This window comes from Sphingomonas suaedae (assembly GCF_007833215.1).
Taxonomy (GTDB): Bacteria; Pseudomonadota; Alphaproteobacteria; order Sphingomonadales; family Sphingomonadaceae; genus Sphingomonas; species Sphingomonas suaedae.
In genome coordinates this window covers 2192560-2250230 of sequence record NZ_CP042239.1, presented here as the reverse complement: position 1 = coordinate 2250230, position 57671 = coordinate 2192560, and the positions used below count along the sequence as shown (strand labels likewise).

Annotated in this window: 43 protein-coding genes and 1 pseudogene (2 of these 44 only partly in view); 24 read left to right on the top strand and 20 right to left on the bottom strand. The window is 65.7% G+C overall.

What is annotated here, in order from left to right:
• The 3 genes in view from FPZ54_RS10725 to FPZ54_RS10715 are tightly spaced (at most 17 nt apart) and all read right to left on the bottom strand, a layout consistent with a single transcriptional unit that may run on beyond the window.
• Window positions 1–654: the 5' portion of a family 43 glycosylhydrolase gene (locus FPZ54_RS10725; RefSeq protein WP_145847079.1), read on the bottom strand. Its footprint begins 948 nt before the window's first position; the window shows 654 of its 1602 coding nt (coding positions 1–654); its start codon is at window positions 652–654; its stop codon lies beyond the left edge, outside the window.
• Window positions 655–671: 17 nt separating this feature from the next.
• Window positions 672–1694: an alpha/beta hydrolase gene (locus FPZ54_RS10720; RefSeq protein ID WP_145847077.1), complete on the bottom strand. Its 1023-nt coding sequence runs from the start codon at window positions 1692–1694 to the stop codon at window positions 672–674.
• A 14-nt stretch (window positions 1695–1708) separates the two neighbouring features.
• Window positions 1709–4528 carry a TonB-dependent receptor gene (locus tag FPZ54_RS10715; RefSeq protein WP_145847075.1) on the bottom strand — a complete coding sequence of 940 codons (2820 nt, stop codon included), beginning with the start codon at window positions 4526–4528 and terminating at the stop codon, window positions 1709–1711.
• Window positions 4529–4779: 251 nt separating this feature from the next.
• Between FPZ54_RS10715 and FPZ54_RS10710 the strand changes: the two genes are divergently transcribed.
• From FPZ54_RS10710 to FPZ54_RS20195, 3 genes and pseudogenes are all read left to right on the top strand, one after another.
• The gene (locus tag FPZ54_RS10710) at window positions 4780–6153 is read left to right on the top strand and encodes a pectate lyase family protein (RefSeq protein WP_145847074.1); all 1374 of its coding nucleotides are present in this window, start codon (window positions 4780–4782) and stop codon (window positions 6151–6153) included.
• A gap of 11 nt (window positions 6154–6164) precedes the next feature.
• Window positions 6165–6875, top strand: a pseudogene (locus tag FPZ54_RS20200) (ThuA domain-containing protein); the annotation flags it as partial.
• Window positions 6867–7253: a cupin domain-containing protein gene (locus FPZ54_RS20195; protein WP_145849728.1), complete on the top strand. Its 387-nt coding sequence runs from the start codon at window positions 6867–6869 to the stop codon at window positions 7251–7253. The pseudogene FPZ54_RS20200 and the gene FPZ54_RS20195, both read left to right, overlap by 9 nt.
• On the opposite strand, the gene FPZ54_RS10700 is transcribed toward FPZ54_RS20195, so the two are convergent.
• A complete protein-coding gene (locus FPZ54_RS10700; RefSeq protein ID WP_145847072.1) occupies window positions 7240–8397 on the bottom strand; it encodes a cytochrome P450 in 1158 nt (385 codons plus the stop codon). The two genes, FPZ54_RS20195 and FPZ54_RS10700, sit on opposite strands and share 14 nt — an antisense overlap.
• 47 nt (window positions 8398–8444) lie before the next feature.
• Here FPZ54_RS10700 and FPZ54_RS10695 point away from each other — a divergent pair, with 47 nt between their 5' ends.
• Window positions 8445–9029 (top strand): TetR/AcrR family transcriptional regulator, encoded by a 585-nt coding sequence (locus FPZ54_RS10695; protein WP_145847070.1) that lies wholly within the window; start codon window positions 8445–8447, stop codon window positions 9027–9029.
• On the opposite strand, the gene FPZ54_RS10690 is transcribed toward FPZ54_RS10695, so the two are convergent.
• From FPZ54_RS10690 to FPZ54_RS10665, 6 genes are all read right to left on the bottom strand, one after another.
• The gene (locus FPZ54_RS10690; RefSeq protein ID WP_145849726.1) at window positions 9014–10540 is read right to left on the bottom strand and encodes a carboxylesterase/lipase family protein; all 1527 of its coding nucleotides are present in this window, start codon (window positions 10538–10540) and stop codon (window positions 9014–9016) included. The two genes, FPZ54_RS10695 and FPZ54_RS10690, sit on opposite strands and share 16 nt — an antisense overlap.
• A 17-nt stretch (window positions 10541–10557) precedes the next feature.
• Window positions 10558–11583, bottom strand: a complete 1026-nt coding sequence (locus FPZ54_RS10685) for a sugar kinase (protein WP_145847069.1) — start codon at window positions 11581–11583, stop codon at window positions 10558–10560.
• Window positions 11584–11707: 124 nt separating this feature from the next.
• Window positions 11708–12463, bottom strand: coding sequence for a 2-dehydro-3-deoxy-D-gluconate 5-dehydrogenase KduD (gene kduD / locus FPZ54_RS10680; protein WP_145847067.1), 756 nt, complete (start codon window positions 12461–12463; stop codon window positions 11708–11710).
• 62 nt (window positions 12464–12525) lie between these two features.
• Window positions 12526–13179 (bottom strand): RpiB/LacA/LacB family sugar-phosphate isomerase, encoded by a 654-nt coding sequence (locus FPZ54_RS10675; RefSeq protein WP_145847064.1) that lies wholly within the window; start codon window positions 13177–13179, stop codon window positions 12526–12528.
• 143 nt (window positions 13180–13322) lie between these two features.
• Complete coding sequence (gene uxaC, locus FPZ54_RS10670; RefSeq protein ID WP_145847062.1) at window positions 13323–14762, bottom strand: glucuronate isomerase; 1440 nt, start codon at window positions 14760–14762, stop codon at window positions 13323–13325.
• A 140-nt stretch (window positions 14763–14902) separates the two neighbouring features.
• Complete coding sequence (locus FPZ54_RS10665) at window positions 14903–15922, bottom strand: LacI family DNA-binding transcriptional regulator (protein ID WP_145847061.1); 1020 nt, start codon at window positions 15920–15922, stop codon at window positions 14903–14905.
• Window positions 15923–15996: 74 nt separating this feature from the next.
• Between FPZ54_RS10665 and FPZ54_RS10660 the strand changes: the two genes are divergently transcribed.
• From FPZ54_RS10660 to FPZ54_RS10615, 10 genes are all read left to right on the top strand, one after another.
• Entirely contained in the window at window positions 15997–17469 is a 1473-nt protein-coding gene (locus FPZ54_RS10660; RefSeq protein WP_145849724.1) for a UxaA family hydrolase, read from the top strand.
• Window positions 17466–18905 carry a mannitol dehydrogenase family protein gene (locus FPZ54_RS10655; RefSeq protein ID WP_145847059.1) on the top strand — a complete coding sequence of 480 codons (1440 nt, stop codon included), beginning with the start codon at window positions 17466–17468 and terminating at the stop codon, window positions 18903–18905. The genes FPZ54_RS10660 and FPZ54_RS10655 overlap by 4 nt, the downstream gene beginning before the upstream one ends.
• 65 nt (window positions 18906–18970) lie before the next feature.
• On the top strand, window positions 18971–19765 hold the full coding sequence (locus tag FPZ54_RS10650; RefSeq protein ID WP_145849722.1) for a 2-keto-4-pentenoate hydratase: 795 nt from the start codon (window positions 18971–18973) through the stop codon (window positions 19763–19765).
• A gap of 11 nt (window positions 19766–19776) precedes the next feature.
• Window positions 19777–21084: an MFS transporter gene (locus FPZ54_RS10645; RefSeq protein WP_145847057.1), complete on the top strand. Its 1308-nt coding sequence runs from the start codon at window positions 19777–19779 to the stop codon at window positions 21082–21084.
• Window positions 21085–21297: 213 nt separating this feature from the next.
• Window positions 21298–21750: a MarR family winged helix-turn-helix transcriptional regulator gene (locus FPZ54_RS10640; RefSeq protein ID WP_145847054.1), complete on the top strand. Its 453-nt coding sequence runs from the start codon at window positions 21298–21300 to the stop codon at window positions 21748–21750.
• 86 nt (window positions 21751–21836) lie between these two features.
• Window positions 21837–23933: a malate synthase G gene (locus FPZ54_RS10635; RefSeq protein WP_145847052.1), complete on the top strand. Its 2097-nt coding sequence runs from the start codon at window positions 21837–21839 to the stop codon at window positions 23931–23933.
• A gap of 74 nt (window positions 23934–24007) precedes the next feature.
• A complete protein-coding gene (locus FPZ54_RS10630; RefSeq protein WP_145847050.1) occupies window positions 24008–26182 on the top strand; it encodes an autotransporter assembly complex protein TamA in 2175 nt (724 codons plus the stop codon).
• Window positions 26182–30390, top strand: coding sequence for a translocation/assembly module TamB domain-containing protein (locus tag FPZ54_RS10625; protein ID WP_145847048.1), 4209 nt, complete (start codon window positions 26182–26184; stop codon window positions 30388–30390). Before FPZ54_RS10630 ends, FPZ54_RS10625 begins: the two co-directional genes overlap by 1 nt.
• 173 nt (window positions 30391–30563) lie before the next feature.
• Entirely contained in the window at window positions 30564–32381 is a 1818-nt protein-coding gene (locus FPZ54_RS10620; RefSeq protein ID WP_145847046.1) for a hypothetical protein, read from the top strand.
• 97 nt (window positions 32382–32478) lie between these two features.
• Window positions 32479–33954, top strand: a complete 1476-nt coding sequence (locus tag FPZ54_RS10615; protein WP_145847044.1) for a flavin-containing monooxygenase — start codon at window positions 32479–32481, stop codon at window positions 33952–33954.
• Between the two features lie 25 nt (window positions 33955–33979).
• Here the strand turns inward: FPZ54_RS10615 and FPZ54_RS10610 are convergent, their stop codons facing one another.
• Window positions 33980–35785: an AcrB/AcrD/AcrF family protein gene (locus FPZ54_RS10610; RefSeq protein ID WP_186456733.1), complete on the bottom strand. Its 1806-nt coding sequence runs from the start codon at window positions 35783–35785 to the stop codon at window positions 33980–33982.
• A 201-nt stretch (window positions 35786–35986) separates the two neighbouring features.
• Between FPZ54_RS10610 and FPZ54_RS10605 the strand changes: the two genes are divergently transcribed.
• Window positions 35987–36367, top strand: a complete 381-nt coding sequence (locus FPZ54_RS10605; protein WP_145847043.1) for a GtrA family protein — start codon at window positions 35987–35989, stop codon at window positions 36365–36367.
• A gap of 3 nt (window positions 36368–36370) precedes the next feature.
• Window positions 36371–37102: a class I SAM-dependent methyltransferase gene (locus FPZ54_RS10600; RefSeq protein ID WP_145847041.1), complete on the top strand. Its 732-nt coding sequence runs from the start codon at window positions 36371–36373 to the stop codon at window positions 37100–37102.
• Here FPZ54_RS10600 and FPZ54_RS10595 read toward each other — a convergent pair.
• From FPZ54_RS10595 to FPZ54_RS10585, 3 genes are read right to left on the bottom strand one after another with little or no spacing between them, the layout of a single operon-like run.
• Window positions 37074–38174 (bottom strand): tetratricopeptide repeat protein, encoded by a 1101-nt coding sequence (locus FPZ54_RS10595; RefSeq protein ID WP_186456732.1) that lies wholly within the window; start codon window positions 38172–38174, stop codon window positions 37074–37076. The two genes, FPZ54_RS10600 and FPZ54_RS10595, sit on opposite strands and share 29 nt — an antisense overlap.
• Window positions 38175–38196: 22 nt before the next feature.
• A complete protein-coding gene (dacB, locus tag FPZ54_RS10590) occupies window positions 38197–39630 on the bottom strand; it encodes a D-alanyl-D-alanine carboxypeptidase/D-alanyl-D-alanine endopeptidase (RefSeq protein ID WP_145847037.1) in 1434 nt (477 codons plus the stop codon).
• Complete coding sequence (locus FPZ54_RS10585; protein ID WP_145847035.1) at window positions 39627–40712, bottom strand: glycosyltransferase family 2 protein; 1086 nt, start codon at window positions 40710–40712, stop codon at window positions 39627–39629. Before FPZ54_RS10585 ends, dacB begins: the two co-directional genes overlap by 4 nt.
• Before the next feature lie 142 nt (window positions 40713–40854).
• Between FPZ54_RS10585 and FPZ54_RS10580 the strand changes: the two genes are divergently transcribed.
• The gene (locus FPZ54_RS10580) at window positions 40855–43017 is read left to right on the top strand and encodes a TonB-dependent hemoglobin/transferrin/lactoferrin family receptor (protein WP_145847033.1); all 2163 of its coding nucleotides are present in this window, start codon (window positions 40855–40857) and stop codon (window positions 43015–43017) included.
• A 25-nt stretch (window positions 43018–43042) separates the two neighbouring features.
• A complete protein-coding gene (locus FPZ54_RS10575) occupies window positions 43043–44026 on the top strand; it encodes a DUF6607 family protein (protein ID WP_145847031.1) in 984 nt (327 codons plus the stop codon).
• A gap of 702 nt (window positions 44027–44728) precedes the next feature.
• On the opposite strand, the gene FPZ54_RS10570 is transcribed toward FPZ54_RS10575, so the two are convergent.
• Both FPZ54_RS10570 and FPZ54_RS10565 read right to left on the bottom strand, forming a co-directional pair.
• A complete protein-coding gene (locus tag FPZ54_RS10570; protein ID WP_145847029.1) occupies window positions 44729–46816 on the bottom strand; it encodes a RelA/SpoT family protein in 2088 nt (695 codons plus the stop codon).
• 119 nt (window positions 46817–46935) lie between these two features.
• Window positions 46936–47241, bottom strand: coding sequence for a CC_3452 family protein (locus FPZ54_RS10565; protein ID WP_145847027.1), 306 nt, complete (start codon window positions 47239–47241; stop codon window positions 46936–46938).
• Window positions 47242–47386: 145 nt separating this feature from the next.
• Between FPZ54_RS10565 and FPZ54_RS10560 the strand changes: the two genes are divergently transcribed.
• Window positions 47387–47881, top strand: a complete 495-nt coding sequence (locus FPZ54_RS10560; protein ID WP_145847025.1) for a winged helix-turn-helix transcriptional regulator — start codon at window positions 47387–47389, stop codon at window positions 47879–47881.
• Here the strand turns inward: FPZ54_RS10560 and FPZ54_RS10555 are convergent, their stop codons facing one another.
• The 3 genes from FPZ54_RS10555 to FPZ54_RS10545 all read right to left on the bottom strand — a co-directional run bounded on the left by FPZ54_RS10555 (window position 47882) and on the right by FPZ54_RS10545 (window position 51370).
• Window positions 47882–49672, bottom strand: a complete 1791-nt coding sequence (locus tag FPZ54_RS10555; protein ID WP_186456731.1) for a sensor domain-containing diguanylate cyclase — start codon at window positions 49670–49672, stop codon at window positions 47882–47884.
• A gap of 70 nt (window positions 49673–49742) precedes the next feature.
• On the bottom strand, window positions 49743–50168 hold the full coding sequence (locus FPZ54_RS10550) for an acyl-CoA thioesterase (RefSeq protein WP_145847021.1): 426 nt from the start codon (window positions 50166–50168) through the stop codon (window positions 49743–49745).
• Window positions 50165–51370, bottom strand: a complete 1206-nt coding sequence (locus tag FPZ54_RS10545; RefSeq protein ID WP_145849718.1) for an LL-diaminopimelate aminotransferase — start codon at window positions 51368–51370, stop codon at window positions 50165–50167. The genes FPZ54_RS10550 and FPZ54_RS10545 overlap by 4 nt, the downstream gene beginning before the upstream one ends.
• 233 nt (window positions 51371–51603) lie before the next feature.
• Between FPZ54_RS10545 and FPZ54_RS10540 the strand changes: the two genes are divergently transcribed.
• The 3 genes from FPZ54_RS10540 (at window position 51604) to clpS (ending at window position 54633) form a co-directional block, all read left to right on the top strand.
• A complete protein-coding gene (locus FPZ54_RS10540; RefSeq protein WP_239019813.1) occupies window positions 51604–53298 on the top strand; it encodes a PHA/PHB synthase family protein in 1695 nt (564 codons plus the stop codon).
• A 90-nt stretch (window positions 53299–53388) separates the two neighbouring features.
• Window positions 53389–54135: a phasin family protein gene (locus tag FPZ54_RS10535; RefSeq protein ID WP_145847020.1), complete on the top strand. Its 747-nt coding sequence runs from the start codon at window positions 53389–53391 to the stop codon at window positions 54133–54135.
• Between the two features lie 168 nt (window positions 54136–54303).
• Entirely contained in the window at window positions 54304–54633 is a 330-nt protein-coding gene (gene clpS, locus FPZ54_RS10530; protein ID WP_145849715.1) for an ATP-dependent Clp protease adapter ClpS, read from the top strand.
• Between the two features lie 6 nt (window positions 54634–54639).
• Here the strand turns inward: clpS and FPZ54_RS10525 are convergent, their stop codons facing one another.
• A complete protein-coding gene (locus FPZ54_RS10525; RefSeq protein ID WP_145847018.1) occupies window positions 54640–55374 on the bottom strand; it encodes a Crp/Fnr family transcriptional regulator in 735 nt (244 codons plus the stop codon).
• Window positions 55375–55498: 124 nt separating this feature from the next.
• Between FPZ54_RS10525 and murA the strand changes: the two genes are divergently transcribed.
• Window positions 55499–56782, top strand: coding sequence for a UDP-N-acetylglucosamine 1-carboxyvinyltransferase (murA, locus tag FPZ54_RS10520; RefSeq protein ID WP_145847016.1), 1284 nt, complete (start codon window positions 55499–55501; stop codon window positions 56780–56782).
• Between the two features lie 99 nt (window positions 56783–56881).
• Window positions 56882–57671, top strand: the beginning of a protein-coding gene (locus FPZ54_RS10515) for a bifunctional metallophosphatase/5'-nucleotidase (RefSeq protein ID WP_145847013.1). It continues 944 nt past the right edge of the window; the window shows 790 of its 1734 coding nt (coding positions 1–790); its start codon is at window positions 56882–56884; its stop codon lies beyond the right edge, outside the window.

Below are 57671 nucleotides of genomic sequence, written 5' to 3'. Positions count from 1 at the left end.
AGGCGCGAACCCCTCGACGATCCAGTCCCGGGGATAGCGCCACGGGTCATAGACATGTTCGGGCTCGCCGATGCGGCGGAGTCCATCATCGGACAGGCGCACCCGGTCGCCGCCCGACAGGAACAGCCAGCGCGACCCATCCTCCCCCACCGCATGGCCGGGATCGATATGGTTTGGGAGGCCCAAATCGATCGGATCGCTCCACGGCCCCTCGATCCGGTCGGCCCAGATCACCCAGCTGGTGTTCGGCCCCTTGGTCGGAATGTAGAGGAAATAGCGCCCCTCATGCTTGCACAGCTCCGGCGCCCAGACCGATCCGATAGTCTTCGTCAGCGCCGCGCCGACCGGCTGCCAGTTGATGAGGTCGCGCGCGTGCCAGATGACGAGGCCGGGGTATGAGTCGAAGGTCGAGAAGGTCATGTAATAATCCTCCCCGTCCTTGAGGATCGTCGGATCGGGATGGTCGCCCGCCATCAGCGGGTTGAGGAAGCGCCCGTCGCCAAGGTCGGGGACACGCTGATTGTCGAAGCCGCGCTTCCAGTCGGGCGCGGGGCCGGTTGCGGACGTCTGCGTCGCGGCGAATGCGCCGGGTGCCACGCTAATCGCGCTGCCGAGTGAGGCTGCGCCGATAAGGTCGCGGCGGTTCATACGCATGACGATTTCCTTTTTGTTCAAACGAGGAGTCCGCCCGCCCAGGCGAGGAACAGGTCGGGCCAGGCGGCGACGGGCTTGCCCAGCGTCTTGCGCAGGCCAAAGCCATGGCCGCCATGGGCGAAGAGATGGGTTTCCACCGGTACGCCCTTTGCCCGCAACGCCGCGCGCAGCCGCAGGGCATTCTCGACCGGGACGACATCGTCATCCTCGGCGTGAAGCAGGAAGACTGGCGGGGCATTGGCCGGGACGTTGAGGTGGGGCGAATGCGCCCGTTCCAGTGCGGCATCCGCGCTCGCGCCGATCAGCAGCGTGCGCGATCCGGGATGGGCATTCGGCGCGGTCATGCTGATAACCGGATAGATGGGCGCTGCGGCGACGGGCCGCGCGGGTTGGCGGTCGGCGGCATCGACGGGAGCATACACGCCCGCGTCGAAGCGGGTGAGCAGATCGGCGCAGAGATGACCGCCCGCCGAAAATCCCATCGCGGCAACCCGCTGCGGATCGATGCCATAGTCGCGAGCCCGGTGACGGATCAGCCGCATCGCACGCTGCGCATCGGCCAGCGCCACATTGGGTCCCGCGGCCCAGCCTTCGCCTGGCAGGCGGTAGAAGAGGACGAAGACGGTGAAGCCGCGGGCGGACAGCCAGCGGCCCATCTCATACCCCTCTTTGTCGATGACGATGTGGCGATAGCCGCCGCCGGGGGTGATCATCACCGCCGCACCATTTGGGCGGTTCGGACGGAAAACGACCATGCGCGGACGGGTGATACCCAGCACCGCGCGGTCGGTCAGGTCGCGGTCGGTGCTGCGCTCAATGACGGTTTCGACCGGCGGGGACACAGGCAGACCCGGTGCGCCGTTCGGCCAAAGATCGATCGTTTCGACGGGATCCGGAAGCCCCGCCGGTCCCGGCTGTCCGGTAGAGGGCGGGGCCGTCTGCGCGGTGGCGGCGGACGCGACCAGTACCGCGCCGCCGCCAACGGTTGCAAGAAACGCACGCCGACCGGGCTGAAGGAGAGTCTCGATTCGGTCGGTCATGCGTTCCTGCGTCCTCACATCTTGATCCGCGCACCCACCAGGATCGTGCGGCCGAAATGGTTGTTTTCATAGTTGCGGCGCGTGCCGATATCGACCCAGCGTTCGCGATAGGCATCGGTCAGGTTCGTGCCCTCGACCGACAGTTCCAGATAGTCGGTCACCTTGTAACGCACCGAGGCATCGACATTGGTGATTGCCGAATAGCCCTCAAAGATGTTGCCGGTGCCCGAACCCGCATCGGTGAACGGGCCGCGATAGGAGACCGATGCGCGCGCGCTGAACTTGCTGTCCTCGTAATAGAGCGTCGCGTTATATTGGGTCTTCGAGAGGCCGTAGAGCGTGTTCTCAAGCGTGACGGCCTGCAGCCCGCCGCCCGGAGTGACCGCTGGACCTTGCTGGGTATAGGTTGCAGAGCTGTCGACGAAGGTCGCATTCACGATGCCGCCGAAGTTCGAAAGGAAGCCCGGCAGGAAGGTGAACGGTGCCTGGAGCGCAAGTTCGATGCCCTCCAGCGAAGCGCCGGTGCCGTTGCCGGTGGTCGCGATCGTCCAGATCGGCTGCGATTGCAGCGACGGGTCGAGCGCGGCGGGCGAGGAGGGGACCAGCACCGACGGCGATAGGCCGGTTTCGGTGAAGGTGCCGGTGCGGGTGATGCCGACCGGGAAGCTCGCTACGTCCTTCTTGAACAGTGCGACCGAGGCGATTGACTGCGGCGCGAAATACCATTCGAGCGCGACGTCGAAATTGGTGGCGCGGAACGGGTCGAGGAACGGATTGCCACTGGTCACGCGATAGTTGAACCCGTCTGCCGAACCGCCCGGCGTCAGATTACCGAGCGAAGGACGGGTCATCACCTTGGCGATTGCGCCACGGATGATGATGTCGTTGGTCGGATACAGCGCGAGGTTGAAGGAGGGCAGCCAGTCCTCATAATCGCGTTCCACGGTCACCACGACGCCGCTGTTGATGCCATAGGAGGACTGGTCGGTGCGGACATAACGGATACCCGCATTGAGCGCGTAATCGAGGCCAAACAGCGCGCCCTTGGCATCGAACTGGAGATAGGCGCCCTTGGTCTCTTCCTCGACACCGCGATTGTTGCCGGTGTCGACGCGCAAAGCGCGATCGTAGAGGCCGGTATAGGCGGCCGCCGCGTCGAGGTTGGGGATCACCCACGACGTGCTGGTACCTGCCGGGGCGCCCGATCCGTTGAGGTTGAATATCTCGGACAGCGCCGGGGTGACCTGGAAGCCATAGACCGCCGTCGGGCCGAATACCGTGTTTGCCGAGCAGGTGATCGTGCCCAGCACCAGATCGGTGCCGCCGTTGCCGCACACCGCCGTATCGCGGGTGAAGGCGTTGATATCGTAGTTATACCGGCGCCACACCGCGCCCGTCTTGACCGTGAAATTCTCGGTCACGTCCCACTCGGTGCGCAGCTGCGCGGTGCGGAACTGGTTCAGCACGTTCGACGGGCGGTCGCGGATCTCGGCGAGCTGGAAATTCGCCGGATTGGTCGGATCGGTCCCGAAGGTCAGCGTCGGGAACTGCATGTTGGTATAGTCGTAGCTGTAGTTCTGGGCATCGCGATCATCGAACACGATCGTCGTCTCGACCGGAACATCGGCATTCGAGCGCGAATAACCGCCCAGCAGGGTGAAGCGGAAATTGTCGCCAATATCCTGATCCCAGCTGCCGCCGATCTGGTAGAATTCGGTCTGCGTCTGCTTGAGATAATGTTCGGTGCGGACCCAGGCGTCGTTCAGCGTCGCGCTGATCATGTTGCCGTCGCCGTCATAGACAGGGTCGACGACATCGATCGAGCGTTCGTTTGAGCGCAACAGCACCTCACCCCACTTCTCCCGACGGTCCGCCGAGAATTTTGAATAAAGACCGTCGATCGACACCTTGGTCGCGTCGCTCGGTGACCATTGCACGCTGCCGGTCAGCCCCAGTCGCTCGCGATAATGGCTGATCTCGCCATAGCGGGGGATGCGGGGATGGAAGGCAGTGGCGGCCTGGTCGCACACTGCGCTCGGGATATAGGTGCCGCCGCGGTTTGCGGTGGTCCAGCACGGGGTCCCATCGACCGAATCGAAGCGCGCCTGTGCCCAGCGGACAGTGTTGTTGCCGATCTCGCGCGTGGTCGTCTTCTGATAGGCGGCCGAGACGGAGGCGCCGAAGCTGCCATCGGGTGACTTCCAGCCGATCAGCCCGGCAAAGCGCGGCCCCCAGGTTTCGGCGAGGTCGTTATAGCTGCCCTGCGCCGACGCGGCGAAGGTCAGGCCCTGCTTGCCCGCCAGCGGGTTGCCGGTGTTGAGATCGACCACCGCGCCCAGCGACCCTTCGTCCAGATCCGCCGACGCGGTCTTGTGGACGACGATCGAACTGAACAGTTCCGACGCAAAGACGTTGAAGTCGAACGCGCGGTCGCGGTTGGACGAGGCGCCGTCATGGCTGGTGGTGATCGTCTCCAGCCCGTTGACGCGGACGCGGGTGAATTGCGAACCCAGACCGCGCACGGTGATCGCGCGCCCTTCGCCGCCGTCACGCTGGATCGAGATGCCCGGAATGCGCTGGAGCGATTCTGCCAGATTCTGGTCGGGGAATTTGGCGATGTCCTCGGCGACGATCGCATCGACCGCAGCGACCGAATCGCGCTTCACGTTGAGCGCGGCGTCGAGCGAGGCGCGGAAGCCGGTGACGACGATTTCCTCGCCCTCGGCAGGCGTCGGCTCGGCGGGTGCATCCTGCGCCTGCGCGGCGGTGGCGATGACTAGGACGGAGGCGGCGGCCATGAAGCGCGCACTGCCACGGCGAAGAGTAAACCGCATCGAATATTCCCCTCTCAAGTCGGTGCCTATGACACCGGTAGCTTTCTCGCCCGAAACGCTAAGCAACGGGCCGAATCACTCTCTGGAGAGGTGCCGAAGCCGCGATTCGCGGCAAATTTCAGCGCCATCCTCCCCGTTTTCTGCCGTGTTCTCACGGTCGCGCACCAGATTTGTCTCTTAGAGAAACCGGTGTCATAAGGACATTGTTCCGGAATTGGCGCCGTGTCAAGAAGGCGCAGACAGGAGAGACTATGCGAAACTGGTTCCCGCTGGCCCTGATGCTGGCCGCCCCGGCGGCCGCATCCCCCACCCTTCAAAAGGCTCCGGAGGCGCCCGTTACCGCCACCGCTTTTCCTGGCGCACAGGGCTGGGCCGCGACCACGCAGGGCGGGCGCGGCGGGCGGATCATCCGCGTCACCAACCTCAACAGCGACGGACCGGGCAGCCTGAAGGCGGCGATCGAGGCCAAGGGGCCGCGCATCGTGGTATTCGAGGTCGGCGGCGTGATCGACATGGGGCTGAAGGGCTGGGACATCACCGAACCCTATCTCACCATCGCCGGCCAGACGGCGCCCTCGCCGGGCATCACGCTGATCCGCGGCGGGTTCGACGTGAAGACGCATGACGTGATCCTGCGTCACATCCGCATCCGGACCGGGGTCGACGGGCAGGCCAAGCGCTCGGGTTGGGAAGTCGATGCGCTGTCCACGGTCGGCGCCTACAATGTCATCGTCGATCATTGCACCATGACCTGGGCGCTCGACGAGAATCTGTCGGCCAGCGGCCCGCGCTTCACCGGTGAAACGGTTGCGGAGTGGCGCAAGGGGACCAGCCACAACATTACCTTCAGCTATAACCTGCTCGCCGAAGGTCTGGCCGATGCCAGCCATCCCAAGGGCGAGCACAGCAAGGGATCGCTGATCCACGACAATGCGACCGGCATCCTGATCTACCGCAACGTCTATGCCCATAATGTCGAGCGCAGCCCGCTGCTGAAGGGCGGGGTCCATGCCGCCGTGGTCAACAACCTGATCTACGACCCCGGCAAGCGCGCGGTGCATTACAATCTGATGGCGCTCGAATGGGCCGGCTATCCCTATCAGCAGGGCGAATTGTCGGCGGTGGGCAATGTCATGCGCGGCGGACCCTCGACCGATGAGGGGCTGCCCTTTCTGATGCTCGGCGGCGATGGCGACCTGCGCTATCACGGGCGCGACAACATCGCGGTGGACAAGATGGGCAAGCCCCTGCCGATGTTCGGTCGCTATGGCGAGACGCGCGCCAAGCTGATCGAGGCGAAGACCCCTGTAATCTGGCCTAAGGGGCTGCCGGTACTGCCGTCGCGCGATGTCGAGACGCATGTCCTGGCCAATGCCGGAGCCCGCCCCTGGGACCGCGATGCCCATGACATCCGCGTGCTGTTCTTTGTCGCAGAGGGACGCGGCGAGATCATCGATGACGAGAAGGAAGTGGGCGGCTATCCCAAGATGAAGGAAACGCGCGCGCCATTTGTCGAAGCCGAGTGGAACCTCGATACGATGGAGCCGAAATCGGGTCGCTATCCGGGGCAGAAGAGGCCGATCCAGGAAAGCCTGTCGGAACGCGACCGGGCGATGCGGAACTAGGGAGAGGGTTTATGCGGGCGATCCTGGCGCTGCTGGCGGCGATTCTGCTGGGCGCGGCGACGCCGCCGCCCTCTCCGGAAATCCTGATCTTCAGCCATACCACCGGCTGGCGGCACGATTCGATCGAAACTGCGGTCGCCGCGATTACCAAGGCAGCGGAGGCCAAGGGCTATCGCGTTGCGGCGAGCGAGGACGCCGCGCTGTTCGACGATGGCGCCCGGGTGAAGCGCTTCGCCGCGATCGTGCTGCTTTCGACTACCACCAACGCCAAAGATCCGGCGAGCGAATGGTTCACCGGCGCCCGGCGCGAGACGCTGATGGCCTATGTCCGCAACAGGGGCGGGATCGTGGGCGTGCATGGCGCGGCGGATTCGCACTATCACTGGGACTGGTACGGTCGGATGATCGGCGCGCGCTTTGCCCGCCATCCTGCGGGTACGCCGAAGGGGAAAGTGACGCGCGAACCGGGCGATCATCCGTCGATCCGCGACTTTCCGGCGACCGCCGAACTGGTCGACGAATGGTATTGGTTCGACGATCTCGACCCGCGGCTGCGCCCGCTGCTGACGCTCGACCCCGCATCGATCGGCGAAAAGGGCATCAATCCGCGCCCGATCGCCTGGGCACATGCGTTCGAGGGTGGGCGCGTCTTCTACACCGGTCTTGGCCACACCAAGGCAGCATGGAGCGATCCGCGCGTGCTCGATCACGTCATGGGCGGGATCGACTGGGCCTCAGGGCGCGGCGCACGGCCGATGGTGGTCGTCGATGAAGAGGCAAAGCGCGTCGACGAGCCACCCCCGCATGGCAAGATCGGGATGAGCACGGCATGGCGGATCACCGATGGCGTGCCGGGGCGGGCCATGGAATATCGCAAGCGCGCGCTGCACAAGGGCGCGGCGATCGGCGTGCACCCGATCGACCATGACGAGGTCTATGCCGTCGTCTCGGGCGAGGGCGAGGTCGTGTCGGACGGTGTCACCGCGCGGCTGAAGCCGGGCATGACCGCCTATCTCTATACCGGCGCGCAGGTCGGGATCCGCCAGATCGGCGAGGACCCGCTGGTGCTCGTCATCTCCTACCCGATTACGGTGAAGTGACTGGGTCGATAACGAGGCGGCACCCGCGCAGCTCATAGCCCGCGACCAGCGGGTTCCAGCCAACGTCCGGCGCGCGCTCGAGCCGCAGGCCGGGGATGCGCAGCAGCCGGTCGAGGAACACGGCGGATTCGTGCAGCGCCACGCCCGCACCGGGGCAGCGATGCTCACCGTCGCCGAACGCCAGGCCCGGCCCGGTGACCTTGGGCGCGCGGGTTCGGTCGGGGTCGAGCGCATAGGGGCACGCCCCGACCGCAGCGGAATCGCCATTGGCCGACCGGATATCGAGCGCGACGGTCCCGCCCCCGACATGGCGATAGAGCGTGCCGACCACGGGTTCTAGCCGCAGGATTTCCTCAAGGATTACCAACTGCCCCTCGCCATCGGCGGCGAGGAATTGTGCGCGCAATTCGGGCCGTTCGAGCAGATGCCATCCGGCCATGGTGATGAACTCGCGCGTCGTCACCATCCCCGCCGCGCCATAGGTGAAACATTCGGTCAGGATGTCGAGCGGGGTGTAACCCTCGCCCAGCAGATGCGAGATCACATCCTCGCGCGGGGCGGCGCGGCGTGCTTCGATCGCAGGCTTCACATCCCTGGCGTAGAAGCGGCGCATCCGCCACTGGCCGAGCAGGAAGCTCATCAGCTCGGCGAACTTGCCGCGCCCGGTCTGGAAGGTCGTGCTGAAAAAGGCGTCGAGGCGGCGGCTCATGCCCGGAATGTCGCTCTCGGTCAGGCCGACGATCTCCGCCGCGACGGTGACCGCCATTTCGAGCGACAGCCGGTCGAGATCGCCGCCGCCGTCGCGCACCAGGCGCGCGATCAGCGCGTCGCTGGTCCGCTCCATCAGGTCGCGATAACGGGTCTCGACCACGCGCGGGGTGAAGAAGCGCGCGGTGCCGCTGCGCTGGCGGCGATGCGCCTCGCCATGCAGATACAGGATCGGCGGGCGGGCGCGGCCGCGATAGCGCAGGATCACTTCGGCCTTGAACCCCGCCTGGCGCGCATCGCTATCGCGCAGCACCGCGCGGACCGCTTCAAAGCCGCTGACTTCGGGCGCGGCGAGCAGGCCGCCCCGCGCCGCGCTTGCAGACTTGCGGTCGTCGCGCGCATGGTCGATCGGGCAGCGGCCCAGCGGCGGGGCCATTGATTGCGGCTGGGCAGACACAAGCGAACTCCGAAATATGATACACTATGGATCATAAAATAGCGAAGCGAGCGACAGTTTCAAGCGATGCGCGCGTCGTCCGGTCGCGGGCGGCGCTCCGTGCGGCGCTGATCGAGCTGGTCGGCGAGCGACCCTTTGCGGAGATCAGCGTTGCGGCGCTGACCGAGCGTGCGGGGGTCGGCTATGCGACCTTCTTTCGCCATTACCCCGATCTGTCCGCAGTACTGACCGAAGTCGCCGACGGGTTGATCGCCGAATTGCTTGAGCTGCTGGTGCCGCTACTGCGCGCGCGCGACGGGCTGGCGGTGATGCGCGCGCTGACCGCCGAAGTCGCGGCGCGGCGACAGCTGGCCCATGCGCTGCTGACCGGGGCGGGGGATTCGATGCGCCAGACGATCACGCGGCGTGCGATCGATCAGGCGATGGCCGCGCCGACCGATACGCCGGGCGGGCTGCCGCGCGAGCTGGCGGTGACGCATCTGGTCGGCGCGACGCTGACGATCCTGACCTGGTGGCTCGACCGTGCGCCGGAGACGGCGGCGGACGATGTGGCGGCGATGCTCGACCGGCTGGTGCTGGCGCCTGTGCTGGAGGATCAGCTTCCCGGCTGAATATAGGGGATGCCGGCGAACAGTTCGCGCTGCCATTCGCGCGGGTCGTTCTCGACGCGGCTGGTCGTGTCGAAGATCATCGTTGCGCGTTCGGGCAGGGTGTGCCTCGGCCAGTCCGGCACGCCCGCGCCATTGGGATCGCCCTTGGCCGCGAGGTTGACGAAGGCGCGCTGCATCGCCGCCGAGACGGCTTGGGCGCCGGGGCCGGTGCCGGAGACCGTGCCCTCCGCGCCGATCGTGCCGAAAACCATCGGAATATCGTGCGTGTGCGCCGCGCCGCGTTCGGGCGCGACGGGGGACTGGAAGTCGAGCTGATAGACCCATCCGGGGACGCCGGCTTTCGCGCGCTCTTCCGCCTCGATCACCTGTCCGCGCCAGCTGCGCCCGGCGGTGGTGGCGGCGTAGAAAATGTCCTGCGCGCTCCAGTCGGGGAACTGCCTGCGATACTGAGCGACGACCCATTCGGGGTGTGCGTCGATCTTCAGCTGCGGCGTGATCCGCTCGGCAAGGTTCGACCAGTCGAGCGTGCGGACTGCCTCGCTGTTCGGGTCGACAAAGGCGCGAGTTTCGTCCTTCGTGTTGCCGAGGATCATCGGAATGCCGTTACCGAGCGGGTTGGCGTCGGGCCAGAAGGGGTGGCGGGTCAGCCACTTCATGTCGAGCACCGGCCCCATATAGACCCCGCCGCCGAGGATCGGATCTTCGGCGGAAAGTCCCTCGATCAGCCGCCGCACGGGCATGTCGGGCAGGTCGCCGGGGGTGGCGTTGAGCTTGGCGAGGACCGCGCGCGCGCGCGCGGTGGCGTTCAACGGCCCGCTCGCGGTCACCTGTTGCCCGCTCATCGTCGCGGCGCTGTGGAACAGGCCCCTGGCGGCAGGCATCCCCATCAACGTGGCGATCTTCGCGCCGCCGCCGGACTGGCCGAACACCATCACGCGATTGGGGTCGCCGCCGAACCCGATGATATTGTCGCGCACCCAGTTGAGCGCGAGGATCAGGTCGAGCTGCCCCAGATTGCCGCTGTCGGGGAAGCGCGGATCGAGCCGGGCGAGGTAGAGATAGCCGAGCGCGTTGAGCCGGTGGTTGACCGTGACGACTACGACATCGCCTTTTTCCGCCAGCGTCGCGCCGAACACTTGTGGCTCGATGACGGTGCCGTTGGAGTAAGCGCCGCCGTGGAAATAGACCATGACCGGGCGGCGCGCATTTGGGTTGGCCTGCGGCGTCCAGACGTTGAGGAACAGGCAATCCTCGGCCTGATTGGGCAGGCCGCTGCGCTGGGGGCAGTTCACCGCGAAGTCGGTGGCGCGGATCGTGTCGCGGCGGCGCGCGGGGGCGGTTGCGGTCTGAAAGCGGCTGCGGCTGGTGTCGCTGCCGTAGCGGATGCCGAGAAACGCCTGGATCGCGCCATCAGCCTTGCCCTGCCAGCGACCGGTGGTGCCGGTGGCGACCTGATCGCCCTTGGCGAACGCGGCGGAGGGGAGGGCAGCCAGCGCCGCTCCCGCCCCCATCAGCGTCCGCCGGCCAATCACCGACGCACGTCCAGACCGCCTTCAAGGAACGCGTCGATGTCGCGCTGCCCGAACAGCGAGGCGTCGCCCGGTAGCGAATGTTTGAGGCAGGTCAGCGCGAGGCCGGAGGCGACGGTGCCTTCGAGATCCTGACCCGACAGCACGCCGTGGAGGATACCCGCCGCGAACGCGTCGCCGCCGCCGATGCGGTCGACGATCCCCGCGACCACGACCTCGTCGGTCTGGTAGCCGCGCTCGCGCGTATCAACCCGGGCGGCGATGCGGTGGCGGTCGGCGTCATCGACATGGCGCGCGGTCGAGGCGATGCGCTGAAGATTGGGGAAGGCGTCGAACGCGGCTTCGGCAGCCTCACGGCGGCGATCCGCGCCGTCGCCCGAGAAGGTCTTGCCGAGCAGCAGCGACACGTCGCGATGGTTGCCGAACATCGTGTCGGCAAGCCCGACCAGTTCGGTCAGGATCGCGCGGGGATCGCTGTCCCACGCGTCCCACAGCCGCGCACGGTAATTGCCGTCGAAGCTGACCCCGACGCCCAGTTGCTTCGCGGCGCGCGCGGCGGCGAGGGCAGCCTGTGCGGTCGCGGGGCCGAGCGCGGGGGTGATGCCCGACAGGTGCAGCATTGCCGCCCCGTCCAGGATCGCGGCCCAGTCGAATGCATCGGCGGACGCGGTGGCGAAGCTCGATGCGGCGCGGTCATAGACGATGTCCGATGCGCGCAGCCCGGCGCCAACCGAGAGGAAATAGAGGCCCATGCGCCCGTCGCGCAGCTGGACGTTGCGCGTGTCCACGCCTTGACCCCGCACGAAACGGATCGCGGCCTGTCCCAGCGGATTGTCGGGCACCGCGCTGACCATCGAGACGCGGTGACCCAGATTGGCAAGGCCGATCCCGACATTGGCCTCCGCACCCCCGACATGCACGTCGAGGCTCCCGGTCTGCATCAGCAACTCGCGCCCCGGAGCGGTCAGGCGGAGCAGCAATTCCCCGAAACAAACGATATGGCCGTTGGTCAATTCGATCTCCATTCGGGCGTCAAGGTGAGGGCGCCCTAGCCTAAACCGTCATGCCAGCGAAAGCTGGCATCTCCATCGGCACTCGCGCGCTTGCCGCACGAGACCCCCAGCTTTCGCTGGGGTGACGGCGTTGGGTTTACCGCGCCAGCCAGCCGCCATCGACCGCGAGGATATGGCCCTGCACATAGTCCGATGCGGAGGAAGCGAGGAACACTGCCGCGCCGCCCAGATCCGACGGTTGGCCCCAGCGACCTGCCGGGATACGCTCCAGGATCTGGCGGTTACGCGTCTCGTCCTTTTGCAGCGCGTCGGTGTTGTTGGTGGCGATATAACCCGGCGCGATCGCGTTGACGGTGATGCCCTTGCTCGCCCATTCATTGGCGAGCAACTTGGTCAGGCCGCCGACGCCGCTCTTCGACGCGGTATAGCTCGGCACGCGGATGCCGCCCTGGAATGTCAGCATCGAGGCGATGTTGATGATCTTGCCGCCGCCATTGGGGATCATGTGCCGCGCCGCCGCCTGGCACAGGAAGAACACCGATTTGAGGTTGGTGTCCATCACCGCATCCCAGTCTTCCTCGCTGAAGTCGACCGCGTCGTTGCGGCGGATGATGCCGGCATTGTTGACGAGGATGTGCAGCCCGCCCAGCTTATCCACAGTTTCGTCCACAATCCTGCCCACAGGCTCGATCGTCGACAGGTCGGCGCTGATGATCTCGGCGCGGCGGCCAAGTGCGCGGACTTTCTCGACCGTCTCGGTCGCAGCGGAACGGCCCACCGCGGCAATGTCCGCGCCTGCCGCGGCAAGCGCGAGGGCAATGCCCTGGCCGATGCCCGTATTCGCGCCGGTGACGACCGCGACGCGGCCCGAAAGGTCGAAGGGATGAGTCATGCGTGGCTCCGATCCCCGCCCATAGCGCGGGAGGGGGAAGGGGAATGGTCAGGCGGTGGCGATCACGCGAGCGCGGGCTGGGCGGTCAGTTGCTTGAGATAGTCGGCGATCGCCGCGTCCTGGCAGTTCGGGTAGAACAATTCGGCGAACTTCTCGCCCGCCACCGCCGCGCGCAGCAGGTCCTGATCGACAGTCTTCAGCACCGTCAGCATGTCGTGGCAGGTCGCGGCCTTGAGGTCCGCCAGGATGCCGCGATTCTTGCGCATGATCTCGGCGCGTTCCTTGGGGTAGCCAAGTCCGCGCTCGCCGTCGAACAGCTTGCGGTACACGTCCTGCAGGTTGAGCTCGGCCGCCCAGCCAAAGCCCTTGGCATAGGGCATCGAGATGGCGTTGCCGTCGTTGATCTGACCGAACAGGAACGCGTCGGTCGGGTCGATGACCAGGCCGCAGAACACGCCCGGCATCGCGTTGCAGGCGAGCATCGATCCCATGCCGGTGCCGCAACCGGTGACGACGAAATCGGCCGCCTTGGAATTGAGCAGGATGCCGGTGAGCAGGCCGTTCATCACATAGGTCAGCGAGGCGCTGTCCTCGGCCGAATACATGCCATAGTTGAACACCTGGTGGCCCAGCGGCTCTGCAACGGTAGTGAGCGCATCGTGGATGATGCCGTTCTTGGCGGCCTGGCTGTTCTCGGTAATCAGCGCGATCTTCATGGCTTCAAATCCTCTCTGGGGGGACCCGCGGGCAGGCGACTCCGGCCGGGTTGCGCCTCATTCTAGGCGAAAATGATGATGATTTGCAGGTAACCGGTGTCAGGTAAAAGTTCAAGAGCGGTTGCCGCGCTGCGATGGCTGAATCAGGCCGTCCCGACTTCCAGGGCACCCGGATCGAGCTTGTACGCCTTGCGCACCAGCGTGGAGGTGAGGTCGGTGGCGAGTTCGGCGGCTTCCCAATCCTGCATCCGCCCCTCGGCGACGAGGCGGGCGAGGAAGGCGCAATCGACGCGGCGGGCGACATCGTGGCGCGCCGGGATCGACAGAAAGGCACGGGTGTCGTCGTTGAACCCGACCGTATTGTAGAAGCCGGCGGTCTCGGTCGTCATTTCGCGGAACCGGCGCATTCCCTCCGGACTGTCGTGGAACCACCAGGCGGGGCCGAGGCGCAGGCAGGGATAATGGCCGGCGAGCGGCGCCAGTTCACGCGCATAGGTCGATTCGTCGAGCGTGAAGAGGATGATCGTCAGGTCGCGCTCATTGCCGACCACATCAAGCATGGGCTTGAGCGCGCCGACATAATCGGTGCGCATCGGAATGTCCGCGCCCTTGTCGCGGCCATGACTGTGGAACAGCGCGGCATTGTGGTTGCGACACGATCCGGGATGGATCTGCATCGTCATCCCGTCCTCGACGCTCATCTTCGCCATTTCGGTGAGCATCTGCGCGCGGAACAGCTCGGCATCGGCGGGGGTCCAGTTCCCGCCGACGATCCGGCCGAACAGCGCTTCGCACTGCGCGGTTGAGAGATTGGCGGTCTGCGCGGTCGCAAAGCCATGGTCGGTCGCGGTTGCCCCCGCCGCGCGGAAATCTGCGCGCCGCTTGCGATGCGCGGCGAGATAGCCGGACCAGCTATGGACGTCCTCTCCGGTCAGGTCGGCGAATGCCTGCATCGCACCCGCGAACGCCTCATGCTCGACATCGATCACCGAATCGGGACGATAGGTGGTGACGACGCGCCCCTTCCAACCGGACTCGCGGATCGCCGCATGATGAACGAGCGGATCGTCGGCGCCTTCGGTGGTGGCGAGGAAATCGATGCGGAACCGGTCGAACAGCGCGCGCGGGCGACAGGCCGGGGTGGCAAGCGCATCGGTGATCGTGTCGTAATAATGGTCCGCACTATCGGCGCTCAACAGCCGGTCGATCCCGAACACTTCGGCAAACACATGGTCCAGCCACATGCGCGACGGCGTACCGCGGAACAGATGATAGTTGGACGCAAACACCCGCCACGCGCTGCGCGGGTCGGTCGCCGGGACGCCGTCCTTGCGCGGCACACGTAGCGCGTCGAGGTCGATGCCCTGACTGTAGAGCATCCGGAAGACATAGTGATCGGGCGCGAGCAGCAACTCGGTTGCATTCTCCCACGCCGCGTTGGACGCGAACCACGCCGGGTCGGTATGTCCATGCGGGCTGACGATCGGCAGTCCGGCGACCTGCGCATAAAGCGCACGCGCCAATCCCCGCGTACCGGGATCGGCAGGAAACAACCGGTCGGGATCGAGTGCCAGCGGGTGCACGGGGCTTCCTCTCACATATTTGCCAACCCGGTAACCGGTGTCAGATCATTTTTCAACCAACCGCTCCCTTGGATCGCGCGTTGCGACCCGCAAGGAGCGCGTCGGGATCGTTATCACAATTCCGCTCTCGGGCGGGAGCGCTACTCCGCCGGGGTGGAAACCGACGCGCGGCGGATCAGCGTCGAGACGAACAGCGATTCGGCGCTTTCTTCATCCTCTCCGTCACCGATCAACTTCAATGCCGCCGCGCGCGCCATCGTCGCGATCGGCCAGCGCACGGTGGTGAGCGGGGGCCAGAGGTAGGAGGCGATGGTGGTATCGTCGAAGCCGACGATCGAAAGGTCGCGCGGCACATCGAGTCCGCGCTGGCGGGCGGTGTGCAGCACCCCTGCGGCCATCGCGTCATTGGAGCAGAAGACCGCAGTGGGGCGCGGCGACAGGTCGAGCAGGCGTTCGGCCGCGCGCATCCCCGATTCGAACGTATAGTCGCCTTGCGCGATCAACGTCCGCTGGATCGGGATGTCCGCATCCTCCAGCGCCGCCTCATAGCCCTGGCTGCGCTCGAACGCCGAACGAAAGCCGTGCGGGCCGAGGACCAGGCCGATGCGGCGATGCCCCATCTCGACCAGATGACCGACCGCGCCGCGCACCACCTCGCGGTCGTTGGACGCGACCATATGTTCGGGCTCGTCGAACGCGGCCGATCCCATGCGGACATAGCGGGTGCCGATTTCGGTGCAGAGCGCGGCGAGCGAGTCATTCTCGCTGATCGGCGGCAGCAGCATGACGCCATAGGGCCGCTGGCGTTCGAGGAAGCGGCGGATATCGTCGAGCATCGTCGGCGATCCGCGATCGACGGGGTGGACGATCAGTTCGAACTCGGTATCGCGCAGCACCTCCAGCAATCCCTGCTGGACGTTCAATACCATATGCGGGTTCGGATTGTCGTGGATCAGCCCGATCAGGAAATTGCGGCGCAGTGCCAGCGCGCGCGCTTGGGGATTGGGGACATAGCCGATTTCCGCGATCACCTTCTCGACGCGCTCGCGGGTTTCCTCATTGAGGAGGGGGGAGCGGTTGATGACGCGGCTGACCGTCTTCTTGGATACGCCCGCCAGCCGCGCGACATCGTTGATCGTCGCCTGCGCCGATTTCTTCATATACAAGTGCATAGCGTGCAACCGACCCCTAGCCAATCGCGGTCGCATCAACTAGTGACACCGGTAGTTGTATGATGAATCCTGCCGCTCTCCAAATCCACCCCGGCGATAGCGTGGCGACTGCGTTGCGCGATCTTGCTGCTGGCGAAACCGTGCTCGGCGTCACCCTGCTGGACGCCGTGCCGCGCGCCCACAAGCTGGCGATTCGGGCCCATATGGCGGGCGATCCGGTGGTGAAATACGGCTTTCCGATCGGTCGGGCGACCGCCGAGATCGCGCCGGGCGCGCATGTCCATGTCCACAATGTCGCCACCGCACTGGCGGGCGAGGCGGCCTATGACAGCGGCGCTGCGATGGCCGCGCGCGCTGTTGCCCCCTCGCCGTTGCGCTGGCGCGGCTATCCACGTGCCGATGGCCGGGCGGGGACCCGCAACGAGATCTGGGTGCTGCCCACCGTCGGCTGTGTCGGGCGCACCGCGCAAAAGATCGCGGCGAAATCGGCGTCCTCGCTGCCTCCGGGAATCGACGGGGTCCATGCCTTCGCCCACCCGTTCGGCTGCTCGCAACTGGGTGGCGATCTCGATGGTACGCGCGCGATCCTGTCGGCGCTGGCGCAGCATCCGAATGCCGGCGGCGTATTGCTCGTCGGGCTTGGCTGCGAGTCGAACCAGCTATCGGCGCTGCTGGAGACATTGCCTGCCGACGCGCGGGCGCGGGTGCGAACGGTGGGGGCGCAGGCAGCGTCGGACGAGATTGCCGAGGGTGTCGCGGCGGTGCTGGAACTGGCGGAGATCGCGGCCGCGGTGAAGCGCGAGGAGATCGGTCTGGACCGGCTGGTGCTGGGGGTGAAGTGCGGCGGATCGGACGGACTGTCGGGACTGACCGCGAACCCGCTGGTCGGACGGATGGCCGATGCGGTGACCGGCGCGGGGGGTAGCGCGATCCTGACCGAAATTCCCGAAATCTTCGGCGCCGAACACTTGCTGATGGCGCGCGCGGCGGATGCCGACATATTCGATGCGGTCGGCGTGCTGGTCAATCGCTTCAAACGCTATTTCCTCGACCATGGCGAGCCGGTGTCGGAGAATCCGTCGCCGGGAAACATCGCGGGCGGCATCACCACGCTGGAGGAGAAGAGCCTGGGCGCGGTGCAAAAGGGCGGGCAGGCGGTGGTCACCGATGTGATCGACTATGGCGCTCGAGTGCGGCGGCGGGGACTCACTCTGCTGGAGGCGCCTGGCAACGACGCCGTCTCGTCGACCGCGCTGTCGGCGGCGGGGGCGGGGGTGATCCTGTTCACCACCGGCCGCGGTACGCCGCTCGGCTTCCCCGCGCCGACGATCAAGATCGCGTCGAACAGCGACCTTGCCGCGCGCAAGCCGGGCTGGATCGACTTTGACGCGGGGATGGTGCTGGAGGCGGGGATGGACTCCGCGGCCGACGCGCTGCTCGACCGGATCCTTGCCATCGCATCGGGTGAACCGACCGCAGCCGAGCGTAACGACGAACGCGAGATCGCGATCTGGAAACGGGGGGTGACGCTTTGAAGAGATTGTCGCGCGAGACGCTGGCGCATCTGCCAGACAATGTGGCGCTTCCCGCCTATGACCCCGGCCTGATCTCGCGCGGGGTGCTGCATTTCGGCCCGGGCGCATTCCACCGCGCGCATCAGGCCAGCTATTTCGACGCGCTGCTGGCGCGCGATCCACGCTGGGGCATCACCGCCGTGTCCCTCCGTTCGGCGGGAACGGTCGAGGCGCTGGCGGCGCAGGACGGATACTATACGCTGGCGGTGCTCGACCGCGAGCCCTCGCTGCGGGTGATTGGTGCGCAGCGTGCGGGAATCGGCCCGGGTGGCGGTGCGACGCTGGCCCAGCTGCTGGGAGACCCGCAGGTGCGCCTCGTCACTTCGACCGTGACCGAGAAGGGCTATTGCCTCGCGGGCGACGGCACGCTCGACATGAACCATCCTGATATCGTCGCCGACCGAAAGGGCGGCGAACCACGCAGTTTCGTCGGCTGGCTGGTGCAGGGGCTGGCCGCGCGGCGCTGGGGCGACGTGCCCCCGTTCATGGTGCTGTGCTGCGACAATCTTTCGGGAAATGGCGGCAAGCTGCGCGCCGCGACGATTGCGTTGGCGCGCGAGCGCGATCCCGATCTGGCGAAGTGGATCGCCGATCGGGTGCGCTTTCCCGATACGATGGTCGATTCGATCACGCCCGCGAGCGATCACGCCTTTCTCGCGCAGGTCGCCGAGCAATTGGGCGTGGAGGACAAGGCGGCGGTGCAGCGTGAGGCGTTCACCCAATGGGTGATCGGCGCGCGCGATCTGGGCAATGGCCCCGACCTCGCCTCCGTGGGCGCGATCCTGACCGACGATGTCGGGGGCTATGAACGCGCCAAGCTGCGCATTCTCAACGGGCTGCATTCCAGCCTCGCCTATCTCGGCCTGGCGCTGGGTCTCGAAACCGTCGCCGATGCGATGGCGCAGCGCGACCTGGCGGGCTTTGCCGAACGGCTGGCGCATCAGGATATCGTGCCGGTGCTCGATCCCGTCGCCGGGCTCGATCACGGCGCCTATGTCCGGGCGGTGTTGACGCGTTTCCGCAATCCGGCGATCCGGCATCTGCTGTCGCAGATCGCCTGGGACGGGTCGCAGAAGCTGCCCTATCGGCTGCTCGATACGGTCGCGGCGGCGAAGCAGGCGGGGCGGCCGGTCGAGCGGCTGGCGATCCCGGTCGCCGCCTGGATGGTCTTCATCGCCCGCCGTTCCGATTCGGGGGAGGCGATTACCGATCCGCTGGCCGGTCCGCTGGCCGATGCGGCGCGCGGGGCGACGCCCGCACAGCTGGTCGAGCGCCTGTTCGCGTTTGACGCGATTTTCCGCCCCGAACTTTCGCATGACGCCGCGTTTCGGGGCGCCGTGACCCATGCGGTGGAGCGGATTCTCGCCAACGACATCCCAAATCTGCTCAAAGCGTAACCGGTGTCTTGTCATTGACACCGGTTTCCATTAGCGGTGTCGTCGACAAGATGAGCGAGGGGTGGATGAACGACCTGGACGTCATTGCGAAGGCATTTGTCTCCGCTCGCCGCGATGCGCGCGGTCTGTCCGAATATCCCGGCGCCGCGCCGACCTCCCTTGCCGACGCCTATGGCATCCAGGACCGGGCGATCGCGCTCGCAGGGGGCGAGGTGGCGGGGTGGAAGGTCGGACGGATCAACCCGCCGCTCGACGCTCAGCTCGGCACCAACCGCCTGGCCGGACCGATTTTCGTCGATCATGTCCATGACGGGATCGATACGGTCCCGTCCATGCCGATATTCGGCGAAGGCTTTGGCGCTGCGGAGGCTGAATTCCTGCTCCGCATTGGCGCCGCGCCGGATCCCGCAAAGTTGAACTACACGCTGGACGAAGCCGCCGCGCTGATCGACGCGGTTCATGTCGGGCTGGAAATCGCCAGTTCGCCCTTTCCCGGCATCAACAGCCACGGGCCGCTCGTCACCATTTCCGATTTCGGCAACAATCACGGGCTGGTGGTCGGCGAAGCGATTGCCGACTGGCGCGACCTTGGCTTTATCGACTGGCCGGTGACGCTGACGATCGACGGAGTCCAGGCGGGAGCGGCGACCGCGCGCACCATGCTGGACGGCCCGATCGGCGCTGCCCGCTTCCTGTTCGAGGCGATGGCTGCACGCGGCATCGCGCTGCGCCCGGGCCAGTGGATTTCCTCGGGCGCCGTCACCGGCGTCCATGAAGTATCGCCAAACGCCAATGTTACTGCCAGTTTCGGCACCATGCGGGTGAGCTGCACGATCGAGGCCGCCAGACCCGCCGGATAGGGAGAGAATGGATGAACGCGACGCAGGCCGATCGCGGCGGCGACCCGCCCCGCACGGCGCCCGTGGCCAGAACGGGCCGCTTTCGCTGGATGATCGTCGCGGTTCTCTTCTTCGCGACCACGGTCAATTATATCGACCGCACGATGCTCGGCCTGCTCGCGCCCGACCTGGGCAAGGAGATGGGCTGGAGCGAGAATGACTATGGCAACATCGTCACCGCATTCCAGTTCGCCTACGCGCTGGGCTTCCTGCTCATGGGCTGGCTGGTCGACCGGTTCGGACCCAAGATCGGCTATGGCATCGCCATCACGGTCTGGACGATCGGCCATGTGATGCACGGTTTTGCCAGCTCGGTCGCGGCCTTCATGGCGGCGCGCATCGTGCTGGGCGTGGGCGAGGCGGGGCATTTCCCCTCGGTCGTCCGGGCGAGCAGCGAGTGGTTCCCGCAAAAGGAGCGGGCCTATGCGATCGGCTGGGTCAATTCGGCGACGACGATCGGCGTGATCCTGACCGCGCCGACCTTGTGGTTGTTCATGGTGTTCCTCGGCTTCGACTGGCGCGAGACGTTCATCTATTCGGGCCTGTTCGGCCTGGTGCTGCTCGTTCTGTGGCTCAAATTCTACAGCAACCCGCGCGAAAGCGGGAAGGTGAGCGAGGGTGAGCTTGCCTGGATCGAGCATGACCCGCCCGAGCAGGTGGAGAAGATCGGCTGGAGCCGCGTCATTCGCCTGCGTGAGGCATGGGCGTTCGCGGTCGCCAAGTTCCTGACCGATCCGGTCTGGTTCCTGATGCTGTTCTGGCTGCCCAAATATTTCGCCAGCACCTATGACGTCGATCTCAAACTCGTGCTGCTGCCGATGATCGCGATGTACCTGCTCTCCGACGTCGGCAGCATCGCCGGCGGCTGGCTGTCCTCGCGGCTGATCCATGGCGGCTGGACGCCCAATGCCGCGCGCAAGGTGACGATGATCATCGCGGGCTGCTGTGTCGTGCCGCTGCTGTTCGTCACCAATATCGACAATATGTGGGTCGCGGTGTGCGTGATCGGCGTCGCGCTGGCCGGGCATCAGGCCTTTTCGACGAACTTGTTGTCGCTGCCGCCGGACATGTTCCCCAAGCGCGCGGTGGGATCGGTGATCGGCCTGGGCGGCTTTGCGGGCGGCGTCGGCGGCATGATCATGGCCAAGTCCACCGGCCTGGTGCTCGACGCGACCGATGGCAATTACACGCTGATCTTCGCGGCGTGCACCGTCGTCTATTTCCTCGCGGTCGGGGCGATCCACCTGCTCTCGCCACGGCTTGCCCGCGTTTCGGTATAGGGTTTTCAGCTTGCGCCGAAACGGCACCGGGCCGCTCCCCACCCGGCCATCCAACTTCACCATCCTATGGGTGGCCGGGTGGGGGAGCGGGCCGGTGCCGCACACTATGAGATAACTCGGTCCGGCGACAGTTTCTGTCCCGGGCCGTCGCTTTTGCGCAATGAAGTTTAGGTTGCATTGCATCCCCCGTCCGAACCCGTCATTTACTGTCCTATGACGGCAACACTCAAACTCGACGCTTTCCTGCCCTATCGGCTCTCGGTCGCCTCGAACCGCGTGTCCGGCACCATCGCGGGCGCCTATCATGCGCGCTTCGGGTTGCGCATTCCCGAATGGCGGTTGGTAACGGTGCTCGCCGAATTCGGATCGATGAGCCAGCAGGCGCTGTGTGGCCGGACCCAGATGGACAAGGTGACCGTCAGTCGGGCCGCGATCTCGCTGCACGAGCGGGGCCTTGTCACGCGCACACCGAATCCCGACGACCAGCGCTCGCATTTGCTCGATCTCAGCCCCGAAGGCTGGGCGCTCTACCGCCAGATCGCCCCTCAGGCGCTGGAGTTCGAGCGGCGCATCTTCGCCAGCCTGTCCGACGCGGAACAGGAGCAGCTTCGCAAGATGCTCGAACGGGTCGAAGCGGCGGCGGCGGCGATTTCGCCCGGATTCTGATCCCGGACTTGATCAGGAGCGGCATCCTCGCCTAATCGGTCCATTCCCTCCCCAGGGCAGTTGCAGTTGCTAGCCAGGAGGATTCCATGACCGCCACCCAGACCCGCGCCGGTCTCGCCGTCGCCGCGCCGCTCGTGCGGTTCGTGGAGGAACAGGTGCTGCCCCCGCTGGGCATCGCCGCCGACGACTGGTGGTCGGGCGCGGCCGAGATTTTCGCGCGCTTTGCCCCACATAATCGTGACTTACTGGCGCGGCGCGAGGCGCTTCAGGCACAAATCGATACCTGGTGCGCGGGGGGGGCGGCGCGCGCCGCCGATCCCGCGGCGCAGGAGGCGTTCCTGCGTGAGATCGGCTATCTCGTGCCCGAACCCGGCGATTTCACCATCGGTACCGCCAATGTCGATGCCGAGATCGCGACGATGGCCGGGCCGCAGCTCGTCGTGCCCGCGCTCAATGCCCGCTTCGTGCTGAACGCTGCCAATGCGCGCTGGGGCAGCCTCTACGACGCCTTTTACGGCACCGATGCGCTGCCCGGTTCGGCCAAGCCCGGCGGCTACGATGCGCAGCGCGGCGCGCAGGTGATTGCAGCGGCCAAGGCGTTCCTCGACGACGCGGTGCCGCTGACCGGCATGTCTTGGGCCGACTTCGCGGGCGGCGACCTTCCGCTCGCCGATCCGGGCCAGTTCGTCGGATCGCGCGGCGAGACGATGCTGTTCCAGCACAACGGCCTGCATATCGAGATCGTGGTCGACCGCACCCATCCGATCGGCGCATCCGACCCCGCAGGGATCGCCGACGTGATCCTCGAAAGCGCGCTCACCACCATCGTCGATCTCGAGGATTCGATCGCGGCGGTCGATGCCGACGACAAGGTCGCGGCCTATGCCAACTGGCTCGGCCTGATGCGCGGCGACCTGACCGAGAGCTTCGACAAGGGCGGCAAGCGCCTGACCCGGGCGCTGGCGGACGACCGCGTCTATCGGCGTCCCCATGCCAGCGACCTGACGCTGCCCGGTCGCAGCCTGCTCTTCGTGCGCAATGTCGGCCATCTGATGACCACCCCCGCGATCCAGATCGAAGGGGAGGAGGCGCCCGAGGGTATCCTTGACGCGATCGTCACCAGCACCATCGCGCTGCACGACCTCAAGGGCCTCGGCAAACACCGCAACAGCCGCACGGGCAGCATCTATATCGTCAAGCCCAAGATGCACGGCCCCGAGGATTGCGGCTTCACCAACGATCTGTTCGACGCGGTCGAGGATCTGCTCGGCCTGCCCCGCCACACGATCAAAGTGGGCGTGATGGACGAGGAGCGGCGGACCAGCGCCAACCTTGCCGCCTGTATCCATGCGGTGCGTGACCGTATCGCCTTCATCAACACCGGCTTTCTCGACCGTACCGGGGACGAGATTCACACATCGATGCGCGCCGGGCCGATGATCCCCAAGGCGGAGATGAAGGCATCGCGCTGGATCGCGGCCTATGAGGACCGCAATGTCCGCATCGGTCTCAAGCATGGCCTGTCGGGCAGGGCGCAGATCGGCAAGGGCATGTGGGCCGCGCCCGACCGGATGGCCGATATGATGGACCAGAAGATCGGCCATCCGCTGAGCGGCGCCAACACCGCCTGGGTGCCGTCGCCCACAGCCGCGACGCTGCACGCGATGCACTATCACAAGGTCGATGTGTTCGCGCGCCAGCAGCAGATTGCGGCCGAAGCGGTGCCGGGCCTCGACGGCCTGCTGACGATCCCCCTTGCCCAGGGGCGCAACTGGACGCCGGAAGAGGTCGCGCGCGAGCTGGACAATAATGCGCAGGGCATTCTCGGCTATGTCGTGCGCTGGATCGACCAGGGTGTCGGCTGTTCCAAAGTGCCCGACATCCACGATATCGGCCTGATGGAGGACCGCGCGACGCTGCGCATCAGCTCGCAGCATATGGCCAACTGGCTGCTCCACGGCGTCGCGACCGCTGCGGATATCGACGCGGCCTTTGCGCGCATGGCCGCCAAGGTCGATGCGCAGAATGCGGGCGATCCGCTCTACCGCGCGATGGCGGACAATCCCGACAGCCTCGCGCTACAGGCGGCGCGCGCGCTGGTGTTTGAGGGGGTGAGCCAGCCCAGCGGTTACACCGAACCGTTGCTCCACGCGTATCGCGCACGCGCAAAGGCCCGGCACTAACGATCCGCACACCATGTTGAACCTTCCGCCCGCTGGCACGTTGCGCTAGCGGTCGGGGTACGTGCCGTGTGTAAATGGCGCGATCCCATTGGGAGTTCAGGGGTATTTCGGGCGTGAGGCTGTTCATTCTGCTGCTGGCAAGCAGCGCGCTAATCCCCGGAGCCGCTTTCGCACAGATCGATGGCAGCGCGGGCAAGCCCGGACAGGGCGCGCCCGCCGACGCACCGGAAACGCCGGAGGTTGAGGGCGCCCCCGGTGACGAGGCGCAGGATGAGAAGCCGATCGTCACCGACGCCGAGTTTTCCGAAGCGCTGCCGCAGTTGTCCGACGACATGGATGCACCGCTGGAGGAAATGGCGCCGCCTGCCGAGCCTGTTGCGCCGGTGGAGCCGATCGAGGATGCGCCGCCCTTCGATGCGACGGGGGAGGAGGCTGAGATCGCCGCACCCCTGACGCCGCTTGCCGAATTCGACACCACCCCGATCGCCGAACCCGTCGCCGCCAATGACGGGGCGGCGGTCGAAATCCGCTATGCCACCCGCGTCACCGGGCTGGACGAGATCGGGCTGGAGGATCGCTTCAACGACCTCTCTGCGCTGGAGGATGGCGACGGCGTCGCCGCCAACGCCGCGATCATCGGCGCGCGGGCGCGCGAGGATGAAGGGCTGGCGGTGCGGCTGATGAAGTCGCTCGGCTATTATGACGCGACCGCCATCTCGACGATCGACCAGACCCCGGATGGCGAGCGACCGGTGACCGCGACAGTCGCGGCGGTGCCGGGACCGCTCTACACATTGGGCGCGATCCGGATCAAGGCGGATCCCACGGTGCCGCCCAGCCTGATCGCGGACAATTTCAAGCTCAAGTCCGGCGAGCCGATCGACGCGATCCGCGTCCAGGCGGCCGAGGCGGCGATCAGCGTCGCGCTCCCGCAAAATGGCTATCCCTTCGCCGAAGTCGGCCAGCGCGACATATTGCTCGACGAGACGACGCGCACCGGCGACTACACGTTGCCCGTCGCGATCGGGCCGCGCGCGCGTTTCGGCGGTATCCGGACCGAGGGCGACGCCGTGTTCGCCCCCGATCATATCGAAGTGCTGACCCGTTTCGACCGCACCGACCTGTACGACAGCCGCAAGGTCGATGACCTGCGTGACGCGCTGATCGCGACCAGCCTGTTCTCCACCGTGTCGGTCGAGCCGGTAAAGACCGGGGAGGTGGGCGCGGATGGCACCGAAGCCGTCGATCTGCTGGTCCGCCAGACCAAGGGGCCGGCCCGGACGCTCGCCGCCGAAGCCGGATACAGCACCGGCCAGGGGCTGCGCGCCGAACTCAGCTGGACGCACCGCAACCTGTTCCCGCCCGAAGGCGCGCTGATCCTGACGGGCATCGCAGGCACGCAGGAACAGGGCGCATCGGCGACGTTCCGCCGCTCCAATGCCGGACAGCGCGACCGCACCTTCCAGATCGTCGCCTCGGCGCTGCGTTCGGACGTGGAGGCGTTCACCGGTCTCACCGGCACGCTCGCTGCGCGCGTCTCCTATGATTCCACCCCGATCTGGCAGAAGAAGCTGACCTATGCCTATGGGGTCGAGCTGGTGGGGACCAGCGAGGACCGGTTCGACCTGACCAAGGGCGTGCGCGAGCGCGGCACCTATTTCATCGCCGCGCTGCCGCTGTTCGCTGGATGGGACCAGTCGGACGATCTGCTCAACCCGACGCGCGGCTGGCGCGTAAAGCTCAACCTCAGTCCCGAAACTTCGGTGCGCGGCGCCGTCCGCCCCTATGGGCGCGCGATGGTCGAGGGGACGGCCTATTATCCCGTGACCGACAGCATCGTCATCGCCGGGCGCGCGCGGTTTGGCACGATTCAGGGGATCGATCGCAACGACCTCGCCCCCTCGCGGCGCTATTATGCGGGCGGCGGCGGGTCGGTACGCGGCTTTGGCTATCAGGAACTTGGCCCCCGCGCACCCGATGGCAAGCCGATCGGCGGGCGCAGCTTCAACGAATTCGCGATCGAGGCGCGCTACCGGTTCGGCAATTTCGGGATTGTCCCGTTCATCGATGCGGGTCAGGTCTATGAGGAATCGATGCCGCAACTGAGCAATATCCGTTTTGGTGCGGGCATCGGTGGACGCTTCTACACCAATTTCGGCCCGATGCGGCTCGACATCGCCACGCCGATCGCGCGCAAGCCGGGCGAGTCCCGGATCGCGCTTTATATCTCGATCGGGCAGGCATTTTGATGGCCGAGGATACGCCCCCGCCCGCGGCACCCGAAACCGCGCCTGACGGCGCCGATCGGCGGATGTGGCAGCGCGCCGCCAAATGGACGGGGATCGGACTGGCGAGCGTTGCCGCGCTGCTGCTCGCAATCGTCGCGCTGCTCGATACCGGGGTCGGCCACCGCTTCGTCGCCGATCGGCTGGCGGGCTTCACCACGGCTTCGGGCCTCAACGTGCGCGTCGGGCGGATCGAAGGGTCGATCTATGGCGCGATGGTGCTGCGCGACGTGCGGGTCAGCGATCCCAAGGGCGTGTTCGCGACCTCGCCGCGCATCGCGCTCGACTGGCGGCCCTTTGCCTTTCTCAACAATCATGTCGATATCCGTTCGGCCACCAGCCCATTGGTCCGCGTCGCGCGCCTGCCCGAACTCAAACCCGGTGATCCCAATGCGCCGATGCTGCCCGACATCGATATCGATGTCGGGCGCCTCGCGATCGACCGGCTGGTGCTCGACGCCCCGGTCGCGGGCCAGCGTCATATCGCAACGCTCGCGGGCGAGGTCGCGATCGCGGATCAACGCGCCCGCGTGATCGTCAACGGGCAGACGCTGGGCAGTACCGGCGGCGACCGGCTCGCGCTGGTGCTCGACGCGGTGCCCGATCAGGACAAGCTCGATCTGCGCGCGGACCTCAATGCGCCGGTCGGTGGCCTCGTTGCTGGTCTCGCCAAACTCAAGGCGCCGCTCGCGCTGCGTATCAACGGCAGTGGAAGCTGGAGCAACTGGCGCGGCCGCGCGGTCGGCACGCTGGGCCAGGGCCAGCTCGCCAATCTCCGCCTTGCCGCACGCAACGGGGCGTTTCAGGTGCGCGGCATCGCCCGACCGAACCTGTATCTGGAGGGGCCGGCCGCCCGGCTGACGGGCCCAATGATGCAGGTCGCGCTCGACGCCACGCTCGACCAGCGCCGCGCGGACACAAGGCTGCGGCTGCGCTCGCAGGCGATGGCCCTCGCCACCACCGGCACGATCGACCTGGGCCAGAGTCGCTTCGATCAATTCCGGGTGGAGGCGATGCTGCTCACCCCTGGCGCGATCGCCCCCAACCTCAACGGCCGCTCCGTGATCGGTGCGGTCGCGCTCAACGGCCCCTTCGCCACCCCGACGGTCGACTATAAGCTGCAAGCCGCCGCGCTGGGCTTTGGCGAGACGGTGGTCGAACGACTCTATGCCGAGGGGCTGGCGACGGTGAGTGCCGACCGCATCCTGATCCCGCTCAAGGCAAAGGCGGCGCGCGTTTCCGGGCTCAACGCGGCGGCGGGCGGTTTGCTCACCAACGTCACGATCAACGGCGACCTCGCCGTCACCGGCGACCAGATCCTTTCGGAGAATCTGCGCATTCGATCTGACCGCATCGACGCCACAGCGATTGTCGCGGCCGATATGAGCACCGGCCGCTACACCGCCGGTCTCAAGGGCCGGGTCAACGATTACACGGTCGACGGCATCGGCATCGTCAATGTCGAGACCGACGCCGATCTCTATGCCGCGGCGCAGGGCGGCTGGGGGATACGCGGCCGCATCGTCGGGCGCAGCACCCGGCTGTTCAGCGACGGGGTGCGCAATTTCCTGGGCGGCAACGCCATCGCCCGCGTCTCGCTCGATTTCGGACCCGACGGCATCCTCCGCTTCAGCGACCTCAAGGTCGCGGCGCCCAAGTTCCGCGTGATTCGTGGCTCGGGCCGCTACGACCCCGCCGGGCCGCTCGCGCTCACCGCCGATGCCTGGTCCAACGCCTATGGTCCGATCTTCGCGCGCGTTTCGGGCAGCATGTCCCGGCCCATCGTCAATCTGCGCGCGCCGCGCCCCGGGCTCGGCGTCGGCCTTGCCGATCTTGAGGCGCGCATTCGCGGCGACGGCGCCGCCTATGCGGTGGATGCAAAGGGCGACACCAGCTACGGACCGTTCACCGCCGACGTCCTGGTCCGCACCGGCCAGCGGCTCGCGGTCGATGTCCGCAGCGCGCGCTTCGCCGGCACCGATATCCGGGGGTCTCTCGTCCAGACCGCTGCCGGGCCGTTCGACGGCGACCTGACCTTCGCCGGATCGGGTCTGGACGGCACCGTCGACCTGTCCGCCACCGGCCAATATCAGCAGGCCGTGATCCGCGCGACCGCGCGCAACGCCGCCATTCCCGGCGACGCCGAACTGACGATCGGTCGCGCGATCATCAACGGCACCGCGATCCTGTATGACGATGCCCCCGCGATCACCGGCGAGGCGCAGATCGCAAACCTGCGCAGCGGCACCTTCACCCTGGCCCGCGCCCGCGCCAGGATCGACTATCGCGGCGGCAAGGGCAGCGCCCAGGCGCTGGCCGAAGGGTCTTCCGGCGTCCCGTTCCGAATTGCCGCCAATGCGCAGTTCCAGCCCGATCTGTGGCGCGTCGCGCTCACCGGCCGCGCCAATAATATCGGCTTCAAAACGGCCGAACCCGCGCGCATCGCCATCGCCGGGTCGACCTACACCCTCGCCCCCGCGCGGATCGATTTCGACCGTGGCAGTATGCGCCTCGCAGGAAGCTGGGGCGACGGGATGAAGGTGCAGGCGCGCCTCGACAAGCTCGACCTCTCGATCGCCAACGCGGTGTCGCGCAGCGCCGGGCTGGGCGGCACCGTCACCGGTGCGCTCGATTTCAGCCAGGCCAGCGACGCCACCTTCCCCCAGGCGATCGCGCGGCTGAACGTCGCCAACTTCACCCGCTCCAGCCTCGGCGGCGTCTCCTCACCGGTCGATATCGCCTTTGTCGGTCGCCTGCTCCCCGATGGCGGCGACGCGCGCGCGCTCATCAAGCGCGGCGACACCACCATCGGGCGCATGGTGGCGACGCTTCAGCCGCTCGGCCCGGGCGCGGGAAGCTGGACCACCCGTCTGCTCGCCGCGCCGCTGTCGGGCGGCATCCGCTATAATGGCCCCTCGGCGGTGCTGTTCTCGATGGCGGGGTTCGCCGATCAGAGCCTGTCCGGCCCCGTCGCCGTTGCCGCGAATTTCTCCGGCCAGGTGCGCGCGCCGCAACTGACCGGCCAGCTGCGCGGCGAAAAACTGGTCTATGAGAACGAAACCTGGGGCACCCGCCTGTCGCAGATGACCGTCAACGGGCGGTTCGACAATGACTCGCTCGAAATCACCGAACTCGCCGCCGTGGCCGGGAACGGGCGCCTCTCCGGCGCGGGCACGGTCGGGCTTTCGGCCGAACAGGGCTTCCCCCTCGACTTGACAGTCCGCTTCCGTAACGCCCGCCTGGCCCGCAGCAATGCGCTGGGCGCCACCGCGACAGGACAGCTGCGCATCACCAACGACCGCGATGGCGGGCTGATTGCCGGGCGAATCATCATCCCCGAAGCGCGCTACCAGATCATCCGCCAGGGCGCGGCCGAGGTGCCCGAGCTCAGCGGCGTCTATCGCAAGAGCGAGCTGACCGACGACGGCAAGCGTCCGACGCGCGTCAAGCCCGCCGGCATTTTCCGCCTCGATGTCAGCGTCGTCGCCGACAACCGTCTGTTCGTCAGCGGCATGGGCCTCGAATCCGAATGGAGCGCACGGATGCAGGTCACCGGCACCTCCGCCGCGCCGATCGTCACCGGGGAGGCGCGCGTGGTGCGCGGCACGTACAGCTTTGCCAGCCGCCGGTTCGAATTGACCCGCGGCATCGTCAGCTTCGAGGGCGGGCCGCTCGCCGACCCGACGATCAACATCGCCGCCAGCACCACGGCAGAGGGCGTGACCGCGATCATCAACATCACCGGCACCGGCCAGATGCCGCGCATCGCCTTCACCTCCACCCCCACGCTGCCGCAGGACGAGGTGCTCGCGCGCCTGTTGTTCGGCAGCACCGTGACCGACCTGTCGGCGACCGAAGCGATCCAGCTCGCCGCCGCGCTCAACTCGCTGCGCGGATCGGGCGGCGGGCTCAACCCGCTCGGCCAGCTGCGGTCTGCGGCGGGCATCGACCGCCTGCGCATCCTGGGCGAAGACGATACCACCGGTCGTGGCATGGCGCTGGCGGCGGGCCAGTATCTCACCGATGACATCTATGTGGAGATCATCACCGATGCGCGCGGCTTCACGGCCGTGCAGCTGGAGATCGCGCTGACGCGTGCGTTGAGCCTCCTGTCGGCGACGGGGTCGTTCGGGGGTTCGCGGGCGGGGTTGAAATATTCGAAGGATTATTGAGGGCTGATCGGCCGAGCCGCCTGGCTGCTTTCAGCTGGTTTCCTCAAAGACCCTCATCTCGCTAGCGACCTGAGGTCGACCATCGGCCAATGCTCGCGTGCCAATCCTGGGATGTCGCCAACTGTCAGAATTGACGCCTTTCCGCTCGCTGCCGAAGAGCCTAACCAATTGCGATGCGGGTTCTCGCTCACATCGTCATCATGCTCTTCGCCGCACTCATCGTTGCCCCGCCAACCTGGGCGCAGGAAATCAAATTCGACGAAAATGACCCTGAAATTGCGCGCTCACTCGCAGCCTACCGGAACTCGACAGAGGAATGGGATGCGGGGGAGCTGTCCCGCGCGGGGGAGCTTGCGCGCGAGGCTCTCTCGATCAGGCGGGCAAAACTCGGCGATACCCATCGGCTGACAATACATGCACTGGAACGTGTCGCGTTGCTCGCGTCCGAGCAAAAACAATTCGGGGAGGCCATCGAGTTAATCGGCCAAGCAGTTGCGGCGCGCCGTGTCGATCCCGACCCGATTTACCTGGCCACTGCATATTTTTCCCAATACCGCATTCTCAGTAGCGCAGGCCAGGATGCAGAGGCCGAGACCGCATTGCGCCAGGCCATTGCTCTGGCAGCAATTCACGAACCCGAACACAACCGCGCGCGGCTGCTCGCGAATTGGGGTTACCATTTGGGCAAGTTGCTGTTCATGGCGCGTCGCGATGCCGAAGCACTGCCCTATTATGATGCGTATCTCGCGCTTGAAGATGATGGCAGCGACGCAGCAGCGAGGCGCCTGGCCTGGTCCATATTGAACCGCTCGATCATGATCTCGAAGTTCGGTCGACAGCGCGAGGCGATTGAATCTTTAGAGCGTCTGTTGCTTGCTATCGATCCCCGACTTGAGGAGAACAGCGAACTGCTGGACCGGGCCCGAGGGGCATTTGCAGCTGCCGCGATCGCGCTAGGTGAACCGGCCCGGGTTCGCGATCTTTATGAGCGAAATCTCGCAGAGGTTCGCGCCAGATCACCGGGCGGGGAAGAGGAAGCTGGAGCCCTCGAGTCGCTCGCGGGTGCGCTCGACATGATCGGTCTCGGCGAGCAGGCGCTCGAAAACTATATCGAAGCCATTGAGCTCAACCTTGCCATTACCGGTCGACGCCGGTTCATCGTCATAAATGAAGCGTCTAAACAAGCCCTAGGGCTCGGCTTGATCAATAAAGCCGAGGAACTTAGCCGCGTGGGCTTGAAGGCTGCCGAAGCCGCTCAGAATCCGCTCTTGATTGCGCGTGCATCGATAAGTCTTTCCGTGCTGCTCCGAAAACTGGGGCGCTATGGAGAGGCGTTGGCCTATACCAAACAGGCCAGCCGATTGCTTGAACAGCATCGGCTCGACGATCCCACGAGTGTTGCGAACATCGCCTTGCAGCGCGCGGATATCGCCCTCGAAACGGGCGAAGGGAACGCCGAACAGCACGCATTGATTGCCCTTGCCATCTGGCAGAAACTGGAGGGGGACTATTATCGGCCGAACACAGCCGTGACCCATCACCTCCTCGGCGAAGCTTATGCGCGTCAAAACCGGTTCAGAGAAGGCGTCGAACAGTTCGACCTTTGCGCAGAGACCTTCAATCGCACTGCCGAGAGCTTTCAGATCAACATTCTGACCTGTTTAAGCAAGGCGGCCGAAGCGACCGGAAACGCAGGTGACATCGAGGGAGCGAGAGCACGCTTTGCTGCTGTTGGCTCACTCTTCCCAACGTCATTGGGTCCGACGGATCCGATACGCATCACCGAAACCGCGCGCGCAGGACAATTCTTCCTTCGCGCTGGCGAACCGGAAACGGCCCGTAGGCTGCTCGCGGACGCCGGTCTTCGCGCAAATGAACTTACCGCGCGCAGCGCGGTAGATGCCAACGCGCAGCGCTTGGCGAGGAGCTACCGCAACATCTTCACAAAACTCGTCTCCGCCAACTGGCAACTGTCGCGGATGCGCGACTGAGCGCTGACCTCAATCGTTCACTAACCCCCGCCGTATTCGATCGCTCCCCATTGCGCTTAACTTACACAAATGTAAGTATCGGCATCGGGAGAGACCAATGACCGAGCATTTCGACGTGGTGGTGGTGGGTGCCGGGATTTCCGGGATCGGCGCGGGCTATTTCCTCCAGCGCGACTGCCCCGATCGCAGTTATGTGATCCTGGAGGGGCGTGAACGACTCGGCGGGACCTGGGACCTGTTCCGCTATCCGGGCATTCGCTCGGACAGCGACATGTACACGCTGGGCTACAGCTTCAAACCGTGGACCGAGGCCAAGGCGATCGCTGACGGCCCGACGATCCTGAACTATCTAGACGAAACCGCGCGCGAACATGGCATCGACCGGCATATCCGTCACCAGCACCGCGTCGTCGCCGCGAGCTGGTCGACCCCCGATGCGCGTTGGACGGTGACGGTAGAGCGCGGGCCGGAGAAGGAGCGAGTGGAATTCACCTGCAACTTCCTCTTCATGTGCTCGGGCTATTATAATTACGAGGCGGGCTACCTCCCGTCGTTCGCGGGGCGCGAAGCGTTCGCCGGGACGATCGTCCACCCCCAGCACTGGCCCGAGGGACTGGATTATGCGGGCAAGCGCGTCGTCGTCATCGGATCGGGCGCGACCGCGGTCACCCTCGTCCCCGAAATGGCGAAGACCGCAGCGCATGTGACGATGCTCCAGCGCTCGCCCACCTATATCGTCTCGCGCCCCAGCGAGGATGGCATCGCCAACTGGCTGCGGCGCAAGCTGCCTGCCAAACTCGCCTATCGCCTGACCCGGCTCAAAAATGTCGGGATGCAGCAATTCTTCTACCGGATCGCGCGCAAGAAACCGGCAAAGACCAAGGAGCGAATCGTCCAGATGGTCCGCGACGAATTGGGTGCGGACTATGACGTCGCGACCCATTTCACCCCCAGCTACAATCCCTGGGACCAGCGCATCTGCCTCGTCCCCGATGCCGATCTGTTCGCCGCGATCCGCGAGGGGAGGGCATCGGTGGTGACCGACCATATCGACCGGTTCGAAGCCGACGGCATCCGTCTCAAGTCGGGCGAATTGCTCCCCGCGGACATCGTCGTCACTGCCACCGGGCTGGACATGCAGCTGATGGGCGGCATTCCCTTCACCGTCGATGGCCAGCGCGTCGATCCGGCGAAGTCGCTGGGGTACAAGGCGATGATGTATTCCGACATCCCCAACCTCGCCTCCTCCTTCGGCTATACCAATGCCAGCTGGACGCTGAAATCCGACCTGACTTGTGCCTATGTCTGCCGCCTGCTCAACGCGATGAAGAAGCGCGGGATGCGCCAAGTGACCCCGCGCATCGGCGGCGATGTGAAGCAGGAGGATTTCCTCAGCTTCACCTCGGGCTATGTCCAGCGCGCGATCGATCGCTTTCCGAAGCAGGGGGACAAGCGGCCCTGGCGCGTTCACCAGAATTACGCGCTCGACCTGATCGACCTCAAATTCGGGGGGATCGACGAAGGAATGGAATTCTCGAACCCCGAACCAGCGCGGGCGCGCGAACCGGCGTAGCGATCCAGCGCAGCTGAATCCAATTTTAAGGGAGGTCGTATCTGATCCGCCACAGCCGATAGGGCGCGTTCTTCGGGAGCTCGACCGGCTCCAGCCAGTCCGGCACCTTGTGCTTGGCGAGCTGGCCGTAAAAGCCGTCTGGCTCTCGCGCCCGATACACCGTGGTCTCCGCCATATTGGGGCAGACCAGCAGATATTGGGCGCCATAGCGCCGGGCGATGCCGCGAAACGCTTCCGGCTTGCCGGTAAAGGCGTGGTGGACATCGAGAATGGCCCGCTCGTTGCGGTGATAGGGGCCGGCGATCCCCTTGTGATGCGTCATGACGATCAGCCGGGGTCCGAGGTCGACATGGGTGAACAGGGTAGAGGGAGGCAGCGTCCGATCGAGCATCCGCATCGCCGAAGCGCTGGCACAGCGCGAATTGGCCTTGCCGACTGCGGCGCGCATCTTGCTGGGCGGGCCATCGACCTTGACCCATTTGACCACGAATCCGGCGAACAGCCCGGAAACGAGGAGGAAGGCAGCGACTGAACCCAGAATGCGAACCGGCATCCATTTGTGGCCGAGGAACCAGGGCACGACGATCCAGGCGAGATAGGTCGCCCCCGGCACCGCCAGCAGCTGCGCCGCCGGCCCGGCGCGAACCTGCCACAACAGCATCGCGCCGGCGAACAGCGTGAACAGCCCGATCGCGATCCATGCGACCAGCCGGTCCGCGCTCCGTGCCCGCCACGCCGCGACGCCGGCGCCGATGATCCCGATCACCGGCAGCACCGCGATCGGGAACGCCATGGCAAAGGTATGTTTGTAGATCGGCCGCGCTTCGCGGACATTGTTGAGCCACGTTTCCGCCAGCTCGTCGGACACCCCCTCCGGCCGCTGCAGACACTGCGGGAACAGCCCGGCAAAGCCGCCCAGGACGATGCCGCCCGCTGCGGCGGCAAGGCCCAGCCGGACGAGGCGGCTGGCGGGGTTGAGGAGGGTCAGGAGGAACAGCAGGGCTCCAGCCGCGACCATCACCGACAGCCAGACGGGCGTCAGTGCGTCGCAACGCATCGCGTAATTGGCATTGGAAGCAAACACCACGAACCCAGCGCTGCTTCCGCCCGCCAGCGTCAGGCCATAGGCGCGAAGCCGGCCCACTTCGTCACGATCCCAAACCCAGCGCAACGCGACGATCGCCCCCGCCATCGCGCAGAACGGCAGCAGCTCCAGCCCGATGGTCAGCGAGCCCGCGCTGGCCAGGCCGACGGTCAGCCCCCCGCGCGTCCGCCGCGGATCGGCGATGCCCATCACCGTCAGCGCAAGCAAGGCGAGCTGCCAGCCATGATGATCGATGCGCAGCGGCACATACATCGCCATCGTCGCGGTGCAGCCCATCAGGGTGATAATCGACAGCGGCCAGACGGTCGGCGCGATCAGGCGGCGCGTGGCTGCCCCCATCGCCAGCATCGCGACGGCGAGCGGGAAGAGCGGCGCGATCCCCACCGCCAGCCGCTCGGCCATCGCGACCCCGGTAAACGGCTTGAAGATCAGGATCAGCGCCGCGATTGGCAGGTCCACCAGCCGCGACCAGTGGATGTCGAGTCCGTCTGGCGGGCTCAGCCGATATTGCCGCAGATCGTACCAGTCCTGCCCCGCGAGCAGCCCACGCACCTGCATCAGCCGCATATTGTCGTCGGTATCGCCAAGACCGAGCGCGTTGACATATCCCCAGCGCTGCCAGAGGTACCAGCCTGCGATCGCCGCCCATGCGAGCAACGTCCAGCGGACCCAGCGCGCGGTCAGTTCATGGCCGAGGTCGAACCCGGCGAATCGTGTCGAACTCAAAACCGCTTTCCCCGTCCCATGTGGCGCACTAAGGCCCCATCCGTTCGCCCTGAGCTTGTCGAAGGGCAGTCCATCTTCCTTCGCCTTAGCAGAAGCAAGACCGGCACTTCGACAAGCTCAGTGCAAACGGGGATTTTCGCGACCAATGGACGGTTTGTGGCGGCACTGATTCAACGAATTGGCGATTTGCGGCGGAGCGGGATGCTCGGCCAGCTCATCCGCTTCGGCATCGCGGGCGGCATTTCGACTGTGATCTATTCGGCGGTCTATCTGCCGCTCGTCTGGTGGGTGTTTCCCGATCTCGCCGTGGCCGCGGTGCCGTTCGCCTTTGCGGTCGCAGTGACCTGCGGCTTCTTCCTGCACAGCTCGTGGAGCTTCAAGGGGCATGGGACGCGCGACAATAGCGGGCGCCAGCATCTCAAATTCCTGATCGTCCAGGGCTTCGGGCTGCTGCTCAACGCGCTGTTCACCTGGGTGCTCGCCGACCTTCTGCACTATCCCGAATGGGTGCCGTTGATCCCGATCGTGACCGTCACCCCGCTCGCGACGTTTGCGCTGAACCGCCAATGGGTGTTTGGATAGACCATGGACCGCATCGTTTACGACCGCATGGCCGAGCATGATTCCACCCATTGGTGGTATGTGGCGCGCCGCGACATCCTGGCAGATTACATCGCCCGCTATGTCCAGCCGTCCAAGGGCGCCCGCATCCTCGAAATCGGCTGCGGCACCGGGCACAACCTCCCGATGCTCGGCGCGTTCGGCACGGTCGATGCGATCGAGATCGACGAAGCGGCGCGCGACGTGGCGAGCAAGCGGCTGGGCAGGGACGTCGGAACCGCGCCGCTCCCCGAACTCGATGGTGTCGCCGAAGGGCAGTATGACCTGATCGCCGTGCTCGACGTGGTGGAGCATGTCGAGGACGATGTCGCTGCGCTGGCCGGGATGGCCAAGCGGCTGAAGCCCGGCGGCACGATCCTCATCACCGTCCCGGCGCATCAATGGATGTGGAGCGCGCACGACGTGGTGAACCACCACAAGCGCCGCTATTCCAAGGCGAGCCTGACCGCCGCGCTCGACAAGGCCGGGCTGAAATGGCGCAAACTGCGCTGGTTCAATTCGCTGCTCTTCCCCGCTGCGGTTGCCGCTCGGTTGGCCGGCAAGCTGACCGGAAAGGACGACAGCGACGACTCGCCGCCCGCGAAGCCGCTGAACTGGGCGTTCGAAAAGATTTTTGCGCTGGAGCGCCATCTGCTCGGCCGCGTGCCGATGCCACCGGGTCTGTCGATCATCGTGCTGGCACAGCCGAAGGATTAGCGAGCTTCCACGCGACCGAGATGCTGGTGGCGAAGACCGGGGCATAGCTGCGCAACTCGGCGCTCGCAGCCCGATCGAATTCCCGGAACCGCGCCTGCGACGCCATAGCCCCGGCCATTGCGGCCCTCAGCCGTGCGCGCGCTTCGGCCTCCCGCCCCGGCCTTGTCGCGAGCAGCGCGCCAAGGCTCCATTCGCCGACGATCCGGTCGCGATTGTCGGGGGGCAGGAATCGCCCCTTGATTGCGAGCGCCTTGCGGAAATGCGTTTCCGCCTCGACCGGATTTCCCGCAGCGCGATAATTGGCGGCAAGCCCGTTGAGCAGATTGGCGACATCGGGGTGGTCGGAACCTGAGGTCGCGGTGAACAGGCGCAATGCCTCGTCCAATAACTGTCGCCCCTGGGACAAAAAGGCGCGCTTGCGCACAGGATCGAGTCCGTCTTCTGCGATCGCGTCGGTCGGCGCGACAACCGAACGGGTTGCTCCGGCACGCCGCCGAAACATCGGCGGAATGACCGTGGCTGTCGCCATGCGATAGAAGTTGTTGCCGCGATTGTTGAGCAGGATCGCAAGGTCCACGTCGCCGTTGCTCCGCGCGATGCGGATTGCTTCGGCGAAGAGTGGATCGGCTTCGAACGCCTTTCCCCGCGCGGCCAAAACCTCGGCCAGCGTGTTCAGCGCCCAGGCAAGCTCGATGCCACCCTGCGGTGAGAGCTGGCGCTGTATATCGAGCGCGCGCTGCGCGAATGCCTCTGCCTCGACGAACGCGCCCTTGGCCATTGCGAGCGAAGATAGCTGGCGCAGGCTGCGCGCGGTGTCGCCATGCCGCTCGCCCAGCTTCTGGAGCCGGATATCGAGCGCGCGCCGGTAGAATGGCTCGGCGTCGGCAAGTCGCAACTGCATTGCCAGATTATCGGCGAGTTTCTCCGCCGCATCGGCTGCCGGGACATCGCCCGGCGATCTGCGCCGCATCTGTTCGTACCGCGACCGGCGCGCGGCCTCGGCGTCGGCATAGCGCCCCGCCGCCTCCAGCTTTGCTGCGTCCTGCGCCAGCATCATTGCCGCCAGCAACATGCCCGTTCCCCGTGTCGACCCGTCAGTTCGCTTCGGCAATTGCGACCAGTGCCGCATCCATCATCGGCGTTCCCGACGCCCCCGATGGAACATCATTGGCATAGGCTGCGAAGGTCAGCAATTTGCCGCTCCTGCCCAGCATGTATCCAGCAAGCGCGCTGGTGGCATTGAGCGACCCTGTCTTGGCGAAGATACGGCCCTCCAAAGGCGTCCCTTTAAACCGCCGCGCCAGCGTACCGTCGACCCCGCCCACCGGCAGCGTCTCGCGCCACGCTCCGCCCCAGGGCTGGCCCGCGACCCAGCGCAACAGCGTGACCATCCCACGCGGCGCCACACGGTTATAGGTCGACATGCCTGATCCGTCGGAAAAGTCGAACGCGGTGCGCGGCACGCCTGCGGCGGCGAACAGCGCCTCGACCCGCCTCTGCCCGTCGGCGACCGACCCGCTGCCATCGATCAGTCCGGTGCGGCGGAGCAGAAGTTCGGCGTGCAGATTCTGGCTGACCTTGTTGATCGTGCGGACATCTTCGGTCAGCGGCGGCGGGATGAGCGCGGCGAGCCAGGTCGGCTCGGGCGGACGCGGCGGGATTGCGGCGCGCTTCTCCGGGTCGTCCGAGGGGAGCAGGGGACGATAGCGGGACTGCACCGTCCCCGTCACCTTGACCCCGCGTTCCTTCAGCAAGGCCGCGAGCCGCCATGCGGCGTAATGCGCCGGGTCGTCGATCCCGAAGCGGAGCGTCTGCGGCGCAGCATCAGCAGCGATGGTCCCGGTGACACGCATCGTCCGCGCGAATGGAAGGCGGTCGTAATTGAGTTCTGTCTTGCCGCCCGAGACGGTGACGACGCGATTGTCGATCCCGACATAGCCGAGATGATCGAAGCGCGGCGGTTCGCCCGGCTTGCCCGGCGTCACGGTCACGACCAGTTCGTTATCGTCGAGGCTGAGTGCCGCGATCGCCGTGCCGGAGCGGGTCGGGATGTTGTTCCAGCTCATCCCCGAACTCCAGCGTTCATCGGGGAAGAGCGTCGCGTCGCCGGTCACGTTGCGCACGCGCCTGACCCCTGCGGCGATCGCATTGGCGAGTTGGGCGAGGCAGTTGGTGAGGCAATCGGGCGCGCTCGACAGACGGGCATCGCCGCGACCGGTGAGGATCAGATCCCTGCCTTCGATCCGTACCGCGGCACCGCCGATCGCATCCGGCTGGTCGATCGCGGGCATCGACCACCAGGCGGCGGCGGTGGTGACGATCTTGGTGTTCGACGCCGGGATGAAGCGCTGGTCGGGATTGACCGCGACGATCTCGCGCCCCTCGGCATCGGCGACGACCAGCCCGTAGCGGGTGCCGGTTGCGGCCTCGCCCAGTTCGGCGGAAACCCGCGCATCCAGCGTCGGCGCCTCTTGCGCCGCCAGCGGGGCGGCAAGCGCCAGCGCGACGAGGGCGAGTGCGCGCTTCAAAGCAATGTTGGCGGTTCGGACTTGCGCGGTGCCTTGCCCGGGCCGGGGGCAGGGGGCATTTCGGCGTCGCTGCGCGGCGGCGCGAAGGGCGCGACCGTCACCTCGCCCGAATCGAGATAGCGATAGCCGAGCGAGGCATGGCCCTTCACCGGCCCGGCGACGTCCGCGACGAGATAGAGCGGACGTCGCTTCGATTCGACATAGAGGCGTCCGAGATATTCGCCAATCATGCCCAGCACGAACATCTGCACCGCGCCGAGGAATACGACGACCAGCATCGTCGACGTCCAGCCCTGCACCGCATTGCCCAGCAGCCAGCCCACGACGATGTAGAGGAACAGCAGCACCGACAGTCCGGTGAGCGCGAGCCCGGCATGACTGGCGAACCGCAGCGGCGCTGTCGAGAAGCCGGTGACGGCGTCCAGCGCGAAGCGGATCATCTTGGCGAGCGGATATTTGCTCTCCCCCGCGTGCCGCTCGTGCCGGTCATAAACGAAGGGAACCTGGCGGAACCCGACCCAGGCGACCATGCCGCGGATGAAGCGCGCCTGTTCGGGCAGGCTCAAAAAGGCGTCGAGCGCGCGGCGGCTCATCAGGCGGAAGTCGCCGGTGTCGAGTGGGATCGGCGTGTCCGTAATCCGGTCAAGCATTCGATAGAAAAAGGCGGCGGTGACCTTTTTGAAGAAGGTTTCCCCGTCGCGCTTGCGCCGCACCGCATAGACGACGTCGGCGCCCTGCTCGCGCATCGTCGCGCGCATATCGGTGAGCAGTTCGGGCGGGTCCTGAAGATCTGCGTCGATGATCAGGATCTCCTCGCCGGCGCACAGATCGAGCCCCGCGGTCAGCGCGAGCTGGTGGCCGTGGTTGCGCGAGAGGTTGATCGCGACCAGCCGCGGATCGGCGGCGGCGAGCCGTTGCATCACCGCCCAGCTGCCGTCGCGCGAGCCGTCATTGACGAGCACGATCTCATAGTCGCTGCCCACCGCTTCGCGCGCGGCGGCGGAGACGCGGCCGTGCAGCAGCTCGAGACAGCCTTCCTCATTGTAACACGGCACGACGACCGAGAGCTTTGGGCGTTGCATGAGGGGCGGTTTAGCGCGCCGATCGGCCCTCGTCATGCGGGATTTGCGGCAGGTAGTTGACACTTGGTTGACACTATCGGCCCGGCCCCCTAACCGACTCGCAAATGAGAATCACTCGCATTCGCATGTTAAGGGGATAGGAATGAATTTGACGCGCACCATGCTGGTCTCGGGGGCCGCGCTGGCCGGGCTGCTGGCCTCGCCCGCCTGCGCCGAGGAGGCGACGACCGACACCGACCAGAAGGATACGGTCACGGTCACCGCGACCCGCGTACCGGTCGCGACGCAGGATGCGCCGGCGACCGTCAGCGTGATCGATGCCGAGCAGATCGCCGACGAACTGGTGACCGACATCAAGGAACTGGTCCGCTTCGAACCCGGTGTCAGCGTCACCCGCCAGCCGACGCGCTTCGGCGCCGCGCTGGGCACCACCGGACGCGCGGGAAATGAAGGCTTCACGATCCGCGGACTTGGCGGCAACCGCGTGCTGATCCAGGTCGATGGCGTGCGCGTGCCGGACGGGTTCAGCTTCGGTGCGCAGGGCGTAGGGCGTGGCGATTATGTCGATCTTGGCCTCATCAAATCGGTCGAGATTCTGCGCGGCCCGGCTTCGGCGCTCTATGGCAGCGACGGACTTGCGGGGGCGGTCAGCTTCATCACCAGCGATCCGAAGGACCTGCTGCGCGAAGGGCAGAATTTCGGCGGACTGGCCCGCGCCGCCTTTTCCTCCGCCGATGACGAGTTCAGCGAGACGCTGATCCTCGCCGGGCGTTCGGGCGACTGGTCGGCGATGGCCGCCTATACCCGCCGCGACTTCCACGAATATGAAAATCAGGGGACCGTCGGCGGCGAGGGTGCGGCGCGCACGCAGCCCAATCCGCAGGATGGCCGGTCCAATGCGGCGTTGGGACGGCTGGTCTATGAAAGCGGCGGGCATCGCTTCCGCCTGACCGGCGAATATCTCGACACGCACCTGACCACCGATGTGCTGACCGGCCACAGCGCCAGCGTACTCAACCTCGACGCGACCGACACCGGTCATCGCTGGCGCGCTGCGCTCGACTGGAACTGGGAAGGTGAAGGGCTGATCGAGGCGGCGCGGCTGGCGGCCTATCTCCAGGATTCGGAGGACAGCCAGTTCACCTTCGAGGATCGCGATCCCGCAGTCGATCGCACCCGCCTCAACATCTTCAAGAACCGCGTCTATGGTGCGGCGGGCGAGGTGCGGCTGAATCTCGCCAGTGCCGAGGCGCCGCAGCGGATCATCCTGGGCGGCGATATCAGCCAGACCGAACAGCAGGGCATTCGCGACGGCACCATCCCGCCCTTTGGCGAAACCTTCCCGACCCGCGCCTTTCCCGACACCGATTACACGCTGATCGGGGTCTTCGCGGCGGGCGAGGCGACGCTCGGCCCGGTCACGCTGCACCCGGCGCTGCGCTTCGACCATTATGACCTGTCGCCCGACATGAGCCAGACCTTCACTGGCGTCACCGCGGTCGCGCAGAGCGGCTCGCGTGTGTCGCCCAAGATCGGCGCGGTCGCGAAGCTGAGCGATCGGGTTCGCCTGTTCGCCAATTACGCCCAGGGGTTCAAGGCGCCCGAGCCGAGTCAGGTCAATCAGTTCTTCGGCAACCTCGCCTTCGGCTATATCGCCGCACCCAACCCGGACCTTCGCCCGGAAACGAGCGCCAGCTTCGAGGCGGGCGTGCGATTCCTCGGCGCCAATGTCCGGCTCGATCTGACCGCCTTCCACGCCGATTATGACGACTTCATCTCGCAGGAGGTGGTGGGCGGCAGCTTCACTCCGGCCGATCCGGCGATCTATCAGTTCATCAATATCGACAAGGCCGAGGTCGAAGGGGTCGAGGCGCGGTTCGAGGCGTGGAGCGACAGCGGCTTCACCGGTCGTCTCGCCATCTCCTATGCCAGCGGCGACGAGATCGCGCCCGGCGGTACCCGGTCGCCCCTGCTGTCGGTCGATCCGCTCAAGGTCGTGATCGGCGCAGGCTGGCGCGATCCGGGCGGGCGGTTCGGCGGGCAGGTCATCGCGACGCACAGCGCAAAGAAGGAAACCGACCGCGCGGGCGGCGGCTACACCCCGCCTTCCTTCACCACGCTCGACATCACCGCATTCGTGAAGATCGGCGACAGCGTCACGCTGCGCGGCGGCGTCTTCAATCTGACCGACGAGACCTATGCATGGTGGAGCGACGTGCGTGGCCTCTCCCCGACCTCGACGATCAAGGACGCCTACACGCAGCCGGGGCGCAACGGCAGCGTCTCGCTGAGCTTCCGCTTTTGACCAACGATAGAAAAGGAGGGTGACGATGAAGAAGATGGTTCGTTTGAGCATCGCCGCAGCGCTGCTTGTCGTGACGGCGGCGCCCGCACTCGCCGACGGCCCGGTGCGGGTGCGCACGCCCGAGCAGGAACAGGCGTCGTTCGAGGCCGACCGCCGCGACATTCTGGCGATGGCGGGGAATTACAAGGTGCGCTTCGACATGCGCGAATCCACGCCTTGGCGCGAAGGCTATACCCCGATCGAGCCCAAGATTTCGGGCGGGCATGAATCGGTGCGCGTGATCGAGGACACCGGACGCGTGATCCGCCTCCAGCATCTGCTGGTCGTGAGTCATGAGGGCAAGGATCACGTCATCAAGCACTGGCGGCAGGACTGGGAATATGAACCCGCCAAGGTGCTGGTCTATTCCGGCCCCGACAGCTGGACCTGGGAAGAGGTGCCGGAGCGGATGCGCCCCGGCCGCTGGTCGCAGACGGTGTATCAGGTCGATGACAGTCCGCGCTATGGCGGCTGGGGGCAATGGACCACCGAAGCGGGCATCCGCCGCTGGCGTTCCAACTGGACCTGGCGCCCGCTCGCCCGCCGCGATGCGGTACGCGGACCGGTCTATGATCGCTATTATGCGATCAACCGGCATCAGGCGTTTCCGGGCGGCTGGATCCACTGGCAGGACAACACCAAGATGGGCCTGTTCGACGGCAAGCTCGAACCCGTTGTCCAGGAATATGTCCTGAACACCTATACGAAGTTCTACGGTTACAACGCCAAGGCGGCGGACGATTATTGGGCCGCAACCAAAGGCTATTGGGCCGCAGTGCGCGGCGAATGGGACCGCATCGCCGCCGCCAAGAACGGCATCCGCATCACCGAAGCGGCCGAATCGGGCACCGTGATCGCCAGCCGGCTGCTGGAGATCGCGGGCGAGATCCAGAGCGGCAAGGTCAAGGAAGCCGATGCAATCCGGACCGCCAGGGCGCTGATGGACCAGGCGACCCGCGCCGCAGAATAACCCAGACCCTCCGGCCCGCGCATCGTGTCGTGCCGGTTCCTGCCCGCCCCGGTCTCAGCCCCCGGGGCGGGCGTTTTTGTGCTGCGGGGCAGTGCGCGAGGGGTGGGGAGCGTTGCATTAGACTCGGATGACATCAGCTAAATCCGATCTAGTTGAAGTTATCCCGCGCTAGGCTGGTACCATTCCCGGGGCCTGACCTCGGCGACCCTGGTGGCTGGAGCGGGATCGCCGACGCGGCAGGTGCCCGCAAAGGCAGCTTCCGAACCCCTTAACGGACCTTACTCTGCTAAAATGCAGACCCCGGAAACCGACATCGCGCTCTTGGCAAGATCACAAAGCCGGCGGTTTGCCGGGCGAGTCAGGTTCGCCCTTTCACCGAGACACGCTTCGTAGTTCGAGATGCCAACGTCGAAATCCTCGTGTTCTTTCGCCGACTTCCGCAAGTGCTTGCACGCCTGTTGAGCCGACCTGATTGCGATTGGCTCCCTCGCTTCCGAGACATCGCGGGCTGCGACTGTTTGTTGGCCTTTGTCCGAACCTGACGAGCAAGCGGCAAACCACAGCGGCAAGCCCATAAGCATTAAGTGTCGCATGCCAGAAGGTTCTAAGCGAACGGCTGCTTTTGCAAGACGCTCGCCGAAAGCTGCGATCCAGATTCCCAGCCAACAGCCAACCTTCCCGGTCCCCGCCGGACGCGCCCCCCTAAACCCGCTCGACCGAACTCACCGCATCCGCCGCGCGCAGGCCGGCCATCAGCTTCATGAGATGCGCCGCGTCGCGCACTTCCAGATCGATCAGATTGGTGTGGAAGGTCGTATCGCGCGTGTCGAAGCGGATGTTGAGGATGTTCGCCTTGTGCTGGCCGATGATCGTCGCGATCGCGCCCAGCGCGCCGGGTTCGTTCTTCAGCGTCACGGCGATCCGCGCGGTGCCGCCCTCGGCGCGGTCGCCCCAGCCGATATCGATCCAGTCCTGATCCTCGACCGCGTCCAGCTTGGGGCAGCTGATCTGGTGGATTTCGATCGGTGCGCCGGGTTTCCGCACGCCGACGATGCGGTCGCCGGGCACGGGGCGGCAGCAGCTTGCCAGCGTGAAGGCAACGCCCGGGGTCAGTCCCTTGATCGAGATCGGGGCGCGCTGGACCGGCTGGATATTCGCCTCATCCTGCGTCGAACCCGGCATCAGCGCTTCCATCACCTGCGCGTCGGTCAGCTTCTGGCGCGCGATCGCCTCCATCAGCGCGTCAGCATCGTCGAGCTTGAGCCGGGTGAGCGCGGCGCCGAGCGCCTCCTCGCCGATCGGCACCGGGAGGCGGGCAACGATCTCCTCATAGAGGTTGCGGCCAAGTGCGATGGTCTCGTCGCGCTCCTTGTGGCGCAGATGACGGCGGATGGCGGCGCGCGCCTTGCCCGTGATCGCGAAGTTCAGCCAGTTTTCCTGCGGCCGCTGCGCCTTGGAGCGAAGGATCGCGACCTGATCGCCCTGGGCGATCTCGGTACGCAATGGGACGACGCGGCCGTTGATCTTGGCACCCACCGCCTGGTCGCCCAGATCGGTGTGGACGGCATAGGCGAAGTCGATCGGGGTCGCTCCCTTGGGCAGCTGGATCAGCTCGCCCTTGGGCGTGAAGGCGAAGATGCGATCCTGGTACATCGCCATCTTGGTGTGCTCGAGCAGTTCCTCGGGGCTTTCGGCCTGTTCGAGGATGTCGACCAGATCGCGGATCCAGCTGACCTGCGTGTCGGGGCGCACCGCGTCCTGCTTGTATGCCCAGTGCGCCGCGAGGCCGTGTTCGGCCTGGGCGTGCATCTCGCGCGTTCGGATCTGGATTTCGACGCGGGTGTCGCCGGCATGGATGATGCTGGTGTGGAGCGAGCGATAGCCGTTGCGCTTGGGCGTCGAGATATAATCCTTGAACCGCCCCGGCACCATCGGCCAGCGGCGGTGGATGATGCCGAGCGCACGATAACATTCCTCTTCGGTGCCGACGGTGGCGCGGAACGCCATGATGTCCGAGAGCTGTTCGAAGCTGACATGCCGTTCCGACATCTTCTTCCAGATCGAATAGGGGTGTTTCTCGCGTCCCGAGACATCGACCTCGACCCCGCCGCGCGACAGCAGCAGCTTGAGGCCGGATCCGATCTTGGCGATGCGGTCCTCGCCCTCGACCTTGAGCGCTTCGAGCCGCCTGGTGATCGATTCATAGGCTTCTGGTTCGAGCTGCTGGAAGGCGAGCGTCTGCATCTCCTTCATGAACTCGTACATGCCGATCCGCTCGGCGAGCGGGGCATAGATGTCCATCGTCTCGCGCGCGATCCGGCGGCGCTTTTCCGGGTTCGCGATGTGATGGAGCGTGCGCATATTGTGCAGCCGGTCGGCGAGCTTGACCAGCAGCACGCGGATATCGTCGGACATGGCGAGCAGGAATTTGCGCAGATTTTCCGCCGCGCGCTCGCTCTCGGTCTGCGCCTCGATCTTGCTGAGCTTGGTCACGCCATCGACCAGCCGTGCGACGCTGGGACCAAACTTGGCGAGGATTTCGTCGGGGGTGGCGACGGTATCCTCGATCGTGTCGTGCAGGATCGCAGTGGCGATCGTCTCGTCGTCGAGATGCAGATCGGTCAGGATGCCGGCCACCTCGATCGGATGACTGAAATAGGGATCGCCGCTCGCGCGCTTCTGGCTGCCATGCGCGTGCATGGAGAACACATAGGCGCGGTTGAGCAGGGCCTCATCGGCTTCTGGGTCGTAGGACAGGACCCGGTCGACTAGTTCATATTGACGCAGCACCCTTCCAAGATGGGGGTGGCCGGTGCTGCTTTGCAACAGAATTCAAACGCGTGCGGGCACCGGCGACGCCGATGCCCGCATGACTGTTGCGTCAAGGTAACTCACCTGCGCGTTGCGCGTTACTTCGCCCGTTCGTTGCAGGCGGCAAGCGCCTCGGCATCGAATGCGGTGTCGCCCGCGCTGAATGCGGTGAGCGCGCCGACGCGCTGCACAACGCGCTGGCACATCACCTTGTCGTTCATCGGCGACTTGGGCGCGACGCAGGTCCCGTCCTTGCACTTCCACACCGTCGTCTGGGTGATGAAGCTGGCCTTTTTCGGAGCATCCGCCGGGGTAGCGGAATAATGGGCTGACTGGACGAGGGCGGGGGTGGCGGCCGTCGCGATGCAGAAAGCGGCAGCGGCGAGCGGAGCGAGGCGGATCATCGATACTCTCCCTGGGGTGCGGCGCAACAAAGGTTGCGAATCACCACCTAAATCCCTAGCCAATAGGTTGCAAGTAAAAACGTTTGTTGCGGCGCAAGATCATAACGCATTGTGCGAACGTCAAAATGAGGTAGATTTGCCGGTTATGGGTCACAACGGACTGCGAGAGCCGCTTCGCCAGCTCGCCAATAATTGCAGCCTTCCTGCTGCGCTGGAGGCGATGGGGGAACGCTGGTCTTTCCTGATCCTCCGCGCTTCGTTCAACGGCCTCTATCATTTCGAGGAGTTCCAGTCGGAACTCGGCATCGCGCGCAACATCCTGGCGAACCGGCTCGCCCGGCTGGTCGATCATGGCATATTGGCGCGCCAGACCTGCGATGACGACCGGCGCAAGGTCGAATATCGGCTGACCGAAAAGGGGTTTGCGCTGCTCCCGACCATGGTCGCGCTGCGCCAATGGGGGGAACGGTGGGAGACGGGAATGCCCGCTACCCCGGTGCTGGTCGATGCGCGCGACCATCGGCGGATCGCGCCGGTTCAGGTGATGAGCCATGACGGGCGCCCGCTGGGCAAGCATGACCTGCTCTGGTCGTTGCCCGAGGATGTTGTCGGCGAGGAATCGGCCGCCGCAGCCGAGTGATCAGGCGGCGAGCGAGTCGATATCGGCAAGCTCGCTGCGGTTCCGCCCGCGCGACTTGGCGCGGTACAGCGCTGCATCGGCCATCCGGAATACTTCGTCCGACGACAGGTCCGACCGGATCGGCGCGACGCCAGCGCTCACGGTGATTGAAAAGCCCGATCCGACCGACTGGATGCGCGTATCCTGAAGCGAATTGCGCACGCGCTCGCACGCGGCCAGCGCGGCGGCGGGGGTTAGGCCGGGGAGCAATACCGCGAATTCCTCGCCGCCCAGCCTGCCGATCACATCCTCGACCCGCAGGCTCGCGCGCAACACATCGGCAAATACCAGCAGCGCGGCGTCGCCTGCATCATGGCCATAGCCGTCATTGACCTGCTTGAAATTGTCGAGATCGAACAAGGCGAGCGCGCCGGGGCGGTCGGGCGTGCGGTGCCGGTGCGCGTCGATCCGGTCCTGGAACGCGCGGCGGTTGAGCACGCCGGTCATGGGATCGGTATTCGCCTGGCGCTGAAGATCGGCCTCGCGCGCCTTGCGCTGGCTGACCTCGCGGACGATGGTGACGATCGTCGCGACCTCGCCATCGTCGTCACGCACCGCGCGTGCGGTCGATTCGAACCAGCGAATGCCGCCGGTCGCGGTCATGCCGCGATATTCGAAGCGATGGATCAAGTCGGGCCGGTCGATGACCTGACGATGGGCCTCGCGCACCCGGCTTCTGTCGCCCTCGAAGATCATGTCGAATGACGTCGCGCCGATCAGTCTTTCCGGCGGGTAGCCTCCCAGTTCGCGCACCGATGGCGAGGCGTACAGCACCCGGCCCTCACGATCGACGGTCACAACTGCGTCCGACGCGTGTTCGGCGATCAGGCGATAGCGCGCTTCGCTTGCCGCCACCGCCTGGGCCAGCCGGTGATTTTGCGCGATCATCGTCGCGAACGGCACCGCGATCAGGAACAGCACGGCGAGATAGAATTGGAAGAATTGGAGGCGAACGGCGTGGCTCGCCTCGATCAACTCGATCGGGCCGTGACCGGCCATGGTGAACACCGCGCCGATCACGGCGATCGCGAACATTCCCAGCGCCGCGCCCGCGACGCGATACGCCATCGTCGCCGCGATCAACGGGAGGATCGGGACGAACAATAGCGGCAGCCGACTTTGCGCGAAGCAAATTACCGTCACCGCCACCATCAGCAGGGCGATTGCCGCAAACCGCCCCGCGGCGCCGGGCTGTGCCCTGCGATCGCGATAGATGGTTCCGCCAAGCACCAGCAGCGCGATCGGCGTGGTGATCACGGTGCCAAGGCCGTGGCCGATGCCCCAGTTCATCCACACCGCCCAGGGGTCCGATCCCTGATACAGCGCCATCATCGCGGCGGGCAGCGGACCCGTGAGGAGCGGTGCGACGACGCCCGCCGCGGCGACGAAGCCGGCGAGGGAGGGCAGGGTCAGGAACGCCCGCGCGTCGCCGCCAAACCGCCGCAGCAGCATCCAGGCGAGCAGCGCTTCGCCGATATTGGCGACGGCGAACAGGGGCGCCAGGGTCGTGTAGGGCGATGCCGCGCCCGATGCCGCGATCGAGGCGGCGAAGCAGGCGGCAAGGTGCAGCGGACGTTCAGGGGCGGGGCGGGTGAGCAGCGCCGCGATGAGGGGGCCGTTTGCGAGCCATAGCAACGCGACATTCTGGTTCAGCCGCGTCAGGCCGATTGCGGCGACCGCCAGCAGGAAATAGGTCAGCGCAACCCCGGCGACGATCGCCAGCCCGGTTCTGTCACTTGGCCCGTAGCGCATGGTCCATTGGTATCGGCCGAGGGTTAATAGCGCGTTTCCCCGGACCTTCGGTGCAACGAAATTCGGCGCTTCACCCTTCGCCCAGCATCCGCGCGCGCACCGCGTCGGGCACGGGGGCGGATCGGCCCGCGTCCAGATCGACATTGACATGGACCAGCTCGATCATCGTGTGCAGCGCGCCGGTTTCCGCATGGACCAGCTCGATATGGCTGGTGATGCTCGACCGGCCGATCCGATCGGTGCGGACAAAGGCGTCGAACTCCTCGTCATAGCGGAACGGCGCCTTGTACTCGACAGTGGCGCGCGCGACATGGAACTCCATGTCGCGCCATTCGGTCAGGTCCGAAAGCCTCAGCCAGCGCCAATATTCGCTCAGCGCTACATCCGCATATTCGAGATAGCGCGAATTGAAGACGACTTTTTGCCCGTCGATCTCGGCATAGCGGACGCGCAAACGGTGGCTGAACGCGAAACCCTCCCGATCGGTTGCGGTCACGCCGATTTGGCGCCCGTGTTGACCCCCATGGACTGGAGATAGCGCTTTACGTTGCGCGCCGCCTGACGCAGCCGCTGCTCGTTCTCGACCATCGCGATGCGGACAAAGCCTTCGCCATTCTCGCCATAGCCGACGCCGGGTGCGACCGCGACCTTGGCATGGGTCAGCAATTGCTTCGAGAATTCGAGGCTGCCGAGATGCGCCAGCGCTGGCGGCAGCGGCGCCCAGGCGAACATCGATGCGGGCGGCGGGGGAATGTCCCAGCCCGCCCGGCCGAAGCTTTCGACCAGCACGTCGCGGCGCTTGTGGTAAAGTTCGCGGTTGCGATCGACAATGTCCTGTGGGCCGTTTAGCGCCGCGCAGGCAGCCGCCTGGATCGGCGTGAAGGCGCCATAGTCGAGATAGGATTTGACCCGCGTCATTGCCGCGATCAGCCGCTTGTTGCCGACCGCAAAGCCCATCCGCCAGCCCGCCATCGAATAGGTCTTGGACAGGGAAGTGAACTCGATCGCGACATCCTTTGCGCCCGGAACCTGCAGGATCGAGACGGTCGGTTTGCCGTCGAAATAGAGTTCCGAATAAGCGAGGTCGGACAGGATCCAGACCTGATTCTCCTTCGCCCACGCCACCAGCCGCTCGTAGAAGGCGAGGTCGACCGTCTCTGCCGTCGGGTTGGACGGATAATTGACGACCAGGATGCTCGGACGCGGCACGGTGAAGGCGATGGCGCGCTCGAGGCTTTCGAAATAGGCTTCGTTCGGCGTGGTCGGAACCGCGCGGATCGTCGCGCCTGCAAGGATGAAGCCGAAGGTGTGGATCGGATAGCTGGGATTGGGCGCGAGCACCACGTCGCCCGGCGCGGTGATCGCGGTGGCGAGGCTGGCCAGCCCCTCCTTCGACCCCATCGTCACGACGACTTCGGTTTCCGGGTCGATATCGACGCCGAAGCGGCGGCCATAATAATTGGCCTGGGCCCGGCGCAGGCCCGGAATGCCCTTGGACTGCGAATAGCCATGGGCGTCGGGCTTGCGCGCCACTTCGCATAATTTCTCGATGACGTGATCGGGCGGGGGAAGGTCGGGATTGCCCATGCCGAGATCGATAATGTCCTCGCCGCCCGCGCGTGCCGCTGCCCGCATCGCATTGACTTCGGCGATGACATAGGGCGGCAGGCGCTTCATGCGGTAGAATTCTTCGGACATCGTCTGGGGTTCCGGCTCCTCGGGGTGGTCGCGCAACGCGCGATGCCTCGTTATACAGGGGGCGGGGCGGCAAGCCAGAGGAGAGGCGCGTGGCGACGGCAAAGAAAAAGACGACGACCGCAAAGACGAAGCCTGACACCACGACCACCGCGAAACCCAGGGCAAAGCGCGCGGCAAAGCCCAAGGCGGCACAAGCGCCGCAGCCAGAGCCCGAAGCCGAAGCGAAGCCGGGACTGGAGGATCTCCAGCACTGGACCTGGCTGTTCGGGCGCGCGCAGCAGATGATGATGGAGCAGGGGCTGGACCTGGCCGGCCAGATGTCGGCCATGCCCGCAGCACCGCCAGTCGATCCCGCCGCAGCGTTGCGTGCGGGCGCGGAGTTCTGGGCCGATACGATGACGCTGTGGCAGCGCTTCCTCGATCCCGCCAAGGCGCCGAAGTTCGAGGAAACGCCCGAACAGGCGCGCGACAAACGGTTCAAGGCACCGCAATGGCGCGAGCAGCCGGTATTCGACTTTATCCGCCAGAGTTACCTCACTTTGTCGAATCATTTGCTCAAGGGCGTCGATCAGATCGAGGGGTTACAGCCCAAGCAGAAGGAGCAATTGCGCTTCGCCACCCAGGGTTTCATCGACGCGATGAGCCCCAGCAACTTCCCCGCCACCAACCCGCTGGTGCTGGAGCGCACAATCGAGACCAAGGGCGAGAATCTGCTCAAGGGGCTGGCGCATATGCTCGCCGATCTGAGCAAGGGCCAGATGACCCAGACGGCGGAAGGCGTGTATGAGCTGGGCAAGAACATCGCGACGACGCCCGGGCAGGTGGTGAAGCGCACCCCGCTCTATGAGCTGATCCAATATTCGCCGACCACCGAGACGGTGTTCGAAACGCCGCTGGTGATTTTTCCGCCCTGGATCAACCGCTTCTACATTCTCGACCTGACCCCGGAGAAGAGCTTCATCCGCTGGGCGGTGGAGCAGGGGCTGACGGTCTTCGTGGTGTCGTGGAAGTCGGCCGACGCGACCATGGCCGATGTCGTCTGGGACGATTATGTCGAGCGCGGGCAGATCGATGCCATCGATACCGTGCGCCAGTTGCTGGGCGTCGAGAGCGTGCACGCGATCGGCTATTGTGTCGCCGGGACGACGCTGGCCGCGACGCTGGCGGTGCTGGCCGCGCGCGGCGAGGCGGAAAAGGTCAGGAGCGCGACCTTCTTTACCGCCCAGGTCGATTTCACCGAGGCGGGCGACCTCAACGTCTTCGTCGATGACGAACAGCTGGCCGCGATCCAGTCGCTGACCACCGACGGCTTTCTCGACGGACGCTATATGGCCGCGACGTTCAACCTGTTGCGCGGGCGCGACCTGATCTGGAACTATGTCACCAGCAACTATCTGCTGGGCGAGGATTATACGCCGTTCGACCTGCTCCACTGGAATTCGGACGTCACCAACCTACCCGCCAAATGGCATTCGAGTTATCTGTCCGACCTGTATCGCGACAATCTGCTGGTTCGGCCCGGCGCGCTGGCGATCGGCGGGACCCCGATCGATCTAAGCACGGTGAAGACTCCCGCCTATGTCCAGGCGGGGCGCGAGGACCATATCGCGCCGGCGCGCAGCGTCTGGAAGCTCACTGCGCATCTTTCCGGGCCGACCCGTTTCGTGCTTGCGGGATCGGGGCATATTGCGGGGGTGGTGAACCCGCCGTCGCTGGGGAAATACCAGCATTGGATCAACGAGGCCGGCGCCACCAATCTTGACGATTTTGTTGCAGGCGCGACAGAGGTCAAAGGCAGCTGGTGGCCCGACTGGATCGCGTGGATCGAGCAAATCGATGCCGCGCGTATCCCTGCAAAAAAAGCCCGAATTCCGCCGGAAAATGCGGAACTTGGCGCGGCCCCTGGGCGTTACGTTCGAACCCGCTAAATTTTTTGTGCACTGCACAATAAACCCCTTGAACTGAACCTTTCAACGTCGTATATGCTGCATTGCAATAATCGCAGCGAGGACGTCGATATGGCCAGCAAGGGTCCGCGTACCGGCGCGAAGAAACCGGTGAGCAGGGCGCCAGTCGCCAAGGTTGCGCCGAAGGCGCCTGCGGCGAAGCCGCCGGTCGTCGAAGCGACGCCGGAGCCGGTTGCCGAAACGATCGACGCACCGGTTGAGGCCACTGTCGAGACCGTTGAAGTCGTGACGGAAGCCGCCGAGCAGGCAGCTCCCGCCGCAATCGAGAACACTGCCGAGACCGTCGAGACGGTCGCCGCGCCCGTAACCGAGTTTATCGAGGGTACCGCCCCGCAGATGATGGCGGACACCGCAAGCAAGGGAACTGATATCATGGAAGCCACGATGGAAAAGAGCCAGGCGATCTTCGCCGAAATGAACGAGCGCGCCAAGGCTGCGGTCGAAAAGAACACCAAGCTGGTCGGCGAGATGACCGAGCTGGCCAAGGGCAATGTCGAGGCGCTTGTCGAGAGCGGCAAGATCACCGCCAAGGGCATGGAGACGCTGGGCCATGACGCTGCGGAATATAGCCGCAAGCAGTTCGAGCAGGCGACTGCCACGATGAAGAGCCTGGCCGCGGTCAAGTCGCCGGCCGATTTCTTCAAGCTCCAGAGCGACTATGTCCGCAGCGCGTTCGACTCGATGGTCGCCGAGACCTCGAAGAATACCGAAGCGTTCATCAAGCTCGCAGGCGATGCCGCGCAGCCGGTCTCGAACCGCGTTGCGGTTGCGATGGAGAAGATCAAGACCGCGGCCTGAACTGGCCACGGTTCCTGATCGGAACAGATTGGGGCGGTCGCACACGCGGCCGCCCTTTTTCTTGTCCGGCGCGGCCGATTTTCGCGATATCCACCCCTTGCCCTCGAATCGCCGGTGCCATATTTTTAAAGGCTCATGACAGCGCCATATTTCAGCACCCCGATCGTGATGACCGACGATCCCGACCGCGATGACGAGGGCGGCGCCGCGACCGGCGTCGCGACCCGCACGCGGGCCAAGACCAAAAAGCCGACGCCCTATCGCGTGCTGATGCTCAACGACGATTATACGCCGATGGAGTTCGTCGTGCTGGTGCTCCAGCGCTTCTTCAAGATGGATATGGAGGAAGCCACGCGCGTCATGCTCCAGGTCCATCAGCGCGGCGTGGGGGTATGCGGGGTGTTCAGCTATGAGGTGGCGGAGACCAAGGTGGCGCAGGTGATCGACTTCGCCCGCCAGAACCAGCACCCGCTGCAATGCACGCTGGAAAAGGCCTGAACCGGATCAGCGCGGTTCCGGCAGCCAGCTCAGATCCAGCCCTTCATACCGGTTCACATAATTCGCGGCGCGCGCCATCGCCGCTTCGTCGATCAGCGTGACCCGGCCCGATTCGCGGGCGATCATGCCTTCCTCTTCCAACTGACGAAGCATCCGGTTGACATGGACCGACGTGAGGCCGGTGGCGTCGCCGATCTCTTCCTGAGTCAGCCCCAGCGTAAAGGCCTTTTCGATCGTCTTGTCGGTGCCGCGCAGCCGGTTGCGCATTTCGAGAAGCAGCGCGGCGACGCGCGCCTTGGCGGAGGTGCGGCCCAGCGCGGCGAGCCGGTCGGTCAGCGCCACCCGCTCGATCTGGCAGAGGACGAGGATCAGCGCGGAGAGGCGGGGGTGCGCGACGGTCAACGCGCTGAACGCCTGGCGGTCGAACGGACAGACGACACAGTCGGACAGCGCGCACAGCGTTTCGGGCGATTCGCGATAGACGATGCTGGACACGCCGAGCACGTCGCCGGGGAAGTGGAAGCGGAGAATTTGGCGGCTGCCATCGTCGAGCAGGACGTAGCTCATCACCAGCCCCTTGCGCAGGATGAACAGTTCGTCCGCCGGTTCATTCTCGCGCAGCAGGATCGCCCCGCGCCTTATGTGGCGCTGACGCTCCTCCAATCGTTCGAGCGCAGCCTGCTCGCCCGGTACGAGCGTAACCAGCTCGCCGAGTATTTCCGCGAAACAACTCCCTGACACCGTGTCCCTTCCCCCAACTGCCCCCTGCAAAGCAGCCCTGCAAAATCAGTGCATTAAAATCGATCAAGGCCCGTAACGGTCTGCCGCACTTGCGCGCGATTTGCGAAGCGATAGAAGCCCGTCAATGGACCGTATTCTCATCCGTGGCGGAAACCGCCTATCCGGTAATATTGCTATCTCCGGCGCGAAAAACGCGGCGTTGACGCTTATGCCTTGCGCGCTGTTGACCGACGAGCCGCTGACGCTGCGCAATCTGCCGCGTCTCGCCGATGCAGACAGCTTCGGACATCTGCTCAACGAACTGGGTGCGTCCACCGCGATCGAGGGGACGCGACCAAGTGATTTTGGCCGCGTGCTGACCGTGCGCGCCTCACGCCTTACCTCGAGCGTCGCACCCTATGACATCGTGCGCAAGATGCGGGCGTCGATCCTGGTGCTGGGCCCGTTGCTGGGCCGCGAGGGCGAGGCGACGGTGTCGCTGCCCGGCGGCTGCGCGATCGGCAACCGGCCGATCGACCTGCATCTCAAGGCGCTCGAGGCGATGGGGGCGGAAATCGAGCTGGCGGCAGGCTATGTGAAGGCGACGGCTCCGGGCGGGCGGCTGCCCGGCGGGCGGTATCGATTCCCCGTCGTTTCGGTCGGCGCGACGGAAAATGCGCTGATGGCGGCGGCAACGGCGCGGGGCACGACGGTGCTGGAAAACGCCGCGCGCGAGCCGGAAATCGTCGACCTGTGCAATCTGCTGGTCGCGATGGGGGCGTCGATTCACGGGATCGGCAGCGAGACGCTGACGATCGAGGGGCGCGACCGGCTGCATGGCGCGACCTACAAGGTGATGCCCGACCGGATCGAGGCGGGCAGCTACGCCTGCGCTGCTGCGATCACCGGCGGCGATGTCGTGCTGGAGGGCGCGAAGGCGGACGATATGCGCGCCACGCTCGACGCGCTGGTCGAGGCGGGGGTGACGGTCGAGGAGAAGCCGAACGGCATCCGCATCGCCGCCGAGCGGCCGCTCAAGCCGCTGACCCTTTCGACGGCTCCCTATCCGGGCTTTGCCACCGACATGCAGGCGCAGTTCATGGCAATGCTGTGCAAGGCCGACGGGGCCAGCGTGTTGACCGAGACGATCTTCGAGAACCGCTATATGCACGTTCCCGAACTGACGCGGATGGGCGCCAATATCGATGTGCGGGGCCGCACCGCAGTGGTGCATGGCGTGGACAAGCTGATCGGCGCGCCGGTCATGGCGACCGACCTGCGTGCGTCGATGAGCCTGATCCTTGCTGGTCTGGTGGCGGAAGGCGAGACCCAGGTCAGCCGCATCTATCATCTCGATCGCGGCTATGAGCGGCTTGAGGAAAAACTTCAGGGCGTCGGTGCCGACATCGAACGCGTCGGTGACGGCTAGCGTGTATCGCGATTCGGCCCATGCGGGGCGGCAAAACGCGATACAAGCTGCTCACGTGCGCTGGTGCCGAGCCGGCGAACGACTCGCTGGGAGATTGAGATGCGCCTGATCGTTGGACTGTTGGCTGGCCTCGCGCTCGCGGGCTGCGCGTCGCAGATGGCGGTCACGCCAGCCGCACCGGTCAGCGTGCGGATCATTGCGTTCAACGATTTTCATGGCGCGCTCGAAACGCCGGCGCGGCCGATCGACGTGCAGGCGGCGGACGGGAAAACGGTGAAGGTTCCGGCGGGCGGCGCCGCCTATTTCGCCTCGGCGGTGCGGACGCTGAAGGCGGGCCATCCCAACAATGTCGTCGTCGCGGCCGGCGACCTGACCAGTGCCAGCCCGCTCGTCTCCTCGCTCTTCCTGGACGAGCCGACGGTCAAGGCGATGGGGATGGCGGGCCTGGAATTCAACGCTGCGGGCAATCATGAATTCGACCGTGGAACCAGGGAATTGCTCCGGTTGCAGAAGGGCGGCTGCGAGAAGAATGCGACCGCGCAGCCATGCCAGCTGGAACCCTTCAAGGGCGCGGCCTACACCTATCTCGCAGGCAACACGCTGGATGCGTCGGGCAAGAGCCTGATGCCCGCGACCGGTCTCAAGACCTTCGGCACTGGCCGCAGCAAGATCACCATCGGATTTATCGGCATGACGACGCGGATGACCGCGACCTATGTCGATCCGGCGGGGATCGTCGGCTATTCCTTCGCCGACGAGGCGGAGACGGCCAATCGGCTGATCCCGAAGCTGAAGGCGCAGGGCGCCGACGCGATCGTCATCCTGGTGCATGAGGGCGGCTATCCGGCGCGGTCGGATCAGCCCAATCGGTGCGACGGGCTGTCGGGTC

Coding starts and splice junctions, on each gene's coding strand:
- FPZ54_RS10720 (WP_145847077.1), bottom strand. CDS start 1,694: ATGACCGACCGAATCGAGACTCTCCTTCAGCCCGGTCGGCGTGCGTTT.
- FPZ54_RS10715 (WP_145847075.1), bottom strand. CDS start 4,528: ATGCGGTTTACTCTTCGCCGTGGCAGTGCGCGCTTCATGGCCGCCGCC.
- FPZ54_RS10710 (WP_145847074.1), top strand. CDS start 4,780: ATGCGAAACTGGTTCCCGCTGGCCCTGATGCTGGCCGCCCCGGCGGCC.
- FPZ54_RS20195 (WP_145849728.1), top strand. CDS start 6,867: ATGGGCGGGATCGACTGGGCCTCAGGGCGCGGCGCACGGCCGATGGTG.
- FPZ54_RS10700 (WP_145847072.1), bottom strand. CDS start 8,397: ATGGCCCCGCCGCTGGGCCGCTGCCCGATCGACCATGCGCGCGACGAC.
- FPZ54_RS10695 (WP_145847070.1), top strand. CDS start 8,445: ATGGATCATAAAATAGCGAAGCGAGCGACAGTTTCAAGCGATGCGCGC.
- FPZ54_RS10690 (WP_145849726.1), bottom strand. CDS start 10,540: ATGGGGGCGGGAGCGGCGCTGGCTGCCCTCCCCTCCGCCGCGTTCGCC.
- FPZ54_RS10685 (WP_145847069.1), bottom strand. CDS start 11,583: ATGGAGATCGAATTGACCAACGGCCATATCGTTTGTTTCGGGGAATTG.
- kduD (WP_145847067.1), bottom strand. CDS start 12,463: ATGACTCATCCCTTCGACCTTTCGGGCCGCGTCGCGGTCGTCACCGGC.
- FPZ54_RS10675 (WP_145847064.1), bottom strand. CDS start 13,179: ATGAAGATCGCGCTGATTACCGAGAACAGCCAGGCCGCCAAGAACGGC.
- FPZ54_RS10665 (WP_145847061.1), bottom strand. CDS start 15,922: ATGAAGAAATCGGCGCAGGCGACGATCAACGATGTCGCGCGGCTGGCG.
- FPZ54_RS10660 (WP_145849724.1), top strand. CDS start 15,997: ATGAATCCTGCCGCTCTCCAAATCCACCCCGGCGATAGCGTGGCGACT.
- FPZ54_RS10650 (WP_145849722.1), top strand. CDS start 18,971: ATGAACGACCTGGACGTCATTGCGAAGGCATTTGTCTCCGCTCGCCGC.
- FPZ54_RS10645 (WP_145847057.1), top strand. CDS start 19,777: ATGAACGCGACGCAGGCCGATCGCGGCGGCGACCCGCCCCGCACGGCG.
- FPZ54_RS10640 (WP_145847054.1), top strand. CDS start 21,298: ATGACGGCAACACTCAAACTCGACGCTTTCCTGCCCTATCGGCTCTCG.
- FPZ54_RS10635 (WP_145847052.1), top strand. CDS start 21,837: ATGACCGCCACCCAGACCCGCGCCGGTCTCGCCGTCGCCGCGCCGCTC.
- FPZ54_RS10630 (WP_145847050.1), top strand. CDS start 24,008: ATGGCGCGATCCCATTGGGAGTTCAGGGGTATTTCGGGCGTGAGGCTG.
- FPZ54_RS10625 (WP_145847048.1), top strand. CDS start 26,182: ATGGCCGAGGATACGCCCCCGCCCGCGGCACCCGAAACCGCGCCTGAC.
- FPZ54_RS10620 (WP_145847046.1), top strand. CDS start 30,564: ATGCGGGTTCTCGCTCACATCGTCATCATGCTCTTCGCCGCACTCATC.
- FPZ54_RS10615 (WP_145847044.1), top strand. CDS start 32,479: ATGACCGAGCATTTCGACGTGGTGGTGGTGGGTGCCGGGATTTCCGGG.
- FPZ54_RS10605 (WP_145847043.1), top strand. CDS start 35,987: ATGCTCGGCCAGCTCATCCGCTTCGGCATCGCGGGCGGCATTTCGACT.
- FPZ54_RS10600 (WP_145847041.1), top strand. CDS start 36,371: ATGGACCGCATCGTTTACGACCGCATGGCCGAGCATGATTCCACCCAT.
- FPZ54_RS10595 (WP_186456732.1), bottom strand. CDS start 38,174: ATGTTGCTGGCGGCAATGATGCTGGCGCAGGACGCAGCAAAGCTGGAG.
- FPZ54_RS10585 (WP_145847035.1), bottom strand. CDS start 40,712: ATGCAACGCCCAAAGCTCTCGGTCGTCGTGCCGTGTTACAATGAGGAA.
- FPZ54_RS10580 (WP_145847033.1), top strand. CDS start 40,855: ATGAATTTGACGCGCACCATGCTGGTCTCGGGGGCCGCGCTGGCCGGG.
- FPZ54_RS10575 (WP_145847031.1), top strand. CDS start 43,043: ATGAAGAAGATGGTTCGTTTGAGCATCGCCGCAGCGCTGCTTGTCGTG.
- FPZ54_RS10565 (WP_145847027.1), bottom strand. CDS start 47,241: ATGATCCGCCTCGCTCCGCTCGCCGCTGCCGCTTTCTGCATCGCGACG.
- FPZ54_RS10560 (WP_145847025.1), top strand. CDS start 47,387: ATGGGTCACAACGGACTGCGAGAGCCGCTTCGCCAGCTCGCCAATAAT.
- FPZ54_RS10555 (WP_186456731.1), bottom strand. CDS start 49,672: ATGCGCTACGGGCCAAGTGACAGAACCGGGCTGGCGATCGTCGCCGGG.
- FPZ54_RS10545 (WP_145849718.1), bottom strand. CDS start 51,370: ATGTCCGAAGAATTCTACCGCATGAAGCGCCTGCCGCCCTATGTCATC.
- FPZ54_RS10535 (WP_145847020.1), top strand. CDS start 53,389: ATGGCCAGCAAGGGTCCGCGTACCGGCGCGAAGAAACCGGTGAGCAGG.
- clpS (WP_145849715.1), top strand. CDS start 54,304: ATGACCGACGATCCCGACCGCGATGACGAGGGCGGCGCCGCGACCGGC.
- murA (WP_145847016.1), top strand. CDS start 55,499: ATGGACCGTATTCTCATCCGTGGCGGAAACCGCCTATCCGGTAATATT.